Origin of the sequence: Gulosibacter sp., from assembly GCF_052090685.1 — a bacterium.
Lineage (GTDB): Bacteria > Actinomycetota > Actinomycetes > Actinomycetales > Microbacteriaceae > Gulosibacter.
On the sequence record NZ_JBQDBE010000006.1, the window covers coordinates 114,773 to 171,933 of the forward strand.

Consider the following 57,161-nt stretch of genomic DNA (forward strand, 5'->3'; position numbering starts at 1 on the left):
CCGAATCGGTCGGGAGCGTGTCCGCTCGGGATGATGCCCGCACTCTCGGGGCCGATGTAGATCTCGAAGAGGAAATTCTCGGGCCCCACGAACGCGAAGCCGTCGGCGACCCCCGGGTGTAGCGCAGTCTCGCTGATGATCGGGAAACCGGCGTCGCGAATGCGGCGGCGAGCCGTGTCCAACCCCGGTTTCCCGTTCGCGATGAGACCGATCTGCCCGACTCCGTGAGCGGGTGCATCGATATAGACCATTTCATGGTGACGCTTTGCTGCGGACGAGAGAAAGACCGCGTTGCCGCTTCGCGCGGTCTCCTTGAGGCCGAGAATGTCTTGCGCGTGGGCGACTGATTGTTCTATGTCGCTCGTGTGCAGCGCGACGTAACCGATCTCGCTGATGACTCCGAATGCCATGGGTGCTCCTGTCGACGTTGACTGGTGGGTCTAAAAACCCGCTAATAGTGCAAACTACAGCAATTATGCACTATTTTCCCATGCTGCGGCTAGACACGAAGCTTCTTGAGCGACTCCTTGACCTACCGTTCGTGCGGTTCAGGACTGCTTGGAATTGTTCAGGCCACTCACGCTGAGGCCGACTTCAAGGATCAACTCCATCGAAGCGGTGTAGTGCTGTCGGAGGAGCTCACCGGCTCGTGCCGAGTCCCGGTCGAGTACGGCTTGAAGGATCTCTTTGTGCTCGTCGTCGATTCTACGGGCGGCGATGGCTGGAGCCTGGTTGACCCAGCGACGGTACATCGTCGTGGAGTCAAACAGTATTGCCGAAAGGTCGATCAGTACCGGAAGGTTGCAGGCCGAGATTAGCTGGACGTGAAACTCGCGATGCGCAGTGATCCATTCGGGTGCCAGTGTGCCGGGCTCGTCGTCGATGAGTCGCGGGGTGCGCTCGAGTTTGTGATGAGCGGCGAACACTTCTGACTCCCACTGCAGGTCACCACGTTCGATGGCCAGTTTGATGCCGAACTCCTCCGAAAGGCAGCGAAGTTCGTTGAAGTCTCTCAGTTCATTGAGCGACAGCGTCGGGATAAAGAAGCCGCGATTGGGTTTCAGTTCGATGAGGCGAGCGCCGGTGAGCTGCGTCAGAGCCTCGCGGATGACCGTACTACTCGTCTCATAGCGCTCAGAGAGTGAAGCGAGTTGTAATTTCTCGCCGGGTGCCCATTCGCCCCCAAGGATGTCTTCACGAAGCTGTTCACGGACCGCTTTACTGAGCGTCTCCGACTTCCCTTGCTTTGCCATGTGAATAATGTATTCCAATTTGGCTCGAGAAATAATGCATTACTGTCGTGTAATGCACAATCCTCGGGTAGAGTGCTCACTAGCGGTTCCAAAGTAGGGACCAGGCTCACCCGATTCGGCAGTGTCAGAGAGGACAGCATGCGCTACGCCAGCTACAAGAATCAGTCGGCAACCGACACCTGGGGAGTGGAAGACGGAGGAGTGCTCTATGACTTGGGGTCGTCCGGACTCAATGTCGCCCCGTCCCTCCACGAAGCGATCGTTGCGGGAAGACTCGACATCGCTCCGGAGTACCACGAGGCGCCGAAGCAGCCTGTGGAGGATACCGAATTCCTCCCGGTTGTGGGCGGTTCGCCCAAGGTGATCTGCATCGGTGTCAACTACATGACGCACAAGGATGAGACCGGTCGCCCGGACGTCGAGTTCCCGACGGTGTTTAGCCGCTTCGCCGATACACTCTGGCCGCACGGCAAGGACGCCACGATTCCGGCCGAGAGTGTGAAGTACGACTACGAGGGAGAGGTCGCGCTCGTCATCAGCAAGACTGCATGGAAGGTCTCCCGCGAGGAGGCTTTCGACCACGTAGCCGGTTACTCGGTGTTTAACGACTTCTCGGCTCGTGATTGGCAGCGCCACACCGGCCAGTGGATCCCCGGCAAGAACTTCCCGGAATCGGGTACTTTCGGCCCGTACTACGTGCCCGCTGAGGACATCGAGGATATCGAACAGCTTGCGATTCAGACCCGTGTCAACGGTGAGATTCGTCAGGACGCGAAGCTCTCGGACCTCATTTTCGATATTCCGGCACAGATCGAATACGTGACGAAGTTCACAAAGCTCAACCCGGGCGACATCATCGTTACCGGTACGCCCGGAGGCGTCGGTCTGTTCATGGATCCTCCCACTTTCCTCAAGGATGGTGACGTTGTCGAAGTTGAGGTCACGGGCCTCGGGACCCTCACCAACACCATGGTTCAAGGCTAGCGAGTATGGCGATGCGTGAACGACGATTCCGAGACACAGAAGTTGTTGTGATCGGTGCGGGGCCGGTGGGCCTCACTGCTGCGCTCCTGCTGGCGGATGCGGGAGTGCGCACGACCGTGCTCGAGCGAGCGACCGAGCCAGGCGACTTGCCCCGTGCGATCAGTTTGCAAGACGAATCGCTGCGCACGTTCGCCCAGCTCGGCATTGCGGATGCGCTGAAGGCCGAGTCGTTGCTCGACACGGGTAGCCGCTATATCGGTCTCAACGACACGCTCCTCGCCGAGGCGAAACCGGTTCCCTCCCGTATCGGGCAGCCGGCCAAGAGCCAATTCGATCAACCGATCCTCGAGCAGCTGCTGTTCGAGCGCGCACTTGATCACCCGAACCTCGATTTCCATCTCGGTGCCGAAGCGACGCAGATCGCTCACGACACGGATGGCGTCGAGGTGACCTATTCGCAGTCGACGGCGGGCCCGAACGGAACCGTCACGGAGAGCCTGCGACTCGGCGCGCAGTGGCTGATCGGCGCCGACGGCGGCAAGAGTTTCACGCGTTCGGCGCTGGGCATCTCGCTCGTCGGTACGACGCAACCGCAGCGCTGGCTCGTCATCGACCTCCTGAACGAAACCAGAGCACTCGATCCCTACGCCGAGTTCCACTGCGATGGCAAGCGCCCGTATGTGCTAGTTCCGGGCGTTGACGGCCGGCTGCGCATCGAGTTCATGCTGTTCGATGGCGAAGACGCCGAGGCCATGACGCGCCCCGAGCGCATCCGGGAACTCGTCGTACCCAAGTTCCGCGCGTCCCTCGACGAAACTGACGTGAGACGGGCAGCTGTCTACGTCGCGCATCAGCGAGTGGCGAGCACATACCGCCAGGGCCGAGCTTTCCTCGTGGGGGATGCCGCGCACCTTATGCCGCCGTTCGCGGGGCAGGGGCTCAATGCCGGTATTCGCGACGCGCACAACATCGCGTGGAAGCTCATCGAAGCAATCCGAGGCGGTGCAACCGACGCACTCATGGAAACCTACGAAATCGAGCGGCGGACGCACGGCGCGAGCATGGTAAAGATCTCTCACCGCATCGGCGCAGTCGTGATGGCGACGAATCCGGTGCTCACGAGGCTCCGTGACGCTGCGGTGAAGGTCGTCAATCTCGTGCCCTCGGCTCGGTTTTTCCTTGCGAACATGCGTTTCATTACGCCGCCCGACTACGGTGCAGGCGCCGCGGTGGCGCCGAGCGAGGATGCTCCCTCGGCTCCCGAGGTCATGGTTGGCCGAGCGCTCAGCCAACCACTTGTGCGGGATGCGGCCGGGGCGATCAAGGGACTGGACGAGCATCTCGGGCGAGGCTGGGCCGTGATCGGTCTCGGGGCGGACCCGGAGGAGCTCGGTCCGTACTGGCGAGGAATCGGGGCGACGCACATTGCGTTGCGGCGCCCGAGCCAGGGCGAGCCCGAACACCGGAGTGACGGCGTCATCGCCCTCACCGAAGTCGATCGCACTCTCACGCGGGGAATCGGCGGCACCACGACGTTTGTCGTGGTGCGCCCCGATCGGTATGTCGCGGCACTGTTCACGCTTCCCGAAGAAGAGAACGTGATTGCCGAGATGCGCCGCTACGTCGATGACCGCATCCGCGCCGGCAGCACTGACCCGGCGCGAGAGCCGTCTCAATCACACGCACTTTCCTAACCACCAGGAGGACCAGATGAGTGATCAGCTCACTCGAGAAACTTCGACAGCAGCCGTGAATGGTGACCTGTACTGGATCGATGAATATCCCGCGATCGAGGAGACGGATGAGCAGCTGCGCGAGTATATCGCGAAGGCCGAGCTGCCCGTACTGCTCGCCGCACTCGCGGTGACGCTGCGCGACACATCGATTCTCGAAGCCCGCCTCGCTCCGCCGCTTCGCCCGATGGGCCCCTACCTGGAACTTCACGGGGGCATGGATGCGGAGCAGCAGGCTCGTGCGCGTGAGGTTGCGTTCGAGGCGCTGAAGCGCGTGCGGACGGAGAGAGTCCAGCACGTCGACGTGCTGCCGCGGGAAGTTTCCGACGCGGTACTCGAGTGGTTCACCAACGGTCGAAGTCACGACGAGGGATTCGCGGGCCAGCTCAAGCACGAGTTCGACCTGCATCCGGAGAAGAACGGAGCCGCGGACTGGCACTTTGAAGACCTCGCGAAAGATCGTGCGTTCGAGGTACTCGTCGTGGGAGCGGGTATCTCGGGCATCGCCGCAGCATGGCGCCTTCAGGAAACGGGAATCCCCTTCACCTGGATCGAGGGCTCGCACCGCATCGGCGGAACCTGGTGGAAGAACAACTATCCCGGCGTTCGCCTCGATACGCCCACCTACGGCTACAGCTTCTCCTTCGCGCAGAAGACCGATTGGCCTCACCAGTTCGCGACCGGCCCGCAGGTGCTCGACTACCTCGAGGAGGTTTTCCAGAAGGCAGGCTGGAGCAACGATGACGTGGAGTTTGACACTCACCTCGTCGAGGCGGCCTTCGACGAGGAAACCGGCACCTGGGAGGCCACGACTCGGACCAAGAGCGGCGAGGTAAGGAAGCGCCGCTTCAACGCTGTCATGTCCGGTATCGGTCAACTCGACCATCCATTCATCCCGGACTGGCCGGGCCAGGACCGATTCACCGGGGAGTCGATGCACTCGGCTGCGTGGAACCACGATGTCGACCTTCGCGGCAAGCGCGTCGCGGTGATCGGTACCGGTGCGAGCGCCTACCAGATCGTCCCGGCGATCGTCGATGATGTTGAGCAGCTGTACGTATTCCAGCGCAGCGCACCGTGGATGCTTCCGGCGCCGACGTACCACGAGACGATGAGTGAAGCAGCCGAGTGGCTGCACGCCAAAGTTCCGCACTACGGGCATCTTTTCCGCCTTTGGGTCACTGCCGGAGGCATCGATGGTCGTATCCACATCGCCAAGGCAGAGCCGGGCTGGGAGGGCGCTCCGCACAGTGTCTCGGCCGAAAACGAGAAGTTCCGCCAGGCGATTATCGAGCGCTACCGGGAGCAGTACGCAGACCGTCCTGAATTGCTCGATGTCGCGATTCCCCACTATCCGCCGTCGGCCAAGCGAATGCTTCGCGACAACGGGGTATGGGCGGAGGCCATCAAGGCGCCGAAAACCCGAGTCGTGACGAGCGGGCTCGAGAGTTTCGACGAGACGGGGCTCATCACCGGCGATGGCGAGCACCTCGATGTCGATGTCGTGATCTACGCGACCGGTTTCCGGCCTTCCGACTACCTGGACCCGATCAAGATCTACGGTCGCGGTGGCACCGAAATTCATGACTATTGGGGCGGCGATGCCAAGGGCTTCGCGGGCATCACCGTTCCCGGTTTCCCCAATCTCTTCATGCTGCTCGGCCCCAATACGGGTGGTGTGGTCGCCGGCGGCCTGCACTTCATGATCGAACGCGCCGCGGAATACGCCGTGAAGTCGATCAAGGAGATCCTGGTTCACGACGCCAAAGCCCTCGACCTCAAGCAGGAAGCACTCGACCGGCACATTGCGTGGGTCGACAACGAGAATTACCGCATGACGTGGGGCCAGGAGTACGTGAAGACCTGGTACAAGAACAAGTTCAACCGCGTTTCGCAGGTGTGGCCCTTCCGCACGAGCGAGTATTGGAACGTCACCGAGACGGTGAACCTCGACGACTATGAGGTTTTGTGATGCCTGGGACGATCGACGCCGTACTGCAGTACGCGAGCCTCCTCGACGTCTCCGATCCGTATTCGGAACTCACTCCACCACACTCGGAGATTGTCCCCGTGGCCGCTGCGGCTTTCCCGCAGCGGCCCGGTGGCCTTAACGCCATCCTCGGTCATGCGAATGGCGAGCTGCCGCAGCGACTGGATGCGTTCCAGCTTCGCGTTCAGGCACCGGCCGAAGCGCAGAACGCGCCGGTGGTGGTATTCATCCCCGGTGGTGGCTTCATGACCGGCACGGGTCACGCCCGCTGGTTCAACGCCGCCGAGCTGGTGGAACGCGAGCACGTTGTACTTGTGACGATGAACTATCGCATCGGCGCGCTCGGCCATTTCGGTCCCGCGGGCGACGCTGACGAATCGCAACGCGGGCTGCGCGATCTCGTGACCGCGCTCGAGTGGGTGCGTCTGCATATCGCAGCGTTCGGAGGCAACCGCGACGACATCACGCTCGCCGGCGACTCGGCCGGGGCCTGGTACGCCTTCGCGTTGGCGACCCTGGAGCGCACTCGCGGGCTATTCTCGAAGCTTGTGTTGCTTTCGCTGCCCTGGGAACCACCGCTCGACACGACCGCCTATGGGAACCGCCGATCGACGCTGCTGGCTGCCCTCGAGCATCCCCTCGAGGGCTCGCGAACAGACGAGGTCCTGGCGGCCCAGGGGGAGCTCGCGCGCGCATTCGCCGGTAGGGGGATGGTCGCGATGCCCGCGGCCGGAGGCGAGATTCCGGCGAACTTGCACGATTTCGAGACCTCGGTCGATCGGCTGCACGTCGATTCATTCTTGCTGTTGTCGACGACCGAGGAATTCGCCGCGTTCGTTTTCCCCGCCCCCGACGCCGCGTTTACCGATGAGCAGGTCGACGGCCTGATCGCCGCTAAGTTCGAGGATCCTGCCACCGTCGGCGCGTGGACCGCGCGGAAGTGGAGCGCGAACAACGAGGTGGACATCGCTAGCGAGGGCACACTCACGCCCAAGCAACGCATGATCGAAGCGATGACCCTGCACCAGTTCGAACTCGCGCAGCTTCGCCTTGCCGCGGCAGCGGTCGCGCGCGGCATCACGGTCGGTGTGGCGAGTTTTGCGCTGCAGAGCAATCTGCCGGGCGCACACAGCCCGCACTGCTTCCCCTTGCCTTTCCTCTTTAATCGTCAGTGGCAGGTTGAAGACGGTATCGCCATCGATACCGATTGGGCGGATGCGCCGATGCTCCGAGAACTCAATGCCGAGGCAGCCATTCGAGTGACCGAAGATCTTCAGCGCTGGTTCTTCGACTATGCGAAGTCGAGTGTTTCGAATCCGTTCGATCCGAACCACCCGACTCGCACGGTGTTCTCCGCCGCGGGGGCCGCTCTCAAACCGCCTCTGGAACGAGCGCTTCTGCCTCGCTACTAGCGAGACTCACTGGGCCGGCGGCGGCCCCGCCGATGATGAGTTCGGCCGCGCGCTCTGCCACTGCGATCACGGCAAGGTTGAGGTTGGCGCTCACGACATCGGGGAAGACTGACGCGTCGACGACACGTAAGCCCTGGAGTCCCTTGACTCGGCCGAGTGGGTCGACGACTGTCGCCGGGTCCGACTCCGCACCCATTCGCGCGGTCGAGCACAGGTGCATGACGTCCTTCACCTGGCCAAGAAGTTCGTTGCGCGAGCGAGGAACCAAGCGCTCGCCATCACTAATGGCATCGAAGGCGGGATGCGCGAGAAGGTCTTCGGCGCGCGCGAGCCCGTCGAGCATCCGGGCGTAGTCGATGGGATCAGACAGGAGCCGATGCTCGATCATCGGTGCGGTGTGGGGATTGGCATCCGGTAACCACAGCGAACCCCGCGAGAACGATTGGTTGAGCTGCACCGCAAGGCCGCAACGGTCGTTGCCGAACCAGTAGTTGTGATTCGTGGCAAGAATGACCATGTCATTCGGGCCGGTGCCGGGCATGCCGCTTGAGTAGCGGATCGCAACGTGAGTCGGGCGCATTCCTTCGGGGAGAACTCGGTCTGCTCGTGGCTGGATTTCTGCGAACACGATCGCGTGATCCTGCGCGCCCTCGCCGACGGGGAGGTCTGCGCGCACATCGACGCCGAGGCGGGCCAACTCGGCAGCAGGCCCGATGCCGCTGCGGAGCAGGATCCCCGGGGAGTGAACCGCCCCCGCGGAGAGGATGACCTCGCCCCCCGATGCGACGCGAATCTCGGTACCGTCGGTCAATTGCACACCGACCGCCGTGGAGTGCGTGAAGAGCACCTGAGCCACCTGAGCGCCACCGCGGATCGTGAGGTTCTGGCGGCTACGCGCGGCGTCGAGATAGCCGTGGTTCGTTGAGACGCGGCGGAAATCGCGAGTGTGATTGGCAGGGTAGCGGCTTCGCCCGGTGGTGTTGGGCGCGTTGTAGTCGTCGTTCCAGACGTAGCCGAGGTCTTCGCCGGCGCGGTCGAGCGCGATGTCGACATCGCCCCAATCCTCGCGCGGTTCGCGGTGAATAGGAATCGGGCCGCTGCCGCCGTGATAGGCGGCTCCGGGATAGTCGAGATCACTTTCGAGGCGGTTCAGGCAACGCTCCATGTCAGATGCTCCCCAGCCAACGGCACCGTTCTGCTCCCATCGCTGCCAGTCTGAGCGCTCGGGGCGGGCTGCGATGAGGCCGTTCACGCTCGAACTGCCGCCCATGCCTTTACCGCGGGGGTAGAGCATTGGCTCTCGCTCGGGGCGGCGTCGCGCGAGGATATCGGTCCAGTAGTAATTGGGCTCCATCTCGTGCGACGGCGCCATCGTCAGTCCGGTGCGGAGGGTTCGGTTTCGCAGGAACTCCGGGATCTCGTGTCCGAGGTAGTCGGGTCCGGCTTCGAGAAGGAGCACCTGCCGCGAGCTCTCGGCACTGAGTCGGTTTGCGAGTACGGCGCCAGCGCTCCCGCCGCCGACAATGATGACGTCCCATTCAGTATCCATGTGTCCCCCTTGACCAGGCATTTCTCGATTCGTGGGCGCGTTGCCCTCACGAGGCAAAGCACTATTTATAAATAATGCATTGTTTACAGGTGTTAGTTAGTGTAGCTTACACATGTCAGGGAGGTGGCGCGGATGGATCCGAGAATTGTGCGAACGAGGACGGCGATACTTGACGCGTCGATCGAGCTGCTGAAGACCACGCGCGTCGCAGATGTCACTGTGGCGTCGATCTGCGCCGAGGCGGGCGTTAGTCGTGTGGCCTTCTATGACCGATTTGGCACGCTTGACGCCATGTTCGCGGCGCTTATGGAGCAGGAACTCCATCGAGTTCGTGAACTCGCGGCCTCAATGGAACCAATGACAGGTCATAGCAATGCCGAACCACCCGAAGACCTTGTTGAACTCATCCGCATCATCGAAGAAAACGGTGAACTCTACCGGGCAATGCTCGGCGAGAGTGGCAACCTCGCATTCGCACACCACATGCGCGACGCGGTGCGCGTCGCAGTCAGCGCCTCGTTGCACCGACTCCCGGATGTTTCGACCTGGAGCGTCGATGTCGATCTCTATCTCGATTACGTGGCAGGTGCGGTCCTCTCAGTCATCCTGGGTTGGCTCGATCGAGCACCGCAACTGACAAGCGCTGAAATTACTCGCCAAGTGTGGCAGCTCATCCCAAAACACTTCTGAACGTCACAAAGCCAGCGAGATCACCGCTCGCACGAATAAAGGAGACAACGATGTCCCAGATCGCCCAATCGATAGACGCAGCTGCCTCGGCCGATTCCAATTTCTCTCTTGGCAGCAGTGAGCCCTTTGCTGTCCCATTACTGATCGACGGAGAGCTGGTCGAAGGCTCGGGCGACCCGATCGAGGTGCATGACCCCTCGACGGGAGAAGCCCTCGGAATGTACCGTGGTGCGTCAGCCGAAGACGTCGACCGCGCAGCGCAGGCGGCTGGCCGCGCACTGCGAGGACCGTGGGCGAAGCTGAGCCCAGCGAAGCGCGCGAAGCTTATCTGGGACCTCGCGGATGCACTTGAGCGGAACGCAGAGGAGTTCGCGGCCCTCGAAAGTGAGAACACCGGGAAGCCGATCGAGCTCATGCGTCGGTTCGAGTTGCCGCAAGCCGTTGAGATCCTGCGTTATAACGCGGGCTGGGCCACCAAGCTGAATGGCGAGACACGTGAGGTATCGCTTCCGGGTGAATGGCATACGTATACCGAGCGACGCCCAATCGGGGTTGCGGGGCTCATCGTGCCGTGGAACAACCCACTTGTGATGGCAGCGGCCAAGCTCGGCCCAGCACTTGCGGCTGGCTGCACGGTGGTGCTCAAACCAGCGGAGATCACCCCAATCACCGCGGTCAAACTGGGCAAGCTCGCAACGAAGATCGGGTTCCCGGAGGGCGTGATCAATATCGTGCCCGGGCTTGGTTCGGTTGCCGGTGAGGCTCTGGCCACGCATCCTCTCGTTCCGAAAATCTCGTTCACCGGATCCACGAAGGTCGGCAAACATCTGCAGCGTACAACTGCCGATTCGCTCAAGCGGCTCTCGCTCGAGCTCGGGGGCAAGTCGCCCGTCGTTATCTTCGCGGATGCGGATCTCGAAAAAGCCATCGAGGCTGCAGCTCGAAGCATCTTCAACAACTCCGGACAGGTGTGTGCGGCGGGCTCCCGGCTCTATGTTGAAGCGAGCGTCGCGGAGCGCGTGATTGCGGGTATCGCCGAACGTGCGAAGCAGCTGCGCGTCGGGGGCGCATTCGAGGAGGGTGTCATGATGGGCCCGCTGGTCTCCGCGGTGCAGCGCGATCGCGTGCTCGGATACATCGAAGCCGGCATCGCCGCGGGCGCGAACGTCGTCGCTGGCGGTGGCGCGCTCGAGCGTCCGGGCTACTTCGTGGCGCCGACGGTGCTCACGGACACGACGCCGGAGATGTCGGTTGTGGCTGAGGAGATTTTTGGCCCCGTGCTCGTAACTCAGATCTTCGATGACTCGGAGGATCTCGACGACATCGCTACGCGCGCAAATGATTCCGAATACGGGCTTTCCGGGTACATCTGGACGCGAGATATCAGGAAGGCGCATGGCCTCGCCAGGCGGTTGCGGACCGGAAACATCAGGGTCAATACGGTGTCCGGTATGGACGTCAACATGCCGTTTGGGGGTATCGGGGCATCCGGCTATGGCAAGGAGAACGGCCGGGAGGGCGTTGAGGCGTACACGGAACTCACGTCGGTCGCAGTGAATTTGGATTCTTGACGATACTCACTGTCGCCAACGGTGGCGGCGGTTGCATCTCAATCAACTAGAAGGGACACATTCAATGAATAATCGAGGACGCATGGCCGCCGGCGCCGTGCTTGCGGTAGCGGCAATGGTGGCGCTCACCGGTTGCCAGAGTGGCTCGAGCGACGCGGCCGAAGGCGGGACCGACAGCATCACCATCATTCACGCTCCCGTGAACTACGAGGTCGCCTATATCGCGCAGCAGGAAGGGTTCTTCGACGAGGTCGGGCTTGACGTCACCATCAACCCAGGCGGTACTCCTCAGGACAACCTCGCACAAGCGATGGGCGGATCCGCGGATCTCACTATCGTGGCTTGGGACACGCTCGTCACGGCTTCGGCCGAGAGCATTCCGGCACTTGCCGTGGCAAGTGCCGGGGTGGTCGCGGAGGACTATGACACGAGCGGTATCATCGTCCGTGCGGACAGCGACATCGAATCTGTCGCGGATCTCGTCGACAAGCAGATTGCGTTCAGTGACCTCGGTGGTGGACCACACATCGTGGCCCAGCAGGCGTTTATCGAGGCAGGACTCGATGCCTCGCAGCTCAACGCCGTGAAGATTCCGTTCGCGAGCATGCAGGCATCGCTCGAGAACGGGCAGGTCGACGCGGTGTTCCCGTCGGACAGCTTCTATTCCCAGATGGCTAGCAACCCGGACTTCGAGGTAATCGCAAACCCCACCCGCGAGTTCCGTTCGGGCCTGCCCATCACACTGTGGGCTGCAACCGAGCAGTGGCTGCTGGAGAACCCAGAGACGGCGGAAAAATTTGTCCGGGCCATGGAACTCGCCACCGAATTCTACAACGACCCGGCGAACCACGACGCGATCATCGACATTCGGATGGAAGTCAGTGAGATTTCCGTTGAGCAGGCCGAAGCCATGCAGACCGAGTTCAGCGTGCCGATCCCGCTTGGTGTCACGCAGTCGGTTTCTGATGCGCTCATTGAGCTCGGCGCCGTCGAGAACGCCGATTCGGTGCCTGCTTCCGAAGATCTCATTTGGGATCAGGCAATCACCACCGAATAGCAACAAATGGCTGTGGCCCCGAGGAGATTCCTCGGGGCCACAGCCATTTAAGTGTCAGTTGGTGGATGCGCTGGGCCACCTGAACTCAGACGCGCGGTGTTTTCTCCCATACGATCTCGGCGACACTGAGTGGGTCGGTGACCTTGTCCGCATCCACGAGTTGCTGTATTGCGGCGGTCGTAGCGTCTTCGTCAATCGCCGATCGCATGTCGGTGAGGCTCGTCGAGACTTCGTCCACGGACTGCTGGCTGATCTCGGCGCGGACTTCCAAGACCGCGTCGAGGTTCGCCGGATCCTGATAGAACTCGATGCCCCTGTCGAGCGCCTCGATAAACGCGGCCGCAGTGTCGGGGTACTCCTGCAGCCACTGGTCGGTCGCAGCCCACAACGTGATGGGGACGCCGCTTCGCGTTTCGCGCACGGGATTGGCGATGACCGAGTTCTCCTCTGCCGTTGCAATCTGCTGGTAGAAGGGATCGGAGGGGAACACGGCGTCGACCTGCCCATTCTCGAGCGATGCCTGCATGCTCGCATACGGGATGGCCACGATCTCGACCGTGGTCGGGTCAACGCCAGCAGCAATCAGCGCCGCGTTGAACTCTGACGTACCGCCGGCGCCGATCGAGTCAAATGCCACCGTCTTACCAGCGAGATTCTCGAGTGACGCAATCCCGCTGTCAGCGCGAACGACTACGCCAGACGTGTCGACCGTATCGCTGACGACGCTGTTGCCGGAAATTACCTTCACGGGCATGCCTTCTGCGGTCGAGATGACCATGGTGTCCCAGGCCGCCGCGATGATGTCCGCGGAGCCGCCGACTGCTTGGGCTAGGTTGTCCTGCGGCGGCCCGCCGCCCTTGATATCGACGTCGAGTCCGGCCTCGTCGAAGTAACCCTCCTGCTCGGCAATGAGGAGGGGCTCATAGGCGATTCCGGCGTACAGAATCGTGATGGTGTCGGTGGATGCTGCGGATGTTTCGGTCGCCGGTAAGTCGCCAGACTGACAGGCCGCGACGCTGAGCATCGTCAGCGCCGCGGCACCCGCACCAGCAATCCGCACCCAGTGGGAGCGTTTCATGGTGTTATTTCCTTACGGATTGTTGGTCGTGTTTTCGGTGGTGGGTGGATGCGCAGCGATTAACTGCGCAGACGCTCGGGCCACACCCCCTGCTTGCCTGGCGCGATGACGCCGTTCGGGTCGAGCGCATCCTTGAGGCGCTCCTGGAATCGGAGCGATGCGTGATTGTTGAACAAGAACTCACTCGCGATATCGTCCATGTTGTCGATGTGACCGCGGTAGGGGGTGTAGCCGCGTCGAACGGCGGCCTTGCGCACCTCCTCATAGAGCGCTCGGGCGCGAGCGAGCTGCTCCTCATTACCGTTCTCGAAGAAGATCATGGTGACGTGCACGAGGTGGCGGGCGTACACGTGGTAGCCGATATAGAGGTCGAAGCCGTACTCGGTGTAGAGAGCCTTGACCTCTTGGTAAAAGTCCAGCACTTCGGCGCCGCGCGCCGGTACGAGAGGAGCGATGTCAATGTGCCCGCCGTCCTCGGCATACCAGCCGATCGTGCTGAGCGGCTTGAGCGTAGGAACGCCCGCCATCGTGGTCTGGTCGCGTTCATCGATCTCTGCGTAGGAGACGGGCGCGCCGTCCTTCCCTTCGTATACCCGCACGTCGATCTCGAAGCCCGGCAGATCGAATTCCTCCGTGATGATGCGGATTCGCTCGCGAATCATCCCCGGCTCCCCGTAGAGCGCGAAGCGCGCGTTCCAGTGGCCGATGCCCATCTTCGCCTTCATTTCCTCGACCACATCATCCGGAATCGAGCCTTCGCCCTCGTACCAGCGCGAGCGAGGGCCGTTCATCGTGCCGGCGCGTACGACATTCCCGACGAGGCAGTTGTTCTGGAAGATTTCACGGCGTCGAAGTTCGGCAATCTTGTCGAGCAGGATGGGGAGGTCTTCGATTCGGTCGACTTTGATATCGCCTGATGCAAATACCTCGGGGAACGGCATGAGCCAGATGCCGGCGCGCACCACGATGCCGAGGTTTGACTGTGTGAACAACTGGTCGATGTTGGGACCGAAGCCGCCCTTGAAGATATTCGCGAGGGGGCTGTCTTCGAGGGCCCACATGCCGGTGCGCATAAGCGAACCGTCGGGCAATACGACCTCGAGTCCGCACAGCTGCTGCACGTGGTCACCGTATGGCGACATGCCGTAGCCGCGGTCGAGTGCGTTGCCGAGCACCGAACCCCAGCCGAGTGCGGGCACCGAGACGAATAGCCCCAGGTCGTTTTCCTGGATATGGTCGAACAGGTCGAAGAACGTCACGCCAGGCTGGATGACTGCGTACGCGAGCTCCGAGTCGACGTGCTCGATCGCATCCATGCGGCTGAGATCGAGGACAACCTGATCCTGGGTGCGGGGAGCGGAACCGCCGTACCCCAAGTTCTTGCCTCGCGACACCGTCCAGAGGGATGTTCCGGTTTCGTTGGCCAGACGAACGAGGGCCTGCACGTGCTCGGTGTTCGCGGGTCGGACACCCGCGACGTGGTCGCGACCCGTATTGAGGGGATACGGGTCAAAGTATGACGTGTCGGTGTTTGGGGAGACGACGTTTTCGGCCCCGATAATCTCCGCTGCTTTCTGCAGAAACTCCTCGTTATTCGACATCTGTGCTTGTCCTTGAAAGTCGTGGGCGTAACGGGGTTCGGCAGTGAGCCCCGACAGTGTCCATCGTCACCGTTCCCACTAGTCAAGTAAATCGTCGAAAACAGGCTAGATCTATCAATTGTTTTGAATTATGATTTCGCAAGAGGCAGATCGACTGAGTCGTTGAACGGTCTGCTTGGGGATCGAGGAGTGGGATGAATCTGCGTGGCAATCCGAGCATCACCCTGCGGCAGCTGTGGCATTTTGTCACGGCCGCCGAAGCGGGAACGATTAGCGAGGCCGCCCGACTGCTGCACATGGCACCCTCGGCCATCTCGATGTCGCTGTCCGAACTTGATCGGCTCACCGGCGCGCAGCTGTGTGTTAAGCGGAAGGCGCATGGCCTCACGTTGACCTCGGCCGGTCGCGTTGCCTATGCCCAGGCGAAACAGATGCTTGACCTCGCCGACGAAATCGTAAACCTCGCCGACGATGATCTGACGAAAGTCCGAGGTCCGCTCACCGTCGGTTCGTATATGCCACTTGCCCCAGCCGTAATTCCGCACATGCTGCGCCGCTTTGCCGAAGTGTGCCCCGCGGTCGACGTCAATTTCGTCGAGGGATACCACGATGACTTACAGGACAAACTGCTCTCTGGCGAGATCGACGTCGCGTTCATGTACGACTCGGGGCTTGGCCCGGACATACGCACTCTACCGCTGCTGTCGGTCATGCCGTATCTATTGCTTTCGGAAGATCATGAACTCGCAGATGAAGAGGACGTCCGGATCGAAGATGTTGCGGAAGAGCCGTTCATCCTATTCAACGCGGCACCGATTTCTACACATGTGATCGAACTCATTCGCGCTGCTGACGCCGAACCACAGATCCGCCACCTTTCGCGAAGTTACGCAACGGTCCGTTCACTCGTTGGAGCAGAGATGGGGGTCTCGGTCCTTTTCCAACGACCCAAGCTCGATTTGTCCTACGCGGGACTTCGGGTGGTCTCTAAACCGCTAACTCTTGTCGATCCCGTTCAGCCGCCGTATGTAGCACTCGCGTGGTCACGAGATTTGCGCCCAAACGCCCGAGTCAGTGCCTGGCTCGATGTTGCGGCAGAGTCATTCCGGGAAGAGGGAGATTTTTCGTAGTTCGCGTTCGAAACTTGCGCTTCTCAATTATGTATTGGTAAGTGCTGAGGTGTTAACGAGTCTATCTGCTGTTGTAGAGGGGTTCGTTTTCAAGAAGTCGATACAACAGTTTCACGAGCGTGATGCGTTCTTCATCGCTGAACCCAGTGAACAGCATTTTCTGCCTTTCAAATGCGAACGGCGTCAATTTTTCGTAGGTACGTGCGACCTTGAGTGCTGCAATTGCACGGGGTCTTGATAACGGTTATCGTTAGTCTCTGGCGATGTCCGTGACCGAGAGAGGGCGTCGCCGTCCGCAGTTCTCTTGGTTGGATTGGACTTCCGTGCGTAAGGTAACTCGCTCGCTCCTTGGCGGCGCAGCTGTATTCGGAATTGCTACCGCGCTGGTTGGTTGCAGCAGCGCAGAAGCGGGCCCCGACGTCTCCGATGGGCTGCAGATCGTCACCACCACGACGCAGCTCAGCGACTTCACGCAAAACGTGACCGAGGGCACCGGTGCTGAGATCACCGGACTGCTCCAGCCCAACGCATCCGCCCACAGCTTCGAAGCGAATGCCGCCGATCTCGAGATCATTCGCACCGCGGATGTGGTGATCATGAACGGTGTTGGCCTCGAGCCATGGCTCGAAGACACGCTTACTTCCGCGGGCTTCGAAGGCCTCACGATTGATGCCTCGACCGGCATCAGTGAAAGCGACCTCCTCGCGAACGAAGAGGATGCGCACGACCACGCTGGCGAGGACGAGCACGACCACGCTGAAGAATCTGAAGCGGACGAGCACTCCCACGAGGAGGAGGCGGACGCCCACGAGCACGCTGACGAGGCTGATGCCCACGAGCACGAGCACGAGCACGCCGAAGAAACTCAATCCGAGGACACCGCAGAGACTCCCGCGGCGCAGACCGAAGCGGCGCCAGCCGAAGACACCACCGAAGAAACCGACGCCCACGAAGGGCACGATCACGGCGAACTCAACCCGCATGTCTGGACCTCGCCATCCATGGCCGCAGACATGACCACGCACATTACCGAAGAACTCGCAGCGCTCGATGAAGCCCAGGCGGACACCTATCTCGCAAACGGTGCGGCCTACACCGAGCAGCTCACCGCACTCGACACGTGGGTGCAAGAAAACATTGACACCGTGCCCGAGGCAGACCGGCTACTTGTCACCAATCACGACGCGCTCACCTACTTCAATCGCGACTACGGGATCACCTTCATCGGCTCGGTCATGCCCAGCTGGGACGACAACGCCGAACCCTCGGCGGCAGAAATCGATGCGCTCGTCGCGGCAATTGAAGAAAGCGGTGTTTCCGCAGTCTTCACCGAGACGCAGTTGAGCCCCGGAACCGCTGAGGCCATCGCGCAAGAGGCAGGCGTTGAGGTCTACTCAGGCGACGAGGCGCTTTACACGGATGCGCTCGGTGAGGAAGGGTCGGCCGGTGCCACCTATATCTCGTCGACCATCCACAACACCACGCAGCTCCTCGACTCATGGGGCGGCGCCGTAACCGAACCACCCGCCGAACTCCAGGAATCCTGACCCTCTTGACCGACGCATCCACGACCACCCTCGCGCACTATCGCGACGTCACCCTGAGCTATGACGGGCACACGCCCGCCGCGACCGACCTCACCCTCGACCTCCACGAGGGTGAGGCGCTCGCGCTTGTCGGGCCCAACGCATCCGGGAAATCGACGCTGCTCAAGAGCATGGTTGGGCTCGTCAACCCGATTCGCGGTGATCTACACGTACTTTCCGGTTCCCCGCGCCGAGCTGCGCGTGAGATTGGCTATATGCCGCAGACCGATGAAATCGATCCGGAGTTTCCGGTATCGCTGCGGCAGGTCGTCATGATGGGCCGGTTTCGGCGGCTTGGACCGCTGCGGTGGCCCGGTCGCGCCGACCGCGAGGCGGTGGATGCGGCGATCGCCCGCGTCAATCTCACGAAGCACGCGGGGACTCGATTTGGGGATCGTTCGGGCGGACAGCAGCAACGAGGCCTGCTCGCGCGGGCGCTCGTGACTGCGCCGCGACTACTACTGCTCGACGAACCCTTCAACGGGCTCGACACCACGAGCCGACAAATGCTCATGCAGACACTGCGCGAATTACGTGCCGAGGGTGTCGGGATTGCCGTGTCCACACACGACCTCGAATTGGCGCACCAAGTGTGCTCGCACGTGCTGCTCATTAATCGCCGCCAAATAGCGTGCGGTCCGATCCACGAAACGCTCACTCCAGAACACGTCACTGAGACCTTCGGAGAATCTGCCGAGCACTTCGACACGCACAGCGACCTCGTTGCCCACCCGCATCCTGTCGCTGAGCCGGAGCGGTCGGGCCTGTGACCGATATCGCCGTCATGTTCGGCGCGCCGTTCATGCAGAACGCGGCACTCGCCCTGGGGCTGCTCGCGGTCATTGCCGCAGTGGTCGGAGTGGCGCTGAACCTTCGCGACCTCGAATTCGTAAGCGATGGACTCGTGCACGCGGTGTTCCCCGGTGTGGTCATCGGGCTTGCCGTCGGTGGTAACGACGGCATCTATATTGGCGCGATCATCGCCGCGCTGATCGGCACCGTACTGCTCACGATCGCCACGAACCGTGGCGTCGGAACGGATGCGAGCACCGCAGTCCTGCTTGCCGGCGCGTTCGCGCTCGGCATCGTGATTGTGTCGCGAACGACCACCTTCGCATCCGGAGTGGAAGAACTGCTGTTCGGCCAGCTGCTGACCATCGGCACGAGTGACCTCATCATTATCGCGGTGCTCGGCGGCCTTGCCCTGCTGCTGGCGACGGTGACTTGGAAGGAACAGGTCTTCATCTCCTTCGACCGTCGCGGCGCCGAAGCAACCGGAATGCGCGTCTTCGCGTATGAACTCGCGCTCAACCTGGCCATCGCACTGGTTGTCGTGGCCGCATCCCGCGCGGTCGGCAATCTGCTTGTGCTGGCACTGCTGATCGTGCCCGCAGCGGTCGGTCGACTCCTTGCGCGCCGGCTCGCGAGCATCCTCGTCATCGGAATCGTCGTCGCACTTGTGGGTAGTTTCGCCGGTCTTGTTGGCGGGTATTGGCTCGCGGTGGATGCGCGGCTGCCGGTTTCGCCTTCCGGTGTGCTGGTGCTGAGTTTGGTCGCGATCTATCTGGTTGTTGCCGCTGTGACCGCACTTGTCGGTCGCATCCGTGTAAGTCGACGTCCGAGGATCTCATCGCCGCTCATGACGCGGTCGAGCGGCGGCATCGGCACTGACGCCGCTATTGGCACCACCGCAGTTAATCGTGCTGACGAGGTGCGCGCATGACCGTATTCAGTACCGCGCTGATCGCGGGCATCCTCGTTGGCGCGCTCGCGGGTCTCGTCGGTTCAATTGTCGTCTTGCGCCAGCGCGCGTTCTTTACCGTGGCACTTACTCACGCCACATTCCCCGGTGGGGTAGCCGCCGCGCTGCTCGGGATCAATATCGTGTTCGGGGCGGCGGTGATGGGGCTCCTGCTCGTGTCGCTCATGCTCGCGCTTGGTCGCATTCGTCGACAGGGGCGGCAAGTGGCTGCGGGCATCGTGCTGTCCTTCGGCTACGCACTCGGGACTTTTCTGCACTCGCTCAATCCGCAACTGCAAACCCGCGTCGACTCCTTCCTGACCGGGCAGATTCTCGGGATCTCGTCGACGAATTCCTGGATCATCGCCGGGATGCTCGTGCTCGCGATTGTGGTCATCGGACTGTTTTGGAAAGAGATCCTCTTCTCGACTTTCGATCGCTCCGGATTCGAAGCGGCGGGCTATCGCGAGTGGCGGATGGAAGTGCTCACGCTGTTGCTCATTACCGGCACAGTCGTCGCCACGATGCCCGCGATCGGCTCGATTCTTGCCATAGCGATGATCGCGGCACCCGCGGCGGGCGCACGACTGGTGACCCAGCGCATCCAATTGCTGGTACCGCTCGCAATGGTCTTCGGCGTCGCGGCCGCGGTGCTCGGCCTATACGCATCCCGATGGTTCAATATCGCGGCGGGCGGGTCGATGGCGCTCGCGGCCACGCTCGTGTTCGTTCTCGCTATGGCTTGGGGGTGGATGCGCCGGGCAATATCCGGGGGAGCGTCGGTGACGCTATCCCGATCCGAACCTGTCCCCGATAGGGTGTCTTCATGACTGAGAGCCGGGACACTTCACCGCAGCGTCGTCACACGTGGCAGCGCGAAGCGGTGCGTGAATCGCTGCGTCAGCGCGAAGGTTTTGTGACAGCCCAGGAGCTGCACCGAGAGATTGAAGACTCCGGCCAGCGGATCGGGCTCGCCACGGTGTATCGGGCACTCGCTTCACTCGCCGAAGACGGCGACGCCGACACGATGCTCAACCCGGATGGCGAACATTACCGATTCTGCGAGACTGAAGACCATCACCACCACCTCGTGTGCCGCAATTGCGGTGCGACCGAGGAAATCACCGACCCCGCCGTCGAGCGCTGGACCGCGCGAGTCGCCGCGGAACACGGGTACACCGAGATCAGCCACACGCTCGATATTTTCGGGTTGTGTGCGGGGTGTACTGCGGCGAAGCGGGAGTCTTCCGCGTAGAAGCTGCTCACCGACGCTGAGTTTCAAACAGTTTCGTAGCGGTCAACGTGCTCAGCCGAGACAACTATGGCTCTACGACGACTCGAACGGGAGAATCGGCACGATTGTTGAATGCGGCAACACCTTCATTCACCTCACGTAGCGAAATTGTCCTGCTGACAGACGGAGCGAGTCGAAACGATCCGTCGCTGAGAAGGTTGACGATTCGCTCGATATCGCGACGTGCGCTTCCGTAGATTCCATACACTCGCAACGAACGACGGACGAAGTGCGCCGGTGGGGTGAGCTCCAGAGTTCCGGTTCCAATGCCGACGATTGCGAGTTGCCCGTGAAGATCGAGCAGTTCAAGCGCATCCTTTGTAGTGGTTGATGATCCCACGCAGTCGATGACGTGATCGACCCCGTTTGGGTTGCCGCACTTTTCGAGGATGAGGTCTCGACTAGTGTCGTCGCGGGGATCGACCGCCAGCACCGCACCTGCTGCGAGGCATCGGTCCCGCGCGACTGGGTCTGTATCGATGACAATCACCCGCGCAGCTCGAAGTACTGCGAGCCTCACCGCTTGCATCCCAAGACCACCAGCACCAATGACGACCACCGAGTCATCGGCCATGACCTCGAGAAGCCTCAACGCGTGCTCGACCACCGAGGCACTATCAATTATCGCGGACTCCGCAAACGAAATCCCCTCGGGTATTGGCACCAAATTGGCAATGGGAACGGTGATGAATTCAGCCAGGCCCCCATCGACATGGATGCCAATGGTGCGGCGTTGCGCGCAATAGTTTGCTTCGTCTCGCGCACAGTGTCGACATTTGCCACACCCGATCGTGGGGTCGATGTAGACATGTTGGCCAAGCATGGTGCTCTCGGTATCGTCATGAACAGTCTCGACCGTGCCTGAGACCTCGTGTCCCAAGGTAAGGGGTGGCGGTGCCGTAGGAGTATGCCCTTCGATGATGTGCAAATCGGAACGACAGATTCCCACGGCGCGTACTCGGACGAGTGCTTCCCCTGGCCCCGGCTCGCGCCTCGGGATTTCGACTAGCTCAAGTGGTTCACCAGGACCGGTGAATCGAGTCGCAAGCATGGTGCTGTTTTCTGCTGACATTAGAGATTCCCCGTTGCTTTGCCTATGCCCAAGTACAGTCCGCCGCCACTAAATCCACCATCAACGGGAAGGTCTGCTCCGGTGATGAATGAGGATTCCGGACCGAGCAAGAATGACACCGTTCGCGCCACTTCACCCGGATCGGCACCTCGCTGGAGCGGTGTTGCTGCCTGGTTTGCGTCGTGGAAGGTCATTTTATCTACCCCGTGGACGTAAGGATCTGGGGAGTTCACCATCTCCGTTTCAATCAACCCTGGGCACACACAGTTCACCCGGATGTCTCTGGATGCGAACTCGATCGCTGCTGATCGAGTCAAGCCACGCAACGCCCACTTTGAAGCCGAATATGCGGCTCCGAAGTACCCGCTCAGTCCTGCGGTGGACGAGATATTGACGATCGACGCACCAGTGGAAAACAACGGACTCAAGGTGTGGATGCCGAGGAACGCCCCGCTGAGGTTGACGGCCAGCACGCGCTCCCATTCTTCAGGTGTTGTGGCACTGACCGTCTTGCGCAGCGTTATGCCAGCATTGTTGACGAGTCCAAACAGTGGCACGCCCGTCGATGTGACGGTAGCAGCCACCTGGTCCCACCCTTCGGTGGTTGCGATATCGGCAACCACCGAAGTGAGTCGTTCACTATTCGTCCCCGAAGATTCGTGGAGCTGCTGCCAGTAGGGTGACGTCGCCGGATGGATATCTACGGCGACAACGTGCGCACCTAGGTTGAGCATATGCAGTACTTCCGCTGCGCCTTGGCCGCGAACGGCACCTGTAACGACGACAGCTTTACCAATCCAGTACGTCATTCTACTGAAGTGGGGACGTTGGCAGGCTTTGTTCCTCCGCCAGAAAGCGGTTCACTGCTCTCACCGATTTCGGAAAGCGGCTTCCCTGCGGTCTCTTTGATCACAATGGCACCGACCACCGCGAGCGCGCCAAGCACCACGATCCAGAGCGAGAAGACCCAAGACAGACCGATCGAGGTGAGCCACGTATTGGCGTACGGCGCCATTCCACCAAAGATCGCCACGGATACGGAAGACATCAGGCCAACACCGCGAGCGCGTGCCGAAGTCGGAATCTGCTCCGCAAGCAGCGCGGGGAACATCGAGGCGAGGATGGCCCAGACGAGCAGTCCGAGAAGCTGGGCAGCGAAAAGGGTCCACGGCTGGTCAGTGACCATCCAGCTGATCGGGAATACCGCAAGCATGACCCCAATACCAAAGGCTGCGAGTGTTCGTTTTCGACCCCAGCGGTCAGCAAGAATCCCGAAGAACGGCAGGGTCAAGATGCACAGGAACTGAGCGATCAAGCTCGCGATGTAGGCACCGTTAGGGTCCATTCCCTTTTCCGCGATCGCATTGGTCGGGGCAAAGGTAACCCAGACGTAGTAGATGGTGTTGGTTGCAGCGCAAATCATGAGGATGCGAACACCGAATGCCAACAGTTGGCGGCCCGTCAATTTCGTGGGGGCCTGAGTGTCCTGCTTCTCCGCTTCAAACACATCCGATTCCTCTGCCGAACGACGCAAGAAGAGCGCATAAACTCCCAACAGTGCACCAACACCGAAGCCAATTCGCCATCCCCACTCGCTCATTGCCTCAGCGCCCAGAATGCCGGTCAGAATCGCAGCCATCGCGGTTGCAGCCATCACGCCGATCATCACACTAATGAAGACTGAGCTCGTCCAGAGCGCGCGATTCTTATCGGGAGCGATCTCCGCGATGTAGGTGTACGCCACACCCGATTCACCGCCGTGTGCGAGGCCCTGTGTCAGCCTGAGAATAACGAGCAGCACAGAGGCAAGCACCCCGACCTGATCGTAAGTTGGCACGAGAGCGAGTCCTAGACTCGTCAACGCGAGCAACATCATCGTGACAATAAGGGTGAATTTGCGTCCGCGACGATCACCCAGGATACCGAAAAGCCAGCCGCCCAATGGACGAGCGATGAATCCGGCTGCGAATACCGCGAGTACCGCGAGGAGTGCGGAGGTCGGGTCATTGTCATCGAAAAGATTGGCGGCAAGGTATACGGAGAAAGTCGCATAGAGCGTCCAGTCGAACCATTCGAGCGCATTGCCGACCGCCGCTGCGCGGATGGACCTTAGCCGTTCGCTTTTCGTGAGACTAATCTGCGCCGTTGCTGATTTCGTCATTTGATTACCTTTCATAAACACCACACAGGTGTTTGCTTTCAGTTTGCGGTTCCTCGATGCGAGGACCAACAGATAGAGGGGTGAGAACTGAACTCACCGGGATGCCAAGAGTTAGTCGTGGTTACTAGCTATGAGGTCGCGACAAGCGCCGCCTGACCGTGCTGCGCGTAGACGGCCGGGTCGAAATCGGCACACTGGTCCCGGTAGCTGTGGGCGAAGTTTGGCCATGTCAGAGTGAGTCGCCCGTTTCGGGGGTCAATGTACCAACTGCTGCATCCGCCAGCGAGCCAGGCCGTCGACTGCGCCTGCTCGTGGAGGCGGTCGGCGTATTCCTGTTCAGCTTCTTCGGTGACTTCGATAACGGGTACGTCGTTATTCCGCATCCAGTTGAGCGCATCGATGACGTAGTCGATCTGTACCTCAATCATGTACACGATGGAGTTATGGCCGAGGCTCGAAGCGGGGCCGTTGAGCATGAACATATTAGGAAAATTGTGCACGGTGACCGAGTTATAGGCCTGCATACCGGTGGACCATTGTTCGCCAAGGCATACACCGCCTTCACCGAATACCCGATGAGATGAGGGCAGGTCCCACGTGTCGAATCCGGTGGCAAACACCAACACATCGAGTTCGAACTCGTTCCCTGCGGCGCTGCGGGCGATTGAGCCTTCAACGTTATCGAGCGCGGCGGTTTCCAATGTCACGTTCGGCTGCTGTAGGGCCGGGTAGTAATTGTCGCTCAGAAGGATGCGCTTGCAGCCAATCTCGTAGTCAGGAGTGAGCTTGGCGCGAAGCTCTTGGTCTGCAACTTGATTCGAGAGGTGAGTCAGGGCATTTGTGCGAGCTGTCTCAACGTATTTAGGGACCAGGCTGCGGGCTGCAAACTCGTGGTCACTGTCCCAGAAGATCTGGTCGCGAAGTGCGTCGATGCTTTCCTGGCTGCGGCGAAATTGTCGCTTTTCAGCCTCGGAGAAGGAGCGATCGTTGCGGGGAACAATGTACGGAGCGCTGCGCTGGAAAACCACAAGCTCTGCTGCATCCTTGGCAATTTGTGGGATGACCTGAATTGCCGAAGCACCTGTTCCGACGACCCCGACCCGCTTGCCCTTGATCTCGGCTGTTGCATCCCATCGCGCCGAATGAAGCATCTCACCAGAGAAGCTTTCGAGGCCGGGCACATTGGGAAGCTTCGGGTCAGTGAGGTGGCCAGTAGCTGCGACAAAATATCGTCCGGTGAATTTACCGTGCGGAGTGGTTACTTCCCACAGGCTGAGGTCGCTATTCCAACGCGCGTCGAGCATTTCATGGTCGAATCGTAGGTGACGCTCGAGCCCGGCTTCCGTTGCAGTTTCTCGAATGTAATCCCAAATTTCGCCTCCCGGCGAGTACATTCGCGACCAGTCCGGGTTCGACGCAAACGAATAGGAGTACAGCGGTGAGGGTACATCGCAAGCCACTCCGGGGTACACGTTGTCGCGCCACGATCCCCCGACATCGCCTGCGCGTTCAAGAATTACGAAGGAGTCCTGTCCGTTTCGCTTGAGTTGGACGCCAAGTCCAACGCCGGCAAATCCTGCACCGACGATGATGACTTCTACGTGTTGGAGTGGTTCAGTGGTGATGGATTCCTGTCCGGAATCCGCTAGGTGGTGGGTCATGGTCTTTTCGTACTTTCTAATAGGTATGGATGTAGACAAGTCGTGTCCTAGGGCCTCGGGCCTAAGGCCTGGGGCTTGGAACCTTGGACCCGGTTGGCCATCGATATGGATCTGTGCTGAACGTGTCGATGAGGTGGACGAGTTCAGCTGGCCGCTCGAGCGTGACTGCGTGACCGGCTCGAACTTCGGCGAGGCGTGCGTTCTCGATTGCGCCGAATAATTGATCGGCGTGATGCCGAGGCACCATTTGGTCGTCGGTGCAAGTGATGATGAGCGTCTGCGCCGTAATCGAGGCAACCTGATCGCTGATGTCAATGCGCCTGTTGAGATCCATCTGCATAGCAAATGCGCGCTCAGCAGTAAGGCTCGAAACGATTTTGGCTAGCTCGTCGTCCGACTGCCGATTAACAAATGCGGGGCTGAGAGCGGTGAAGGCGGTAAATGCGCCCGCGGCTGCGGTGTCTTGTTCCCACATCGCTCGCCAAAGGTCGTTACGCAATCGTTGATGTGCGTCGGACTTCATCCATCCGGACGCAAGTACCAGTTGCGAAATGAGGCTTGGAGTAGTGCCTGCCACCGCAGCGGCTACCACCGCACCGAGGGAGTAACCAACGAGTGTGACTGCCTGGTTTGAAGCCTCGTGGATTACTGCCGTGACTTGATCGACGAGGTCTTGCAGTTCGAGTTGGTCCTTGTCTTCTGGAACCGTGAGGTCTACGGACACCACCTGCCGTGCACGGGCAAGCATCGGGAAGACAAAGGGGAAATGCTGTTCTGTATTTCCGCCCGTCCCGTGCACGAGTACCGCTGTTGGCTGCCCGGCCCGTGGTTTCCCCGCTACGTGGTAAGTCACCTGTTTGCCGCCAACATTGATTGTTCTCGTGGCTGGACTCGTGTGCAGTGGCGTTGAGTCCGCCACCTCTGTCGTCAATGTCTCTGTAATCAATGGTCGCCCCTCTTGTATTTGGAAGTTCATTCACTGGACTTTTAGTGTGCCTAGAACTGAGGTCAAGATGACTTCGTTGTCGTCGGCGATTCCAAGGAGTGAAGCACAGTGCGGAACTATGCGTCAACCCCCTTCGATTTGCACGTGAAAAAACGTTCACTAGAAGTCCATACAATGGACTGTATGTCCTGAATGACGCATGCTTTGATCTGAAGAAAGATGAAATGTAGCTGCGCGGCTAGGGTTGCTTGCGCAAGGAAGGAGGCCTCGCATGAACGAGAGCAGTGCGAGCCTGGTAGTCAAGATTGCCGCGATACTGCGTACCGTTGCGGACTATGGCCAGAATGGCGCGCGGCTGGTGGACATTGCCAGCGAAAGTGGTGTCGTGCGGCCAACGGCACATCGAATCCTCGGTAACCTCGCTCGAGAAGAGCTAATTACGCAGCGTCCTGACCGAAAGTATGCTTTGGGGCCGCTCGCCTTCAGGCTTGGGCTTAGCGCGCCCTTCCCGCTCGGTGATATTGACGCGATACAGGCGATTGTGCAGGATCTCGCGGACTATACGACCGTCACGTGTTACGTGGGCATCCTTATGCGTCGACGAGTTCTGTATGTCGCTCGAGCGCAGGGCTCGTCACCTGTGCATGTGTATTCGGTCGAAGTTGGCGAAACTAGGCCACTCACAACTACTCACGCAGGAATCGCATTGCTATCGGGTATTCCCGCTGAAGACCAGGACCTGATACTTGCACCCGATGCTCTTGAACGAACCCGAAAGCAGCTTGATGTCCCGCTCGTATTGGATGCCTCGACCATTCGCGAAAAAATGCACCAGGTCGAGATGAACGGCTACTTCTACGGTCACGATCTGACCTCTCCAGGTATCGCAGGCATGGCAGCGCCTGTTCCAGTGAGCTCCGGGCCGCCATTCATTGCCGTCACGATTTCATCGATCAATGCACACCTCCCCAGTGAAACGGCAGATCGTTTAGCACCGCGGCTATTGCAGGCAGCTGCGGAAATCTCACGTTCTGTCGCAAACTCTGGCGGTTCCTTCGCTAGTTCAACAGCAGCCTTGCCGACTCAGAGTCGATAACAAGGTCGGTGATAAGTCCTGCCGCCAGGGCTCCGCGCAGACTCGCAGATTTTGCCCCTCCCGACACGACACAGCACCGCCTAGCGACAGATCGAAGTTGCGCAAGTGACGGGCCTGTCGCTCGCTCATTCAACGGAATTCCGTCGCTGGATCCGTCTTGTCGATAGAACACTGTAGCCACATCGCCTACAACGCCAACGTCACGGAGCGACTTCAGATCATTCCGGTCTAAGTACCCGCCCGCGTAGACATGGCTGGGTACGCCGGCATCGGCGGCACCGACGCTAAAGATGACCAAGCTCATCCGGTGTTGGATGCGAAGAATACGTTGTGTGCTTCGCTCACGCCACATCGCCTTCTTCGTATCGGCATCATCGAAAAAAGCGGGCACTGGGAACTGCTGTGCGCGAGCATCGTACGCGTGGGCAAACCGACTCAACAGCTCGCTGGCGTAAAGCACTCCAGTGCTGTGGGTATTGCCCGAACCGTTGATCTGTACAAATGTTGACCCCGTATCCCGTTTGGGGATTAGGTGGCGGCTGACCGCCGAAATCGTTGAACCCCAAGCGAGCCCAATAACCGCACTTGGCAGAATTAGGTCCGCAAGTACGTGTGCCGCTGCCGTCGCGACCCGATCAAGCCGTTCCACCTCGCTAATCTTGTTCGGCACTGGCACAACATTTGCCCGAATGCCGAATCGATGTCCGAGCTGCGTTTCCAGAGATTCTGGGGCATCGAATGGCGATTGCACGCGGATTTCAACAATGCCCGTCTCCCGTGCGTAGGTCAGCAATCGCGACACCGTCGACCGCGACACCGAAAGCTCCCGCGCAATAGCATCCGTGGTTCGGTCCTGGACGTAGTAGAGGTGGGCCGCCGTGGCAGCACGACGAATTCGCTCGAGGTCTTGATCTTGCGAATCCATAAGACAAGTGTGCACGTTTGTGCAATGCGGCGTCAATATCGTGCAGGCCTGGCACTGTATGTCTCAGGAGGAACACATGAACAACACGAACGCTCCGCGCGATCGCGCAACTTGGACCGCACTGACCGAACGTCCCAATGCTGACGTCCTAATCATCGGCGGCGGGATCAATGGTCTGGCCACATTCCGAGATCTAGCCATGCAAGGTATCGACGTCGCGCTCATCGAACGCCACGACTACGCCAGTGGGGCCTCGGCTGCCTCGTCGCACATGATTCACGGCGGTGTGCGCTATCTCGAAAATGGCGAATTTCGTCTCGTTCGCGAAGCTGTGATTGAACGAAATGATCTGCTTCGCACCGCACCGCACTATGTTCGACCCTTGCAAACCACTATTCCCATCACGAAGACGTTTTCGGGACTTTTCACTGCGCCCCTGCGGTTTTTCCGGCACGGTGCAGGTCCTCGACGTGAACGCGGGGCTCTGCTCATCAAGGTCGGACTCATTCTCTATGACTCATTTTCCCGCGACGGCGGGACCGTGCCTCGCCACACTTTCCGAGGGCGGCGTCGTTCCATGGAGGAGCTGCCACAGCTACACCAATCGACGAAATACACTGCGACCTATTGGGATGCTTCGGTGCACGACCCCGAACGGCTGGCGTTAGATGTACTCCGTGACGGCAAGGGTGCTGGCCACGATCAGGCTCGTGCGTCGAACTATGTGGCGGCAGTCGGAATCGACGGCGAGGGCCGCACTATCATTCGTGACGAGGTGACCGGTGCTGAACTGTCCTTCAATGCGAAGGTAATCATCAACGTCACTGGTCCGTGGACAGACCTGACCAACACCGCACTTGGTCGCCCATCGAAGTATATGGGCGGCACCAAGGGCTCGCACATCGTCATTGACAATGCGGAATTGCTCGAAGCAACTAACGGTCGGGAACTTTTCTTCGAAAACAGCGACGGTCGCATCGTCCTCATCCACCCCATGAAGGGCCGAGTCCTGGTAGGAACGAGCGACTTGGAGCACGACATGGCAGACCCAGTCCAGTGCACCGAGGAAGAGGTCGACTACTTCATAGACCTCATCGGCCAAGTATTGCCAGACATTCAAGTGGATCGATCGCAAATCGTGTATCGGTTTAGCGGTGTACGACCGCTGCCTGGCCACGATGATCTGGCTCCGGGCTTTGTGTCGCGCGATTACAGGATCGAAGAAGAGACGATTCATGGCGCGAGTGAATCGACGCTACTTAGCCTCGTGGGCGGGAAATTGACAACCTTCCGCGCTTCGGCGGAGAGCCTCGCGGATGCGGCTCTTCGAACTCTCGGCCGAGACCGGAAGCGGCATACACGCGGCGTCGCGATCGGAGGTGGTCGTGGCTTTCCCACCTCAGTTATGGATCGAGAAGCATGGGTCGCCAAGTATGCCAACAGCGTTGGTGCCGATCGAGCCAACCGCCTCCTGGAGCGCTATGGAACTGTCGCAAGCGAAGTCATTAGCGAACTCAGCAAGGATCCGTCGGATGCTCCGTTGACTCACGCACCCGAATACAGCACGGCAGAGTTCCGTTACCTTGCAAAGTTCGAGTCGGTCGTTCACCTCGACGATATTCTGCAGCGACGTACCAGCATTGCGTTCGTTGGAGGCGCGAGTCAGGAAGCAGCACATGAAATCGCGGACGCCATCGCTCCAATATTGAATTGGGATGAGTCGGAGATCTCCGCCGAAGTTCAACGCGCGCTCACACGTGTGAATGCGGCTCACCCGAATTGGCCCGAGGAACAGGTGTCCACCATTGTCTAAATACGTGCTCGCCCTCGACAACGGCACTACGTCGACGCGCGCAATCGTGTTTGACGAAACCGGCTCGCCCATTGCGACCTCACAGCGAGAACACCGACAGATATTCCCTAGACAAGGATGGGTCGAGCACGACCCCGTCGAGATCTGGACGAATGCGGAGTGGGCGATCGCATCCGTCATTGCGAAAGCCGGATTGATGCCCCAGGACATTTCGGCAATAGGACTGACGAATCAGCGCGAAACCGTATTCGTGTGGGACCGTCACTCGGGGCGTCCTGTCTACAACGCGATTGTGTGGCAAGACACCCGCACGCTGCCTCAGCTAAACGAGATCTCTCCTGAACAAGCCGAAACCATTTCTGCGCTGACTGGTTTGCCGGTCGCGACCTATTTCTCGGCGTCAAAAATTGCCTGGATTCTTGATCAGGTTCCCGGCGCTCGAACTGCAGCAGCGCGAGGAGACCTCCTTTTCGGGACAGCGGATTCCTGGTTGGTATGGAATCTGACCGGTGGATCCCGCGGTGGCATACACATAACCGATGTAACGAACGCTAGCCGTACGCTCTTGCTCGACATCGAAACGCTGGAGTGGTCGAGCGATCTTTTGGATATCTGGGATATTCCACGCGTAATGCTGCCCGAAGTACGTTCCTCTTCGGAGATTTTTGGTTCAGCCCATTTGCGGAGTATTGAAGGAGTTCCCATTGCAGGAATTCTCGGAGATCAACAAGCAGCCGCATTCGGGCAGGCCGCATTCGAGTCGGGTGAATCAAAGAATACTTACGGGACTGGCAATTTCTTGCTCGTTAATACAGGTACGGAGCTCGTACGCAGCACCCATGGCCTGATAAGTACCGTGGCATACCGATGTGGCGACGAGCCAGCTCGATACGCTCTCGAGGGTTCTATTGCTGTAACTGGTTCCCTCGTCCAGTGGCTCCGCGACAATCTCGGTCTTATCGAGCGTTCCGAAGAGATCGAAGAGCTTGCGCTTTCGGTTGCCGACAACGGCGGCACATACCTCGTGCCAGCATTTTCTGGGTTATACGCACCGTATTGGCGACCAGACGCACGGGGAGCGCTCGTCGGACTCACTAGTTTCGTCAATCGTGGCCACATCGCTCGTGCTGCGTTAGAGTCCACAGCGTTTCAGACACGCGACGTCATGTCAGCGATGACTGCAGACACGGCACTGGCGCCGACCCTGCTCCGCGTGGACGGGGGAATGACACGCAATAACTTACTCATGCAATTTCAGGCAGACATCCTCGGCGTATCAGTCGTTAGGCCAAGAGTGATTGAGACGACTGCTCTCGGTGCTGCATATGCGGCAGGCCTTGCAACCGATGTATGGCGTGATCGGGAAGAACTCCGTACCCACGCACGTATTGATCGCAAATTTGAGCCATCGATGACCCGCGACGAACGCGATGCCAGGTTGGCGCGCTGGGCACGGGCCGTCGAGAAGTCCTTGGATTGGTCTGACTGACTGTGGTTGTTCGCCCACGAGTCAGATCATGATGGTGGGGTTTTTCGGACTCCGTTGCTGGCGCAGAGTACGTTGAGTTGTGGGAGTCTCCGGAGTGAGCGCGCACCGTGAATTCGTGCTCGATTATTTCGAGAAACTATTGTGCAAAGCGCAATCTGTCGCGTAAAGTTGCTAGCTGGTGCGTTTGGGGTCACTCCTCCGACGACACCGCGAAGGGGTTGCAATCCCGCAATCTCAGACGCAGACAAGAGATCTTGGGCAATGCCTTCATGGGCATTGCGGTATTGAAGGAGACACCATGGCAGCAGTATGCCAGGTGACCGGTACTACTCCGCAGTTCGGTCACAATGTTTCGCACTCAAACCGACGGACCAAGCGTCGTTTTGACCCGAACATCCAGAAAAAGAAGTTCTACGTTCCCTCGCTCAAGCGCACGGTGACACTTACCGTATCCGCAAAGGGCATCAAGGTAATCGACGCCCGCGGCATTGACGCGGTCATCGCTGACCTCCAGAAGAAGGGTGTGAAGCTCTAATGGCTAAGAAGAGCACCGACGTCCGCCCGATCATCAAGCTCCGCTCGACCGCGGGCACGGGCTTCACCTACGTCACGAAGAAGAACCGACGCAACACGCCTGACCGCCTCGTGCTGAAGAAGTACGACCCGGTTATCCGTAAGCACGTCGAATTCCGCGAGGAGCGATAAGACATGGCTAAGAAGAGCAAGATTGCAAAGAACGAGCAGCGCAAGGAAATCGTTGCCCGCTACGCCGAGCGTCGCGCGCAGCTGAAGAAGCAGCTCGTTGACCCCAACGGTACCGACGAGTCGCGTGACGAGGCTCGCCTTGGACTGCAGAAGCTTCCACGCAACGCCTCGCCAGTGCGCGTTCGCGGTCGCGACAGCATCGACGGCCGCCCCCGCGGTTTCCTGAGCAAGTACGGGGTTTCCCGTGTTCGCTTCCGTGAGATGGCACACAAGGGCGAGCTCCCCGGCATCACCAAGTCCAGCTGGTAACAGCTGGACCATAGGCACCGTGAGCTGGTAACAGCTGGACCATAGGCACCGTGAGCTGGTAACAGCTGGAGCGGTAGCGCCGTGGGCCGGTAACAGCCAGCTCCACTCAGCATGAGGGCGGGCATCCAATTTTGGATGCCCGCCCTCATGCTTTCCGACTCATAGGCCAAAAAGAGTGGATGGCTGCGGATGTGTCATTCCGAATACCACCGAAACACGGTTTACTACTTTCTGGAGAGCGGTAAACCTCATTCCGGGTGGTATTCCGTGGTGGTGATGGACCACCACCCGTCATTAGGTGCGGATCACAATGTTGAGTGGTTCCCTGCCGGCGAGCATTCGCTCGATCTGGCGCCGGAGGAGTCGTACGACTCGGGGCCGCATCGCGTCGGTTGCTGCGGCCGCGTGCGGGCTGATGAGCACGCCCTCGGCATCCCAGAGCGGATGCTCGCTCGGTAGTGGTTCCGGGGCGGTAACGTCCAGTGCGAACCGCAGTCGACCTGCATGCTTGCGAATTGCATTGGTATCGGCCACGAGTCCTCGCGCAATATTGACCACGAGACTTCCCTCGGGCATCAGCGCAAAGAAGGCATCGTCAGCAAGGTGCCGGGTGCTGTCGGTCAGGGGTACCGCGAGAATCACGATGTCCGCGTGAGGCAAGAGCTCCGGCAACTCTTCCATTCCGTGCACACTCGTGCCATTCTCGGCCGTGCGTGCGCGAGTTGCCACGACGGTGAGGTCGATCTCGAACGGTTCAAGGCGCGCCGCGATTGCCTGCCCGACGCCACCGTAACCAATCATGAGTACGTGCTTGTCAGCGAGGCCAGGAACGAACTTATTGGGCGCCCAGGAATGCTGCGACTGGTCGGCAAAGAACCGTGGCAGCTCGCGCTGGGCTGCGAGGATGAGCGCCATCGCAGGCAACGACGTTGCGAGTGATCGTAACTGGCGCAGATCGCTGTTCGTCCGTGAAACAGAGGTGATTTCAGACCGAAGGTGGACTTTTGGCGGATTCGCAGGACTTTTTTCGCCCAAAACCCGCGTATTTGCAAGGATCGCAGGTCGGTGGTGCTAGTTTGGCGACGTTGCCGACCGCTATAGATGGCGAAACGTGGCGACCCAAACCGTAAATCTGCGCTTATGAGAGTGAGTGCAGCGTCCTGAGGAGGGCACGAATGGCAGACAAGACCACCGTGAACAAGACCGAACTCGTTGCCGCTATCGCAGCAGAAACTGGCCAGAGCCAGGCAACCGTCAACGGCGTTCTGGATGCACTGTTCCAGCAGCTCGCGACCAACGCCGCCAAGGGCAACAAGGTCACCATCCCGGGCTGGTTCTCGGTTGAGCAGACCGAGCGCGCAGCTCGCGTTGGCCGTAACCCCCGCACCGGCGACGAGATCCAGATTCCCGCTTCCAAGGGCGTCAAGATCTCGGCTGGTTCGAAGCTCAAGAACGCTGTCAAGTAGTTTCAGGCAGTAACCACGCAGGCCGTCCCGGTTTCGGGGCGGCCTGCAGCTTTCTGACGAGGCTCCTACTGCGGGGTACCCTGGGACAACCATGAAATTGTCCGAGCCGGGCTCCGCAACCCCCACCAATCGCCCCGCCAGCAGCGCCGGTCGCCGACGCAAAACTGGGCTGAGCGACGCCGAACTCGACCGTATCGGCGAAAGCGGCTGGAGCCGAAAAGCTCGACTCATTGTGGCATGGGGCCCAGCAGGGCTCCTCGCTACAGCGGTAGTACTGATGCTCCTGGCACTCGCATACGGCGGCGGCGCAGCCCCGCTCGGCGTCGGGGACCCCGGGCCGATTGTGCGCTGGGGCGCCCCCGCATCTCGGCTCGCATACAACCTCACGGCCGCCCTCACCATCGGCGCGCTCGTGATCGCAATTTGGGCCTGCAGTCGCAAGGAACCCGAGTTTGAGCGAGCCATGAGTCTCGCGCAGGGCGGCGCCGCGGCGTGGACCGTCTCCACGATCGCCGCCGCACTATTCGCGTACCTCGATATTTCCGCGGTGCCGTTTTCTTTCGACGCGAGCTTCGGACAGGGACTGTGGTTCTACCTCACCACGCTCGAGGTCGGCCAACTGTGGCTCATGGCCATCGTGATGTCCGCGGCGCTGAGCACATTCGTATTTGCCGCACGCTCCCGCTGGGGCACCTTCCTCACGACCGCCCTGGCATTCCTCACGCTGTGGCCGATCGCCTCGCTCGGCCACGCTGCCGGTGCTGAGTTCCACAACACCGCGGTCGGCGGCATTACCCTGCACTACACGGGCGCGGCCGTGTGGCTCGGCGGTCTCGTCGTGGTCGCGATCCTCGCGCTCGGCGCCCCCGCTCGGCGCCGACTCCCGCTGATCGAGCGCTACTCGCAGCTCGCACTCGTGGCCTTCATCGTCACCGGAACGAGCGGGCTCGTGGCCTCCTGGGTGAATATCGGCGACTGGGATCTCGTGTTCAGCAGCGAATACGGCCACATCACGCTCCTCAAAGCGGCCCTCTTGGTGGTCCTCGGTGTATTCGGCGTCTTCCAGCGGCGATATTTCATCGATCGGATGCAAGCAAACGTCGAGGCGCGTAAGTCCATCACGCATCCGCTCACCTGGCTCCTCGGGGTTGAACTGTTCATCATGGGCGCGGTCTCCGGTGCGGCAGCCGCCCTAGGCCGCACGCCGAGCCCGCAGCCACAAGTGACCGCGGAGGAACTCGCCGAACCAACCCCGGCACAGCTACTCTCCGGAGAACAGCTCCCGCCACCCTTTGAGTTCTCCCGACTGTTCACCGAGTGGCGACTCGACCCCATTTGGACGCTCCTGGCCGTCATGGGCCTCGTCTTTTACTACCTCGGGGTCGCGCGCCTGCGGAGACGCGGCGACAAGTGGCCGTGGTGGCGCGTAGCAGCCATCACCATCGGCATCCTGGTCCTGCTGTACAACGTCAATGGTGCGCTGCTTGTCTACGGCCGTTTCCAGTTCAGCTTCCACATGACCGAGCACATGATCCTCTCGATGATCATCCCGATCTTCATCGTGCTCGGCGCGCCGATGACCCTGCTCTTGCGCACCGTAAAGCCGCGCCACGACGGCTCAATGGGCATGCGAGAGTGGGTGCTGCACCTCGTGCACTCGAAGTGGGCGCTGTTCTTCTCACACCCGATCGTGGCCGGCATCAACTTTGCGCTGGCGCTGCTCACCTTCTATTTCACGCCGCTGTTCCGCTGGGCCACCTACGATCACGTCGGCCACATGTGGATGATCGCTCACTTCCTCATCGTCGGTTACCTCTTCGTCGAGTCGCTGATCGGCGACGACCCCTCACGCACCCGCGCGCCGTATCCCGCCCGACTGATCTCACTCATCCTGGTCATGACCTTCCACGCCTTCTTCGGACTCGCGGTGATGACCGGCACGGGGTTGCTGGTCGCGGAGTGGTACGGTGCCACAGGCCGCACCTGGGGTCCCGAATCGGCGCTGCTCGACCAGCAACAGGGCGGGGCCATCGCCTGGGGGCTTGGCGAGTTCCCGACGGTGATCCTCGCGGTCATAGTGGGACTGCAGTGGGCCCGAAGTGATGAGAAACTCGCTAAACGCGAGGACCGCCGCGCACAGAAAAACGAGGACGCCGAACTGCGCGCCTATAACGAACGACTCAAGAGCTTGGCAGAGAGGGATGCGAACCAATGACGCTGCACCTCACCCCGGAACAGCAGGCGGTCTTCGATGCCATCGAAGACACCCGCGAACACCTCTTCGTGACCGGACGCGCCGGTACCGGAAAATCCACCCTCCTCAACCATCTGTCCTGGCACACCGACAAGCAGCTCGTGATCTGTGCCCCGACCGGAGTCGCCTCGCTTAACGTGGGTGGGCAGACCATCCACTCGCTCTTCAAACTGCCAATTGGCATTATCGGCAACCAGCCGATTGAGCAGAATCGCGAGGTGAAGAAGCTCCTCAACACGATTGACACGCTCGTGATTGACGAGATTTCGATGGTCTCGGCCGATTTGCTGGATGCGATGGATCGTTCGCTGCGACAGGCCCGACAGCGCAAGGCGGAAGCGTTCGGTGGCGTGCAGGTCGTGATGTTCGGCGACCCGTTCCAGCTCGCGCCGGTGCCGCCGAGCGATCCGGATGAGCGGGCCTGGATACGCGACAACTACAAGTCGATGTGGTTCTTTGACGCGCACGTGTGGCGCGATGCCGAGCTGCACATCCACACCCTGCGAGAAATTCACCGGCAGCACGACGACGAGTTTCGGAACCTGCTCACCGCCGTGCGTTACGGCAATGTCACCGAGGCGATGGCCAATCGGCTCAACGAGGTTGGTTCGCGGCCCGCCCCAAACGACGGGATCATTACCCTCGCGTCGAAGAACGCGACGGTCTCCCGCATCAACGCGCGCGAACTCGAGCGTCTGCCCGGACAAACCATGGCAGCTGCAGCCGAGATCAACGGCGACTTCGGCAATGCCAAGACCTACCCCGCCGAACTTGAGCTCGAACTGAAGATCGGCGCGCAAGTGATGTTCTTGCGCAATGACCCCGACGGGCGCTGGGTGAACGGTTCGGTCGGGGTCGTGACCCGCATCAATAAAACCGTGCACGTCGAAATCGACGACGAAGAGCACGAAGTGGAACCCATTGTGTGGGAGAAACTCAAGTACTCCTACGACGCCGAGTCCAAAGATCTTTCGCGCGAGGTCGTGGGGGAGTTCCAGCAGTTCCCACTGCGGCTTGCGTGGGCGGTCACAATCCACAAATCGCAGGGCAAGACCTACGACCGTGCCGTTGTGGACCTCGGTGCCCGTGCCTTTTCGCCGGGCCAGACCTATGTGGCGCTGTCACGCATCCGCTCGCTTGAGGGGCTTTATCTCTCGCGGCCGCTGCAGCCGCGAGACATTTTTGTGGATGCGGATGTGATGCGGTTCATGAACGAGGTCGCGGAGGCGAATCGGGTGGCGAAGCTCAACGCCGCGCCGGCCGGGCAGGACGCCACGGCAGTCGTATCGGCAAACGCCACCGAGTAGTGGGGCGTCGAGGCCACCGGAACGCTGCGGTATTGGCACGCTGCGGTGCGGGGATGCTGCAGGGTCGGGACGCTGAGGTGTGTCGGACGCTGCATCGTTGCGGTACTGCGCACTAATGCGGGCGAATATGCGGCCGGATCGCCTCAATGAGGGTGTCGGTATCCGCCTCGATGCCGAGCACCGCGGCCCACGCCACCACGTACTCCTCGTAGTAGCGGTGCGCGTGCCCGCCCTTGGTGGCGATTGACATCGGCATGTCGGCAGCGATCTGCCAGAAGGACACCCAGGGCCACCAGGACATGTGCTCGGTGACATCGTGCCCGCGCGGCTCGGTCATCCACTCGGGTTCTTTCCAGATGAGCGGCACATTCCACCACACCACCGGATCACTTGGGTGTTGCATGAGGATGAATCGGTGATCGCCCCACGGCGCATAGGGTGTGCCGGCATTTGAGGCTTCGAGGTCGCCGAGACGATTAGAGAATCGGATCATGGAGCCATCGTCGATGCGCGGTCGAATCACGCTCGAGCCGGGAACGCGGTGCTCGGTGAGTTCCTGCCAAATCGGGCTGAACTGTGGCGTACCTGCGAACACCGCACCGTCGAGGCGACGGGTGAGATCCTCGGTGTTCTGAAACTCGGAAAGCCCACCGAAAGCGCCAAGGGATTCTCCCGACATGTAGAGCTTCGGCCGTTTCGCCGCCGGCATCCGCGCCAGTTCCGAACTCACCACGGCATACAGTGCCTGCGCGGTTTGCTGCGGCGAATGCCGGTCGAAGATCGCCGCAAAGGCGCTCGGGAGCACCGTGTATTGCAGTGACACCATGGCGCAGTCCCCGCGGGTGAGGAACTCCATTGCCGCCATTGACCAGTCGCTGAGCCAGCCCGTCCCGGTGCCGACATAAATACACAGGTATTTCCGCTCGAGGCCGCCCGCGCGCTTGAGCTCTCGCAGTGCCCGCCTGGCTGCCTCCTCGATCGTCACGGTCGGTCGCAAGCCGACGTACGCGCGTACCGGTTCCTTGGCGGGCGCATCCCAATAGCGTTCGATGTGGCGGGCGCGAGGACCGTCGGCGACGATCGCCTTGCCGTGTCGGCCGAGGGTGCCGAAGGGTTCGAATGATTCGGGCGAGCCGGATCGTTCGAGTTGACGCGGTGGTTTTCGACCGGGGAGTGGCTTGAGATTGTTCTTGACCGCGGCGTCTTGGATGCGCTGCATGATGCGGCCCCAGATGAAGGACCGGTTGAGGAAGTACAGCAGTCCGAAACTCAGCAGGGTGCCCGAGAACGGGATCGCGAATGCCGGGAGATAGCGCAGCAGGAGTTGACGGGTGCCCCAGGACTGCAGGCGAAAGAGCCGAACAGCAAGGAGCACGCCCATGGCGCCCGCGGTACCGGCGGCCATGCCGAGGAGTTGGATGCGTGGGGTTGGGGGTTCTTCATCGACGAGGGTCGCGATCTCCCGTTGACGATTCATCGAACTCACGAGCGCGGCCGTGGTGCCGAGCACGAGCCCACTCAGCAGGAGGATCTGCCACACGCTCGTGAGTTTCGCGAGTTGGTGTCCAGCTTGTAGGAGCGGGTTACTCGGGGCGAGTCGGCGACGGATGAAGGAGGTCGCGGCATTGCGCGCGGCCCGAGCTCCAACGCCCACCGCATAACCGTAGAGCTGCGAGAGACCGACGCTGGCTGCGGTCATCCACCAGGTTCGGGGTAGGAAGCTCGGTCCGAGCGCAATCCATGAGGTCAGCTGACCGCTGACGATGCCCCACCAGTTTGGGACGAGCGGGCTCGGGCTCGCATCGATGCCGCGAGGTGGGTCTCCAGCAGGATGTTCATTGACGTTCAGCTGCTTCGTCCTGGGCTTGGCCTTGGTGCGAGGTTTGGATTTCGCGCGGGGAAACAGGATGCCGAGGAAGAGTTGTTGTCGTCGACGTCTTGCGTGCACTTTGCGTTTACGTCGACCAAACATGCAAGCCATTATCCAGGGTTGAGGTTTCACTGTGTAAACAGTCGCTGGGCGTATTTCGAGGTTGAAACTCCACGGGTCATGACTGCTTGGGGCTGTTCAGGTGTTATTCAACGCCTACGACTTTGATCAGAAGGGTTGCGTTTCGCATCCGAACAGAATAAGTTGTACCTACAACCAATTTTTGAAGGAGTATTCATGACTGCAATCGAAGGCCTCAAGGCAGGCACCTGGAACATCGACCCCACCCACACCGAGGTCGGCTTCGTCGTTCGCCACATGGCAATCTCGAAGGTCCGCGGCAAGTTCGAGCAGTTCGAAGGCTCGATCGTGGTTGGCGAGAATGTTGAAGACACCACCGTGAAGGCATCGATCGAGGTTGCTTCGGTGAACACGAACCAGGAGCAGCGCGACGGGCACCTTCGCACCTCGGACTTCTTCCTCGCAGAAGAGCACCCGCAGATCACCTTCGTTTCGAAGTCGGTTCGCGTTGACGGCGACGACATCATCGTCACCGGCGACTTCACCATGCGCGGTGTGACCAAGGATGTTGACCTCAAGGTCGAGTTCGGTGGCGTGACCATCGACGGCTACGGCAACACCAAGGCTGGCTTCGAGGCAACCACGAAGATCAACCGCAAGGACTTCGGCGTGAACTGGAACGCACCGACCGAGGCCGGCGGCCTCACCCTCGGTGACGACGTCAACATCGTGATCGACGGCCAGGCAGCGCTCTCGGCGTAGTCTGCTAACGATTCATCACCCCTCGCGGAGAGAGTCCGCGAGGGGTGATTTTTATTTCCGCCTAAGCTAAGGAGGTTCGCTCGAGTCAGGCTCGGAGCGGAGGATGGAGTCGTGGTGGCAGACATGAGCAGGACACAGCGCGGTTGGTCGATGACCCTGCGCTACCTGACTTTCCTCCTCGGATTGTTCGTAATGTCAATTGGTATTGCGCTGTCCGTGTATGCCCTGATCGGCACGACGCCCATCAGCGCGATCCCGCTCGTGCTTAGCTATGCCACACCCTGGTCGCTCGGTGCCTACACCGTGGGTATCAACGTGGTGCTGTTGATTGCGCAGATTCTGCTCCTGCGACGGCGATTCGAGCTCATTCAACTCCTCCAGGTTCCGGCGGCCTTCGTGTTCGGGGCGGCGTGTGACTTTTCGGTGTGGCTCTTGCGCGGCCTTGACGGGGTTGCGGAAGGCAACTACGCCATCCAAATGGGCCTTTCTCTCGCGGGATCGGTCGTGCTCGGGATCGGCGTGTGGCTGCAGGTCACACCGCGAGTGCTGACGCTGGCCGGCGACGGGATCAGTGTGGCGCTGGCGACCGTGACGAAACGACCTTTCAGCACAGTGAAGATCATGGTCGATTCGACCCTCGTGGCAATCGCGGTCATTTTGTCGCTCGTGCTCTTGAGTGGACTCAACGGAGTGCGTGAAGGCACCGTGATTGCCGCTGTTTTGGTCGGTTATGTCGTGCGGTTATTGCAGCGGCACGTCCCCTGGCCAGCGGTTCTCTCGCCGTCGCCGCCTGCCGCTTCAGAAGCGAAGAAATCTTCGCCTGAGCAGTAGGCGGCTTCGCAAACATCACCCGTCGGCGCAGCGAGCTTGCTCGCCGATGTGCCACGCTGATGCTGTGCGGAAAAGGAATGCGGGAGGCCCAGGCGGATCAGGCGCTCAAAACGCCGCGGTCATCGGATCGGGGCCAAACGGACTCGCCGCGGCGGTGACTCTCGCGCGGGCCGGAGTGCCGGTGACTGTGTTCGAAGCCGCCGACACGATTGGCGGTGGCACGCGCACTGGCGAGGTCGTGATGCCTGGCGTGCGACACGATATCTGCTCGGCCATCCACCCGATGGCCTTTGCCTCCGAGTTCTTTCAACAGTTCGAGCTCGATCGGCGCGTGGAGTTTGCGGTGCCGGATGCGTCCTATGCGCATCCACTCGAGGGCGCTCCTGCGGGAATTGCCTACCGTGACCTTGATCGCACTGCCGAAGAACTCGGTCGCGACGGCTCCGCGTATCGGCGGCTCTTTCGACCGCTGCTGGATCGGCTCGACGGGGTGCTCGATTTCGGACTCGGCGGCAGCATGCTCCGCTGGCCACGTTCGCTTCCCGCCGCTGTAGTAATGGGCCTGCGCACGCTCGAGCAGGGGTCGCCGCTTTGGAATGTGCGATTCGCCGAAGACACCGCGCCCGCCATGCTCTCGGGCGTGGCCGCCCACAGCATCGGCACCATGCCGGCACTGTCGACCGCCGCGGTGGGCATGGTGCTGTCAGTGACCGGCCACGCGGCAGGATGGCCAGTGCCCATTGGTGGTTCGGAAGTAATCGCGCGGGCGCTCGCGGATGATTTGCTCGCGCACGGCGGTCGCATCGAGACCGGGGTTCGGGTCAGGGATGTGCGGGAGCTTTCGCACTTCGACGTGAAGATATTCGATACCTCTGCCCGGGACCTCGCGCGAATTGCCGCCGCTGAGCTGCCCGCACGCTATGTCCGACAGCTGCGACGGTTTCGACCCGGCAACGCCGCGGCCAAAGTGGATCTCGTGCTCGATGGCCCGATTCCGTGGGCGGATGCGCGGGTCAGCCAGTCGCCCACCGTGCACCTGGGCGGTACCCGGCGCGAGATTGCATTCGCAGAGGCGGAAGTCGCGCGCGGGCGGCATCCGGATCGGCCGTATGTGCTGCTCGCGCAGCCCACGGAGTTTGATCCGGGACGAAATCCGGCGGGAGTCAACGCGGTCTGGAGCTATACGCACGTCCCGAATGGGTCGACGCTCGATGTGACCGAACGAGTCATCGCGCAAATCGAACGATTCGCGCCGCGCGTGCGGGAACGCATCCTCGATCACAACGTAACCACCGCTGCCGAACTGGGGGAGTACAACGCGAACTACCTTGGTGGCGACATCAGTGCGGGCGCCGTCGACCTCAAACAGCTCATTGCGCGACCGACTCTTACACCATCTCCGTGGGACACGCCCGGCCACAGAATCTACCTCGCCTCTTCTTCGACTCCTCCGGGGCCGGGAGTGCACGGACTCGCAGGATGGCAGGCCGCAGGCGTGGTCTTGGCGAAAGAGTTTGACAAATTGTTACCTAATCTCAGTTTGTCCAAAATGTGAGCAAACCAACCCTTTGTGGTGGAAATGTTGTGAGAAAGTGACCGAGTTGTCTCACTGCGAAAACATTTCAAACCTTATGCGCTGAGAGTAAAGAGCACTCGGTTTCAAATTCAGCCGTGTTCTTTTTGCACCCGGTAGCTAAAAGTGAAATCTTCGTAAAGACTTTGCTTCGAACGCGCCTCGTTTCAAAGCTTCGTTCCTTGCTAGCTTGCGGGTGCCAGCGATGTTTCGGGGCTCAACTGGATTTTCCAGTTCAGTTGCGGGCGCGTTCGGAGGATGCGAGGGCGCTCCAGCTGAAGTTCCCTCGCGAGTCACAACGGTGTTCGAACACAACGGTTTAGGCCAAAACCAAGGGGGAATAAATGGATGTCCCGGTGAAGAACCGGAGACAATTCGGAAAGTGGAGGCTGCCAGCAATTGCTGGCGTCGCTACTGCTGCACTTGTCGCCGTACCATTTGCAGGCGCGTTCGCCGCCGCAGATGACAATTCAGAAGCGCAGGCACAGATTCTGCGCAGCTCGCTGTTCTCCGCACTTGATCTCGCGGAACTCGGATTCACGAATCAGGGTTTCCCGAGTGATAGCGGAGCCGGTCCCGAGCGCGGTCAGCTCGATCTCGAGGCGCTCGAAATCGTTGACCTCAATCTTGGGGATGTGGACCTGCCGCTGATTGGTACAGAATCCGAAGGTGGACTGCTGTACCTCGGTGGGCTCGGTGCCCTGGAAAGCTCCAGCTCCGCTCCCGACAGCGTTACCTCGCACGCGGCGACCGGCGTGCTGACCGATGATGGTGCGCTGAACCTCTCGCCCGGTTGGGACGAGGGAATTGAACCGGCCACTGTCGATCTCACGCTTCTTACCGAGCAACTCGGAATCGACGACCTCACTGACACGCTCATCGACGAGACAAGCATTCAGATTGGTGCGTTGGGTGCCGAGGCAACCAAGGCACAGGGCGCCGAGGTTGATTCGCAATACGGCATTGCCGGGCTCGACCTTCACCTGCACAGCCCCGCCATCGAAGGACTCTCCACGGCGGTAACACCGGTAGTCACCGAAGTGACTGACCAACTCGATAGCCTGTCCGGTACCAATGGCGCCATCAACCAGGACATCCTCAGCGCCCTCTTCGATCTGGACATTGACCTTGGCCTCCTTGAGCTTGCAACCAGCGGCGGCACGATTGCAATCAACGGACTTGACCAGGTCGGCACCAGCGTCACCGAGCGTTTGCTGGAGACCGAGGTCACTGACGGAAACGGTTCTGTTTCCATCAACCTCGGTACCGGAGACATCTCAGTTGACCTCGCGCAGATTATCGCGACGGCAAACGATGTCGAAGACCTCAACAGCTTCGGACCCAACACCAGCGTGCTCTCGGAACTCGTCATCGACGCGATCATTGACGGCATCACCGAAGCGCTTGGCGGCGTTACGACGGCGGTCAACGATGTCATTTGGGATGTGGTGAACAGCCTCGGAGTTGAGATCGATCTTGGGCTGGGCCTCCGCGTGCTGCTCGTAACGGCAAACGCCAGCGCTGACGTGGACACCACTGTGGGCGGGCTTCTCGGAGCGGAAGGCGCGGCGGCGCCGACGGTCGAGATTGACGTCAATGTTGCACTCGTGAGCGCAATTCTTGCCATCCTCGGGATTGACCTGAACACCCTCACCACTGGGCTGACCGGCAGCGTCGTAGATGCTCTCGGCGATATCGCCGGTCCGATCACCAACCTTGTGAACACCGGACTCGGTGACTTGAGCGGTACCGTTTCAGCGATCACCGGTCCAATCGTGAGTGTCATTGACCCTCTAGTTACGGAATTGCTCGATGAGGTCGTGACGATCAGCGTTAATGACCAGCCCACGCTTCGCGGCGAGGCCGCTCACATCCCGGGGCCTGATGCCTTCACGGTGAGCGCACTTCGCGTCAGCGTGCTGCCCGTTCTCGGCGACGTCATCGACCTCGAACTTGCCAGTGCAAGCGTGCGCGCTCTCGAGGAACAGCCCGCGGAGGTTGAGATTGTCTCGCCAGAGGCTGACGCTGAACTCGACGCGGGCACGGTCCCCGTGACGGGTACCGCCGAGCCAGGAGCCGAAGTCGACGTGACGCTGACTGATGGCGTAGTCGAGACCACCACCGCCGACGAAAACGGTGACTGGTCCGTCGAGTTCAACGATGTCGTACCGGGTGAATACACGGCTACTGCGACCGATGGCGTGACCGAAGACACGGTTACGTTCACGGTTGTTGCCGTCGCCGCGCCGGTAGAGATCGTCTCGCCAGAAGACGGTGCGACCCTCGATGAGGGAACTGTCCCGGTAACCGGTACTTCTGAGCCGAACGCTGACATTACGGTGACGCTGGCTGAAGGCGTTGTTGCGTCAACGACCGCGGATGAGACCGGCGCTTGGTCGGTTGAGTTCACGGGTGTTGAGGCTGGCGAATACACCGCCACGGCAACCGATGGTGTGACCGACGATTTGGTGACGTTCACCGTCACGGCTGATGAAGATGCTGCTGCTGACCCCGACACAGCAGCTGATCCCGACTCGAACGCAACTGCTGATGCGGATTCGAATGTGAACGCTTCGGCATCCGCCTCGGCATCAGCCACTGCGGATGACAACAGCAATGCTTCGGCGCAGGCCGCTGCGCAGGCTGCCGCGAACGCAGACGCAACGGATGACACGACGGCTGCTGCTGACGCTTCCGCGACTGCTGCTGCTGAGTCGGCTGCGAATGACGATGCGTCGACCACGGCGTCTTCGGATGCGACGACCGATGTGACTGCTTCGGCTCAGGCTTCGGCAACTGCTGCCTCGAACGCGGATAACACTGCGGACACGGCTGCGGACAGCACCTCGGCTGCGAACGCCGATGCGTCTGCGGCGGCGGATGCGGCTGCGGTTGCTGACGCATCGACGACTGCTTCGGCTGAGGCTGCCGCAGATGCTGACGCGACCGTTGACGCCGACGCGACCGCAAACCAGGAAGTCGACGCTGATGCAACGGCTTCGCAGGATGCTGACGCTGACTCGAATGTGAACGCTTCGGCCTCTGCGTCGGCATCGGCCACTGCAGATGACAACAGCAATGCTTCGGCGCAGGCCGCTGCGCAGGCTGCCGCGAACGCAGACGCAACGGATGACACGACGGCTGCTGCTGACGCTTCCGCGACTGCTGCTGCTGAGTCGGCTGCGAATGACGATGCGTCGACCACGGCGTCTTCGGATGCGACGACCGATGTGACTGCTTCGGCTCAGGCTTCGGCAACTGCTGCCTCGAACGCGGATAACACTGCGGACACGGCTGCGGACAGCACCTCGGCTGCGAACGCCGATGCGTCTGCGGCGGCGGATGCCGCTGCGGTTGCTGACGCATCGACGACTGCTTCGGCTGAGGCTGCTGCTGACGCCGATGCGACTGCTGACGCTGATGCGACTGCAAACCAGGACGTGGACGCCGATGCCACGGCTTCGCAGGACGCGGATGCAACGGCTTCGCAGGATGCTGATGCCAATGTGAATGCTTCGGCATCCGCCTCGGCTTCGGCGAACGCCGATGACGACAGCAATGCCGCTGCAGAAGCTGCAGCGGTTGCTGCGGCTGACGCCGACGCGAACACGACCGCCTCGGCTGCCGCGGATGCTGATGCGACTGCGGCTGCGGATTCGGCGGCGAACGAGGACGCATCCACGACTGCTTCGGCCGATGTTGATGTCGAGGCGAACGCTTCGGCAACGGCTGCTGCGACTTCTGCTGCGAACTCGGACTCCGAGTCGGACTCGGAAGCGGATGCAACGGCTTCGGCTAACGCTGACGCTTCCACGGCGGCTTCGGTCGCTGCGAACGCTGACTCGTCGAACGATGCTTCGGTAGAAGCTGCAGCAAACGCTGACGCAAGCACCGATCCTGACGCCGCTGCGGACCCGGATGCTGCTGCTGATCCAGATGCCAGTGCGACCGCTGATGCTGACTCGAACGTGAACGCCTCAGCGTCTGCTTCGGCTTCGGCCAACGCGGATAATGACAGCAACGCTTCGGCAGAAGCGGCCGCGCAGGCTGCCGCGAACGCAGATGCGACGGATGACACGTCGGCCGCGGCTGACGTTGACGCGACTGCTGCTGCGGAGTCGGCGGCGAACGAGGATGCTTCAACGACGGCTACGGCCGACGTTGAAGCGGACGCGAATGCGTCGGCTACCGCTGCCGCAACATCCGCTGCAAACTCGGAAGCTGATTCGGACGCAGCGGCGGACGACACCGCTGCTGCCGATGCGAATGCTGCCGCCGCTGCAGAAGCCGCCGCGAACGAGGATGCTTCGACCACCGCATCCGCGACCGCCGCTGCGGACTCAACGGCAACCGCTGACGCTGACGCGACGGACGACACGGATGCGACCGCTACGGCTGACGCTGACGCGACGGACGACTCCGAAGCAACTGGCACCGAGCAGGCTGAGGCTGACTCAGACGCTGCTGCATCGGCCACCGGTACCGACGACTCGGAGGCATCGGCTAGCACCGACGCGGCCGGATCGGACGACCAGGCCGCCGCATCCAGCTCCAGCTCCAGCTCGGCCAGCGCATCCGCTGCCTCGTCGAACGAAGCGAGCGCTAGCGCGAACCAAAACGGTTCGGCAAGCGCTGCCGGTTCGGACGACGACCTGGCGCAGACCGGTGCTGATGTGCCGATCATCGTCATGGTGATCGCCGGGATGCTCATGCTGACCGGTGCCGCCGTGGCATTCACTGCGAAACGAGGCGGAGCGATGCGCCGTAATGGCTAATCGAATCTGCTAAACATGGGCGGGCAGCACACTCGAGTGTGCTGCCCGCCTAATGTTGCGTCACCATCCATTCCCCTCGGCCTCGGTCGGGAACCCGAAAGCGTCTCAAATGGACAAAGAGAAAAAGAAGCGCTCGCCGCTTGTGCGAGGTGTGCTGGTCGCCCTCAGCCTCGTGACCGCGTGGCACATTTTTGCATCCTTCCTCTGGATCGCGCCGCACTCGCCGATGCGCGAGATTCCCACGCAGCGGGCACTTTCGGCCTACATGATTCCGTTCTTCGGCCAATCTTGGAGCGTGTTCGCCCCGGAGCCGATTAACGGCAGCTATACCTTCCAGGTGCGCGCAGTCGTGGATGAGGGCGAAGCAGGGCTGGTAGAAACCGAATGGGTGGATGCGACCGCCGTCGAGCTCTCCATGATCCAGTACAACCTCTTCCCTCCGCGCGGAGGACTGCAGGCATCCCAAGTTGCGAGTGAACACAAGCGTGAACACGACGCGCTCACCGATGACCACCAGGTCATCGCCGAACTGAACTACTTCGAGGGGGACTGGGAAGCGCGCCTCAGCGAAAAAATGGCGAGCTACGGCGAGGAAGATCTCGTCGACGACTACATGGTCAAAGAGCACCAGGCCACCGCATACGCGACGCAGGTCGCACTCGCCGTGTGGGGCGACAACGTTGTTCGCGTGCAATATCAGGTAAGTCGACAGAACGTGATCCCGTTCGAACAGCGCCACGACCCAGACGCCGAACAGCCCGCACCGCAGATCGTGAGCACCGGTTGGCGCGGACTCGCTGAGAACCCCGGCCAGTCCAATGAAGCGTTCCGAGAGACCTTCCTTCGCGTCTACGAGGGGATGAACTAGTGGGTACGCAGATTCGACGATTCTTTACGACGCTTGGAATATTTTTCGGCGGCGGCATCACTTCGCTTCTGAAGGGTGCCGGGAGACTGTTCAGCACCGGCTACGCCATCGTTGAGAACTGGCTGATCGACTCAAAGAAGGCGACCTACGGACTGGCCGTGACACGCATCCTGCTTGGACTGTCGGCCGTGGGGCTGCTCATTTCAAACTGGCGCACCCGGCTGTACTCCTTCGGTAGCGGCTCCCTCTGGAACGGCGAGGGAATTGAACCGAAGAGCGACTTCCCGAGCATCTGGCTGTTCAGCGCTTTCCACCACGCGATGCCGAACGACCTCCTCTATTCGCTGCTCTACTTGCTGCTGCTCGCACTCGCGATCGCGTTCATGCTCGGCTGGCGTACCCGCATCGTGCACCCGATTTTCCTGGTTTTGTGGGTCAGTTTCATCGAGGCGAACGACATGCTCGGCGATCAGGGCGACAATATGTATCGCATCGCGCTGTTCTTCATGCTGTTCGCGAACTCGAGCATGCGCTGGTCCCTCGATGCGCGTCGTCGCGAAAAGAAGCGCGGCCCAGACGAGAACAACCCGCCGACCACCGAGTGGGGTCAAGTCACGAACATCGCACACAACCTCGTGCTCGTGATTCTCACCGCGCAAGTGACCTTCGTCTACGTCTCAGGCGCGCTCTACAAGGCTGGCGGGGATCCCTGGGCGGGCGGTTATGCGGTTTACAACCCGCTCATGACCGATCAGTTCGGCACCTGGCCGTGGCTGAGTGAGCTTGCCACCGCGTGGGGGCCGATGGTCACGGTCGCAACCTGGGGTTCGATCATCATGCAGCTCGCCTTCCCGTTCATGCTGCTCACCCGACCGACTCGAATCATCGGGCTCGCGTCGATCCTGACGTTCCACATTGCGATTGCAGTACTCATGGGGCTGCCCTGGTTCTCACTCGCGATGATCGCGATTGACTCAATCTTCGTCAGGGACCGGACCTGGAAGGCCATGGCGACGGGCACTCGGGCGCGATTCCGAGCATCCCAATTACGAGCAAAAGAGAAGGTGCCCGCCTAACGGATGCTCTGGTGGGCTCCAGGGCGAGCTCGCCAAGGGATGGTTTTGGCCGGGGTGCGGTGACCTGGAGCGCGATGCCGCGGCGCCGGACGTTCGCTTTGGGCCGAATCACTTGTGAATGGGGCGCAGCCTCAATAGATACAGTTAATCTAAATGAAAACTCAACCTCCCCAACCTACTCCCGGGCTTAACGCGAATTCGCGGTCGACCGTCGGCAACTCGACGACGCGTCATTCGAATGTTGCGCTCCTGGGGATCGCGGAAGCGATTGCACCGGTCGAAGTAAGCTCGGCCTCGTTTGACGAGCGATTGAGCGACACGCTCAAGAAGCTCGGTCTGCCCCGAAAATTGCTGCAGCGCGTCGCGGGTGTGCTCACGCGCCGCAACTGGAACAACCCCACCGACTACATTGACGGCGCGGTGGATGCCGGTCGCCAAGCCCTCGACGAAGCGGGTATTGACGGCGAGCAAATCGGGTTGATGATTAATGCCTCGGTATCGCGCGAGGGCCTCGAACCCTCGGTGGCATCCGCCGTGCACGATCGCCTCGGGCTGAGCACCCGAGCAATGAATTTCGACATCACCAACGCCTGTCTCGGATTCGTGAACGGCATGACCGTCGCTGCGAGCATGATTGATGCAGGCCAGATTGACTACGCGCTCATCGTTGCGGGCGAGGACATGTCGCGCGTGCAGGAATCCACGGTGATGCGCCTGCAGCGCGAGGGCATTACGCGGGATGAGTATCTCAATGAATTCGCGACCCTCACCCTGGGCTCCGGCGCTGCTGCCGCGGTGATCGGACGTGCCGATCTGCATCCGGAAGGGCACCGGATTCACGGTGGCATCACCCGGGCTGCGACTTGGAATAATGCCCTGTGCGTGGGCGACTACGACGGGATGTTCATCGACACCAACGGGCTGTTGGAAAACGGGATGGAACTCATCACCGCGGCGTGGCATGAGGCGCACGCGTGTGGGTGGGACTGGGCGGATATGGACCACTACATCCCCCACCAGGTGTCGAAGACGCACGTCAAGGCGATGACGGATGCGACGGGTATCGACCCCGATCGTGTCGCGCGGACCTATCCCGACTTGGGCAATGTGGGTCCGGCATCCTTGCCGATTTCGCTGGCGCGCACATCCACGTCAATGAAAGCCGGTGACCGCATTCTTTGTATGGGTGTTGGTTCGGGGCTCAATACCGCGATGCTTGAGATCACCTGGTGAAGTTTCACGCGCACCCGGCATCGACCCCTGGCGAGCTTCCCGAGTGGGACCCGCAGTGGTCTCGCCTCGTGACGACTGCCACGAGCGACGGCGACCGTACCTTCCACGTGCTTGACACGCTGCCCGCGCTTCGGGCACAGGGCCGCGAGCCGACCGGCACGATCGTGGCGCTGCACGGCAACCCGACGTGGTCGTATTTGTGGCGGAAGGTTGCTGCAGCGACGCTCGCCGACACTGGCGGACGCACCTGGCGCTTGATCGCGCCCGATCAACTCGAAATGGGGTATTCGGAGCGGCTCGCGCACGATGCGCTACCCACTACGCACGGCCCGGGCTATCGACGCATTGCGGAGCGCGTGAGCGATTTCGACGCGGTGATCCGTGCGCTGCACGCTGAAACCGCCGCAGCTAACGGAACGCGCGAGGAGCATCCGCTCGTGACGCTTGGGCACGACTGGGGCGGCATTATTTCGCTCACGTGGGCGGCGCGTCACCGTGACGAGGTGGATGCGGTGATCAGCCTGAATACCGGCGTCCACCAGCCTGAGGGCAAGGCGCTACCCGCACCGCTTCGTGCGGCGCTGAGCGGTCCGATGCTCCCGACGACCACGGTGCTGACCGACTGGTTTTTGCGCACCACGCTGTCGCTCGGTCAGGGACCAATTAGCCCGGAGATTCGAGAGGCCTTTAGAAGTCCTTATCGAACTGCGGATGCGCGGCGCGGCATTGGCGCGTTTGTCGCGGATATCCCGGCACGGCCAGATCATCCCTCGTATCGCGAGCTGCAGCAGCTTGCCGAAGACATCGCCGGAATCGACGTGCCCGCACTCTTGGTGTGGGGTCCGAAGGATCCGGTATTCGTCGAATACTTTTTGCGGGATCTGCGGCAGCGCTTGCCGCAAGCGGATCTGCACCGGTTTGAAAAGACCTCGCACCTTGTGAGTGAGGATGCGGATGTCGCGGGGCTCGTGTTGCGCTGGCTGGGGGAGCGGTTCCCTGCGGATGCGCACGAAACTGGGCCCGCCGCATCCGGAACCGTGACCGACACCGACGCAACCCCCGACGCGAACGACGGCACCGTGCCGATGCTCTTCGACGCACTCGACGGCCGGCGAAACGACCGGTCGATTGCGAGCGTCGATATGACGCACAATCCTCCGCAAGCGGTGACGTGGCGGCAACTGTCGCACGTGATCGACGGCATTGCGCGTGGACTGCAGGAGCTTGGCTTGCAGAAAGGCGACCGCGTGTCGCTGCTCGTGACTCCGGGCAATAACCTCACCGCAGTGCTTTACGGCGTGCTCAAAGCCGGTGGCGTCGCGGTGGTCGCCGACTCGGGACTCGGCGCTGCCGGAATGTCGCGGGCAATCAAATCGGCCGACCCCAAATGGATCATTGGTCTCAAACCGGGGCTCACCCTGGCGCGCGCCGCACGGTGGCCGGGGCGACGCATTTCGGTCAGCAAAATGGATGCGCTCGAGCGCGCCGCATTCGGCGTGGAGACGAGCCTGACCGAGCTTTCCCGGACGCTTTCGACAGAGCCGATTCGCACTCCCGGCCCGGAGGACGACGCGGTGATTCTGTTCACCTCGGGGTCGACCGGTCCGGCGAAGGGCGTACGGTATTCGCATGCCCGAATCGGCGCGCTCGCGCAGTCCTTGCGCGTGCAGTTCAACGTGCATGAGGACACTGGCTGGGCTGCCGGGTTCGCGCCCTTCGCGCTGCTCGGCCCCGGGCTCGGGATCAGTAGCGTGACACCGGATATGTCGGTCACCAAACCGAAAACACTGACCGCAACTGCGCTCGCCGACGCAGTCGTTGCGGGCAAGAGCACGATGGTGTTCGCATCCCCGGCGGCGTACCGCAACGTCATCGCAACCGCGCATGAACTCACCACCGAGCAGCGCGAAGCCCTTGCACGGTTGGAGCTCGTGCTCTCCGCCGGTGCTCCGGTGGCGCTGCAGCTCATGGATGCCCTGACGGAGCTCTTCCCGAACGCCGCAATCCGCGCGCCCTACGGCATGACCGAAGGGCTCATGCTCACCAACATTGACCGCGAAGGCGTTGCGGCAGCGGAAGCGCAGTCACGCGACCACGGTGTGTGTGTCGGGACTCCGATTCCGACCGTCCGGTTCGCCGTCGCGCCGCTGCTCGACAATGGCGACCCCGCGAATGAACTGTTGACCGGCTCAGCGGCGACTGATGTGTTGGGCGAGTTCGTGGTCTCCGCGCCGCACATCAAGTCGGGATACGACAACCTGTGGGGCACCGATTCGGCCTCGAAGCGCGATGACCTCGACGGACTGCAGTGGCATCGCACCGGCGACATCGGGCACCTCGACCCCGAGGGCCGAATTTGGCTCGAAGGCCGCGTACAACATGTGCTCACGACACCGTCGGGGCCACTCGGGCCCGGTGGGTTGGAAGCGGTCGTGGACAAGGTCCCCGAGGTGTACCGCTCGGCGGTCGTGGGAGTTGGGCCGAGGGGCACGCAAGCTGTCGTCGTCGTGATCGAGCCCGAGGCGGATGCATCGCTCACGCCCGGACTCGCGCCAATGGAAGTTACGGATGCGATCCGCACCGCGGTCGCCGAGCACTTCCCACACGATATCGCCGCGGTGCTCGTCGCCCCGACATTCCCGACCGATATCCGCCACAACTCAAAAATCGACCGGACCCGGCTCGCGAACTGGGCCGACGGCGTGCTGCGCGGCGAACGCATCCGAACGCCCTAACCGGCGACGCGACCCCAGCATCCACCCTGCTACCAGCAAGGAGATCTCGTGAACGTACTCGTGACCGGAGCCTCGGGACTCCTTGGCGCATCCGTGGCCCGTGCCCTTGTCGACGTGGGGCACAAAGTGACCACGTTGCAGCGACGGGCCTCCGGAGTTGATGGCGCTCGCGACGTACGCGGGAGCGTGACCGACGCAGCTAAGGTTGCGGAGGCCATGGCCGGCAATACCGCGGTGATCCACCTCGCCGCGCAGGTCTCAATGGCAGGAGACGCGAGCGGGTTTGAGCGGGTCAATATTGAAGGCACGCGCATCGTGCTCGCCGCGGCGCAGGACGCCGGCGTATCGCGATTCGTGCACATTTCATCGCCCTCGGTCGCGAACGCCGGGGCCTCACTCGTCGGCGTCCCGGCCGGTCCCGCCGACCCGGGCGCAGCTCGTGGTGAATACGCGCGCACCAAGGGTGAGGGCGAATTACTTGCCCTCGCCGCCGATTCGGATGCGTTCCCGGTCTTGGTCTTGCGCCCGCATCTCATGTGGGGCCCGGGGGATACGCAGCTCACCGAGCGGATCGTGGAGCGCTCGCGGCAGGGGCGGATGCCCATCCTTGGTTCCGGCGCGGCGCTGGTCGACACGCTCTACATCACCAATGCGGTGGATGCGATCGTAGCCGCGCTGGATGCAGTCACGCGGGTACACGGCGAAGCGCTCGTGGTGACCAATGGCCAGCCGCGGACAATCGGCGAGTTTATCGAGCGACTCGCCCACGCTGGTGGCGCTGGCAAGCCGAAGCTCCGCATCCCGGCTGCCCCTGCGGTTGCTGCCGGGACAGCCGTGGACGCAATTTGGAACCTCCGCGAGCACGACGACGAACCGCCGTTGACGCGATTCCTCGCCGAGCAAATGACGACCGCGCACTGGTTCGACCAGCGCCGGACGCGCGAAGTCTTGCAGTGGCAGCCTCGAGTCAGCTTCGAAGAGGGAATGGGCGCGCTCGCGGAGCACTACGCGAGGGTGCGCGGATAGCGGTGCCGTTCGCTGCGCGTGCCTGTTTCGTAAGCTGACGCAGCGAGCCGCGGGCGTAGCCGCAGACGAGGATTAGGCGCTTTCGAACTCCCCGGAAACCGTGGCACTCACGGTGATCTCCGGGACCGTAACCTCGGCGAGTTCGGTCTGGCCGCCTCCCGCTACAGCCATGGCGCGTGCGGGTGGGCCGCCGAACGCGGTCTGTCGGGTATCCGAGATTGTCACGACCCGCGTCACCCGTTCCCCGAGGGCATTTGCGTAATCTTCAGCGATCTCCTGAGCCTCTCCGACTGCGGCCTTCCGTGCCGACTGCTCGTAGGCACGACGGGAATCTTCCGTGAGCGCCCACTCCACAGAGGCGTGCAAACCCGCCTCGGAAAACTCGGTCACGAGTTCGCTCACGAGCTCGAGATTGGAGAGTTTCACGCGCACTTGGCTCGACGTGATGTGCTCGACGATGACCTTCGACTTTGACCCCTGAGCGTAGCTCTTCCGCGTCCACGTGCTGATCGGGTTCGCAGCGTGCCAGGTGGCGTCGCCACTTTCGCGCAGCTGCTGGGCGCGGGAGCTGGCCCAGTTATGCAACTGCGTGGCGATGCGAATGCTCTCCGAACGGTCCGTAGAGGTGATCGAGATCTGCGCGAGAATAGTCGCGCGTTCGGCACGATAGTGCGCTTCGCTCGTTCCTGTGGCATGAATTCTTGTCATACCGATAGCTAACACCGCGCATCCCGAACTCCGGCTGTGCCAGGGCGGTCTCCGCATCCAACGGAATAGATGACAATGCATCGAGGTTACCCTTGCCATGGCAACTAAAATTGGCTTTCTCTCGTTCGGTCACTGGATGGATGCGCCCGGTTCTCGCGTGGTGACCGGGCAGGATGCGCTGCTCCAGGCGATCGACCTCGCGGTCGCTGCTGAAGAGGTCGGCCTCGACGGTGCGTACTTCCGTGTGCACCACTTCGCGCAGCAGCACTCGGCCCCGTTCCCCTTGCTTGCCGCGATCGGTGCGCGTACTTCGAGCATTGAAATCGGTACCGGCGTGATTGACATGCGCTAGCGCATGCCTGGGTTGTAGCACTTGTTGTCAGCGTCGGCGCGCTCTACAGCACAACGTTGACGGCAATCCTGGCTGGTTTTCGATGAAGGCGGCTCTTCCTGCGCTGAGCGTCGGTGCGATGATCGCGCAACCCGGCGGTGCTCCACCCTCATAGAGGCGCATCAAGTACTTCGCGCAGCTGATCGACGGTGGGCGAACCAGCCAGCCCGGCAGGAGCGCGGAACACTGGACAGGCGAGCCCTACCGGCGTGTGCTCGTCGGCGAAGAGGTCGGAGCCGTCAATGAGGACGGTCGGGGGCCCGTGGAACCCGAGGTGGGCGGCGTCTTCGGCAGTCTCGACTCGCTGATGCACGACGCGGACGTCCGATCGGCCGTCGAGGGCCTCGGTGAGCCGCCGGTCGAGCACCTCCCAGTTCGGGCACCCGTCGAAGTACTGCAACGTGATCTCCATGATCCACTCCTCTCAGGCTCTGTCCGCGCGGACCGCGGCCGGTGACGCCGTCTCAGGCGACGCGGCCGCCGCTTAGCTCTTGCGGGCACGCGCGGTGCGCAGCCCGTTGGCGATGACGACGACCTCGGCGACCTCGTGGACGAGCACGACTGCGGCCAGGCCGAGCACGCCGGTGATGGCCAGCGGCAGCAGCACGGTGATGATCGCCAGGGACAGCACGATGTTCTGGTTCATGATCGCCCGGCCTCGGCGGGCGTGCCGCAGAGCCTGCGGGATCAGGCCGAGGTCGTGACCGGTGAAGGCGACGTCGGCGGACTCGATCGCGGCGTCGGATCCGGTCGCGCCCATCGCGATGCCCACGGTCGCACCGGCCAGGGCGGGGGCGTCGTTGATGCCGTCGCCGATCATCGCCGTCGGCGAGGCCTTAGAGAGCTGGGCGACGATGCGGGCCTTGTCCTCGGGCCGCAGCTCGGCGTGCACGTCGCCGATCCCAGCGAGCTGCGCGAGCGCGTGCGCGGTGCGGGCGTTGTCGCCGGTGAGCATGCTCACCTCGACGCCCTGGGCCCGCAGCGTGCGCACGACCTCGGGGACCTCGGGGCGCAGCTCGTCGCGGACGCCGATCGCCCCGGCCAGTTCGCCGTCGACGGCCACGAGCACGCAAGTCTGGCCCTCGGCCTCCAGGTCCTCGACCCGGGCCTTGAGCGGCCCCGCGTCGATCCAGCGGGGGCTGCCCACCGTCACCCGGCGGCCGTCCACCATGCCGCCAATGCCGTGCCCGGCCTCCTCCGTCACGTCCTGCGCGGCGGGCGCTCCTTGGCCCGCGGCGGCGATGGCGGCGGCGAGCGGGTGCGTCGAGTGCTGCTCCACGGCCGCTGCCCAGGCGAGCACCTGGGCGTCGTCGAACCCGTCGGCGGCGACGACGGCGGTGACCTCGGGCCGGTTGCGGG

At 61.4% G+C, this 57,161-nt stretch carries 47 protein-coding genes and 1 pseudogene (1 of these 48 cut by a window edge); 32 read left to right on the forward strand and 16 right to left on the reverse strand.

Features of this window, described 5'->3' with window-relative positions; genetic code table 11:
- Together ACTHXA_RS05565 and ACTHXA_RS05570 are read right to left on the reverse strand one after the other, a co-directional pair.
- Positions 1-410, reverse strand: the start of a protein-coding gene (locus ACTHXA_RS05565; protein WP_441670200.1) for a VOC family protein. 481 nt of this gene lie to the left of the window's left edge; only the first 410 of its 891 coding nucleotides appear in the window; the start codon lies at positions 408-410; its stop codon lies off the left edge, out of view.
- Between the two features lie 138 nt (positions 411-548).
- A complete protein-coding gene (locus tag ACTHXA_RS05570) occupies positions 549-1,253 on the reverse strand; it encodes a GntR family transcriptional regulator (protein ID WP_441670202.1) in 705 nt (234 codons plus the stop codon).
- 138 nt (positions 1,254-1,391) lie between these two features.
- Here ACTHXA_RS05570 and ACTHXA_RS05575 point away from each other — a divergent pair, with 138 nt between their 5' ends.
- The 4 genes from ACTHXA_RS05575 to ACTHXA_RS05590 are packed head-to-tail and all read left to right on the forward strand — an operon-like array spanning position 1,392 to position 7,372.
- Positions 1,392-2,237, forward strand: a complete 846-nt coding sequence (locus tag ACTHXA_RS05575) for a fumarylacetoacetate hydrolase family protein (RefSeq protein WP_441670204.1) — start codon at positions 1,392-1,394, stop codon at positions 2,235-2,237.
- Between the two features lie 5 nt (positions 2,238-2,242).
- On the forward strand, positions 2,243-3,931 hold the full coding sequence (locus ACTHXA_RS05580) for an FAD-dependent monooxygenase (RefSeq protein ID WP_441670206.1): 1,689 nt from the start codon (positions 2,243-2,245) through the stop codon (positions 3,929-3,931).
- A 16-nt stretch (positions 3,932-3,947) separates the two neighbouring features.
- A complete protein-coding gene (locus ACTHXA_RS05585) occupies positions 3,948-5,942 on the forward strand; it encodes a flavin-containing monooxygenase (protein ID WP_441670208.1) in 1,995 nt (664 codons plus the stop codon).
- Complete coding sequence (locus ACTHXA_RS05590; protein WP_441670210.1) at positions 5,942-7,372, forward strand: carboxylesterase family protein; 1,431 nt, start codon at positions 5,942-5,944, stop codon at positions 7,370-7,372. The genes ACTHXA_RS05585 and ACTHXA_RS05590 overlap by 1 nt, the downstream gene beginning before the upstream one ends.
- On the opposite strand, the gene ACTHXA_RS05595 is transcribed toward ACTHXA_RS05590, so the two are convergent.
- Positions 7,332-8,921 carry a GMC family oxidoreductase gene (locus tag ACTHXA_RS05595; protein WP_441670212.1) on the reverse strand — a complete coding sequence of 530 codons (1,590 nt, stop codon included), beginning with the start codon at positions 8,919-8,921 and terminating at the stop codon, positions 7,332-7,334. The two genes, ACTHXA_RS05590 and ACTHXA_RS05595, sit on opposite strands and share 41 nt — an antisense overlap.
- A gap of 132 nt (positions 8,922-9,053) precedes the next feature.
- On the opposite strand from ACTHXA_RS05595, the gene ACTHXA_RS05600 reads away from it, so the two are divergent.
- The 3 genes from ACTHXA_RS05600 (at position 9,054) to ACTHXA_RS05610 (ending at position 12,239) form a co-directional block, all read left to right on the forward strand.
- Positions 9,054-9,611 (forward strand): TetR/AcrR family transcriptional regulator, encoded by a 558-nt coding sequence (locus ACTHXA_RS05600; protein WP_441670214.1) that lies wholly within the window; start codon positions 9,054-9,056, stop codon positions 9,609-9,611.
- Between the two features lie 50 nt (positions 9,612-9,661).
- The gene (locus ACTHXA_RS05605; RefSeq protein WP_441670216.1) at positions 9,662-11,182 is read left to right on the forward strand and encodes an aldehyde dehydrogenase family protein; all 1,521 of its coding nucleotides are present in this window, start codon (positions 9,662-9,664) and stop codon (positions 11,180-11,182) included.
- Between the two features lie 64 nt (positions 11,183-11,246).
- Complete coding sequence (locus tag ACTHXA_RS05610) at positions 11,247-12,239, forward strand: ABC transporter substrate-binding protein (protein ID WP_441670218.1); 993 nt, start codon at positions 11,247-11,249, stop codon at positions 12,237-12,239.
- 85 nt (positions 12,240-12,324) lie between these two features.
- On the opposite strand, the gene ACTHXA_RS05615 is transcribed toward ACTHXA_RS05610, so the two are convergent.
- On the reverse strand, positions 12,325-13,317 hold the full coding sequence (locus ACTHXA_RS05615) for an ABC transporter substrate-binding protein (RefSeq protein ID WP_441670220.1): 993 nt from the start codon (positions 13,315-13,317) through the stop codon (positions 12,325-12,327).
- Positions 13,318-13,376: 59 nt separating this feature from the next.
- A complete protein-coding gene (locus ACTHXA_RS05620) occupies positions 13,377-14,918 on the reverse strand; it encodes an FAD-binding oxidoreductase (protein WP_441670222.1) in 1,542 nt (513 codons plus the stop codon).
- Positions 14,919-15,112: 194 nt separating this feature from the next.
- Between ACTHXA_RS05620 and ACTHXA_RS05625 the strand changes: the two genes are divergently transcribed.
- The 6 genes from ACTHXA_RS05625 (at position 15,113) to ACTHXA_RS05650 (ending at position 20,630) form a co-directional block, all read left to right on the forward strand.
- The gene (locus tag ACTHXA_RS05625; protein WP_441670224.1) at positions 15,113-16,048 is read left to right on the forward strand and encodes a LysR family transcriptional regulator; all 936 of its coding nucleotides are present in this window, start codon (positions 15,113-15,115) and stop codon (positions 16,046-16,048) included.
- Positions 16,049-16,371: 323 nt separating this feature from the next.
- On the forward strand, positions 16,372-17,595 hold the full coding sequence (locus ACTHXA_RS05630) for a metal ABC transporter substrate-binding protein (protein ID WP_441670226.1): 1,224 nt from the start codon (positions 16,372-16,374) through the stop codon (positions 17,593-17,595).
- A gap of 5 nt (positions 17,596-17,600) precedes the next feature.
- A complete protein-coding gene (locus ACTHXA_RS05635) occupies positions 17,601-18,404 on the forward strand; it encodes a metal ABC transporter ATP-binding protein (RefSeq protein ID WP_441670228.1) in 804 nt (267 codons plus the stop codon).
- Positions 18,401-19,357: a metal ABC transporter permease gene (locus tag ACTHXA_RS05640; RefSeq protein WP_441670230.1), complete on the forward strand. Its 957-nt coding sequence runs from the start codon at positions 18,401-18,403 to the stop codon at positions 19,355-19,357. Before ACTHXA_RS05635 ends, ACTHXA_RS05640 begins: the two co-directional genes overlap by 4 nt.
- On the forward strand, positions 19,354-20,205 hold the full coding sequence (locus ACTHXA_RS05645) for a metal ABC transporter permease (RefSeq protein WP_441670232.1): 852 nt from the start codon (positions 19,354-19,356) through the stop codon (positions 20,203-20,205). The genes ACTHXA_RS05640 and ACTHXA_RS05645 overlap by 4 nt, the downstream gene beginning before the upstream one ends.
- The gene (locus ACTHXA_RS05650; RefSeq protein WP_441670234.1) at positions 20,202-20,630 is read left to right on the forward strand and encodes a Fur family transcriptional regulator; all 429 of its coding nucleotides are present in this window, start codon (positions 20,202-20,204) and stop codon (positions 20,628-20,630) included. Before ACTHXA_RS05645 ends, ACTHXA_RS05650 begins: the two co-directional genes overlap by 4 nt.
- Positions 20,631-20,694: 64 nt before the next feature.
- Here ACTHXA_RS05650 and ACTHXA_RS05655 read toward each other — a convergent pair whose 3' ends face one another.
- The 5 genes from ACTHXA_RS05655 to ACTHXA_RS05675 all read right to left on the reverse strand — a co-directional run bounded on the left by ACTHXA_RS05655 (position 20,695) and on the right by ACTHXA_RS05675 (position 26,509).
- Complete coding sequence (locus ACTHXA_RS05655; RefSeq protein ID WP_441670236.1) at positions 20,695-21,741, reverse strand: zinc-dependent alcohol dehydrogenase; 1,047 nt, start codon at positions 21,739-21,741, stop codon at positions 20,695-20,697.
- Complete coding sequence (locus tag ACTHXA_RS05660) at positions 21,741-22,550, reverse strand: SDR family NAD(P)-dependent oxidoreductase (RefSeq protein ID WP_441670238.1); 810 nt, start codon at positions 22,548-22,550, stop codon at positions 21,741-21,743. Before ACTHXA_RS05660 ends, ACTHXA_RS05655 begins: the two co-directional genes overlap by 1 nt.
- Positions 22,547-23,902, reverse strand: a complete 1,356-nt coding sequence (locus tag ACTHXA_RS05665) for an MFS transporter (RefSeq protein WP_441670240.1) — start codon at positions 23,900-23,902, stop codon at positions 22,547-22,549. The genes ACTHXA_RS05660 and ACTHXA_RS05665 overlap by 4 nt, the downstream gene beginning before the upstream one ends.
- Before the next feature lie 128 nt (positions 23,903-24,030).
- On the reverse strand, positions 24,031-25,563 hold the full coding sequence (locus ACTHXA_RS05670) for a flavin-containing monooxygenase (protein WP_441670242.1): 1,533 nt from the start codon (positions 25,561-25,563) through the stop codon (positions 24,031-24,033).
- 61 nt (positions 25,564-25,624) lie between these two features.
- Positions 25,625-26,509 (reverse strand): alpha/beta fold hydrolase, encoded by an 885-nt coding sequence (locus ACTHXA_RS05675; RefSeq protein WP_441670244.1) that lies wholly within the window; start codon positions 26,507-26,509, stop codon positions 25,625-25,627.
- Between the two features lie 271 nt (positions 26,510-26,780).
- Here ACTHXA_RS05675 and ACTHXA_RS05680 point away from each other — a divergent pair, with 271 nt between their 5' ends.
- Positions 26,781-27,605 (forward strand): IclR family transcriptional regulator, encoded by an 825-nt coding sequence (locus ACTHXA_RS05680; RefSeq protein ID WP_441670246.1) that lies wholly within the window; start codon positions 26,781-26,783, stop codon positions 27,603-27,605.
- On the opposite strand, the gene ACTHXA_RS05685 is transcribed toward ACTHXA_RS05680, so the two are convergent.
- Positions 27,568-28,530 carry a sugar-binding transcriptional regulator gene (locus ACTHXA_RS05685; RefSeq protein ID WP_441670248.1) on the reverse strand — a complete coding sequence of 321 codons (963 nt, stop codon included), beginning with the start codon at positions 28,528-28,530 and terminating at the stop codon, positions 27,568-27,570. The genes ACTHXA_RS05680 and ACTHXA_RS05685 overlap by 38 nt on opposite strands.
- A 76-nt stretch (positions 28,531-28,606) precedes the next feature.
- Here ACTHXA_RS05685 and ACTHXA_RS05690 point away from each other — a divergent pair, with 76 nt between their 5' ends.
- The 5 genes from ACTHXA_RS05690 (at position 28,607) to rpsN (ending at position 32,846) form a co-directional block, all read left to right on the forward strand.
- Positions 28,607-30,343 (forward strand): FAD-dependent oxidoreductase, encoded by a 1,737-nt coding sequence (locus ACTHXA_RS05690; protein ID WP_441670250.1) that lies wholly within the window; start codon positions 28,607-28,609, stop codon positions 30,341-30,343.
- A complete protein-coding gene (glpK, locus tag ACTHXA_RS05695) occupies positions 30,336-31,832 on the forward strand; it encodes a glycerol kinase GlpK (protein WP_441670252.1) in 1,497 nt (498 codons plus the stop codon). Before ACTHXA_RS05690 ends, glpK begins: the two co-directional genes overlap by 8 nt.
- Before the next feature lie 298 nt (positions 31,833-32,130).
- Positions 32,131-32,367, forward strand: coding sequence for a 50S ribosomal protein L28 (rpmB, locus tag ACTHXA_RS05700; protein ID WP_441670254.1), 237 nt, complete (start codon positions 32,131-32,133; stop codon positions 32,365-32,367).
- Positions 32,367-32,537 (forward strand): 50S ribosomal protein L33, encoded by a 171-nt coding sequence (rpmG, locus tag ACTHXA_RS05705; RefSeq protein WP_441670256.1) that lies wholly within the window; start codon positions 32,367-32,369, stop codon positions 32,535-32,537. Before rpmB ends, rpmG begins: the two co-directional genes overlap by 1 nt.
- Positions 32,538-32,540: 3 nt before the next feature.
- Entirely contained in the window at positions 32,541-32,846 is a 306-nt protein-coding gene (gene rpsN, locus ACTHXA_RS05710; RefSeq protein ID WP_441670258.1) for a 30S ribosomal protein S14, read from the forward strand.
- Positions 32,847-33,140: 294 nt separating this feature from the next.
- Here the strand turns inward: rpsN and ACTHXA_RS05715 are convergent, their stop codons facing one another.
- Complete coding sequence (locus ACTHXA_RS05715; RefSeq protein ID WP_441670260.1) at positions 33,141-33,761, reverse strand: NAD(P)-dependent oxidoreductase; 621 nt, start codon at positions 33,759-33,761, stop codon at positions 33,141-33,143.
- A gap of 260 nt (positions 33,762-34,021) precedes the next feature.
- Between ACTHXA_RS05715 and ACTHXA_RS05720 the strand changes: the two genes are divergently transcribed.
- The 3 genes from ACTHXA_RS05720 to ACTHXA_RS05730 all read left to right on the forward strand — a co-directional run bounded on the left by ACTHXA_RS05720 (position 34,022) and on the right by ACTHXA_RS05730 (position 37,873).
- On the forward strand, positions 34,022-34,312 hold the full coding sequence (locus ACTHXA_RS05720; RefSeq protein WP_441670262.1) for an HU family DNA-binding protein: 291 nt from the start codon (positions 34,022-34,024) through the stop codon (positions 34,310-34,312).
- Between the two features lie 91 nt (positions 34,313-34,403).
- The gene (locus ACTHXA_RS05725) at positions 34,404-36,527 is read left to right on the forward strand and encodes a cytochrome c oxidase assembly protein (RefSeq protein ID WP_441670264.1); all 2,124 of its coding nucleotides are present in this window, start codon (positions 34,404-34,406) and stop codon (positions 36,525-36,527) included.
- On the forward strand, positions 36,524-37,873 hold the full coding sequence (locus ACTHXA_RS05730; protein WP_441670266.1) for an ATP-dependent DNA helicase: 1,350 nt from the start codon (positions 36,524-36,526) through the stop codon (positions 37,871-37,873). The genes ACTHXA_RS05725 and ACTHXA_RS05730 overlap by 4 nt, the downstream gene beginning before the upstream one ends.
- 112 nt (positions 37,874-37,985) lie before the next feature.
- Here the strand turns inward: ACTHXA_RS05730 and ACTHXA_RS05735 are convergent, their stop codons facing one another.
- On the reverse strand, positions 37,986-39,845 hold the full coding sequence (locus tag ACTHXA_RS05735) for an alpha/beta-hydrolase family protein (protein ID WP_441670268.1): 1,860 nt from the start codon (positions 39,843-39,845) through the stop codon (positions 37,986-37,988).
- Positions 39,846-40,040: 195 nt separating this feature from the next.
- Between ACTHXA_RS05735 and ACTHXA_RS05740 the strand changes: the two genes are divergently transcribed.
- The 9 genes from ACTHXA_RS05740 to ACTHXA_RS05780 all read left to right on the forward strand — a co-directional run bounded on the left by ACTHXA_RS05740 (position 40,041) and on the right by ACTHXA_RS05780 (position 54,703).
- Complete coding sequence (locus tag ACTHXA_RS05740; RefSeq protein ID WP_441670270.1) at positions 40,041-40,586, forward strand: YceI family protein; 546 nt, start codon at positions 40,041-40,043, stop codon at positions 40,584-40,586.
- Positions 40,587-40,709: 123 nt separating this feature from the next.
- Positions 40,710-41,417 carry a YczE/YyaS/YitT family protein gene (locus tag ACTHXA_RS05745; protein ID WP_441670272.1) on the forward strand — a complete coding sequence of 236 codons (708 nt, stop codon included), beginning with the start codon at positions 40,710-40,712 and terminating at the stop codon, positions 41,415-41,417.
- A gap of 64 nt (positions 41,418-41,481) precedes the next feature.
- Positions 41,482-42,972 carry a phytoene desaturase family protein gene (locus ACTHXA_RS05750; protein ID WP_441670274.1) on the forward strand — a complete coding sequence of 497 codons (1,491 nt, stop codon included), beginning with the start codon at positions 41,482-41,484 and terminating at the stop codon, positions 42,970-42,972.
- Positions 42,973-43,334: 362 nt separating this feature from the next.
- Positions 43,335-47,765, forward strand: a complete 4,431-nt coding sequence (locus ACTHXA_RS05755; protein ID WP_441670276.1) for a choice-of-anchor G family protein — start codon at positions 43,335-43,337, stop codon at positions 47,763-47,765.
- 109 nt (positions 47,766-47,874) lie between these two features.
- Positions 47,875-48,633: a DUF5819 family protein gene (locus ACTHXA_RS05760; RefSeq protein ID WP_441670278.1), complete on the forward strand. Its 759-nt coding sequence runs from the start codon at positions 47,875-47,877 to the stop codon at positions 48,631-48,633.
- A complete protein-coding gene (locus ACTHXA_RS05765) occupies positions 48,633-49,709 on the forward strand; it encodes an HTTM domain-containing protein (protein WP_441670280.1) in 1,077 nt (358 codons plus the stop codon). The genes ACTHXA_RS05760 and ACTHXA_RS05765 overlap by 1 nt, the downstream gene beginning before the upstream one ends.
- Positions 49,710-49,862: 153 nt before the next feature.
- Entirely contained in the window at positions 49,863-50,942 is a 1,080-nt protein-coding gene (locus tag ACTHXA_RS05770; protein WP_441670282.1) for a 3-oxoacyl-ACP synthase III, read from the forward strand.
- Positions 50,939-53,677 (forward strand): alpha/beta fold hydrolase, encoded by a 2,739-nt coding sequence (locus tag ACTHXA_RS05775; protein WP_441670284.1) that lies wholly within the window; start codon positions 50,939-50,941, stop codon positions 53,675-53,677. Before ACTHXA_RS05770 ends, ACTHXA_RS05775 begins: the two co-directional genes overlap by 4 nt.
- Positions 53,678-53,725: 48 nt before the next feature.
- Complete coding sequence (locus tag ACTHXA_RS05780; protein ID WP_441670286.1) at positions 53,726-54,703, forward strand: NAD-dependent epimerase/dehydratase family protein; 978 nt, start codon at positions 53,726-53,728, stop codon at positions 54,701-54,703.
- Between the two features lie 72 nt (positions 54,704-54,775).
- Here ACTHXA_RS05780 and ACTHXA_RS05785 read toward each other — a convergent pair whose 3' ends face one another.
- Complete coding sequence (locus ACTHXA_RS05785; RefSeq protein WP_441670288.1) at positions 54,776-55,411, reverse strand: SIMPL domain-containing protein; 636 nt, start codon at positions 55,409-55,411, stop codon at positions 54,776-54,778.
- 97 nt (positions 55,412-55,508) lie between these two features.
- Between ACTHXA_RS05785 and ACTHXA_RS05790 the strand changes: the two are divergent.
- Positions 55,509-55,760 (forward strand): annotated as a pseudogene (locus tag ACTHXA_RS05790) (LLM class flavin-dependent oxidoreductase); the annotation flags it as partial.
- Positions 55,761-55,911: 151 nt separating this feature from the next.
- Here the strand turns inward: ACTHXA_RS05790 and ACTHXA_RS05795 are convergent.
- Both ACTHXA_RS05795 and ACTHXA_RS05800 read right to left on the reverse strand, forming a co-directional pair.
- On the reverse strand, positions 55,912-56,214 hold the full coding sequence (locus tag ACTHXA_RS05795; RefSeq protein ID WP_441670290.1) for a thioredoxin family protein: 303 nt from the start codon (positions 56,212-56,214) through the stop codon (positions 55,912-55,914).
- Between the two features lie 72 nt (positions 56,215-56,286).
- On the reverse strand, positions 56,287-57,161 hold an 875-nt coding region (locus ACTHXA_RS05800), incomplete at its 5' end, for a heavy metal translocating P-type ATPase (protein ID WP_441670292.1).

Bases quoted from the DNA above. Each gene is read 5' to 3' on its own strand.
- ACTHXA_RS05570 (WP_441670202.1), bottom strand. From the start codon at position 1,253: ATGGCAAAGCAAGGGAAGTCGGAGACGCTCAGTAAAGCGGTCCGTGAA.
- ACTHXA_RS05575 (WP_441670204.1), top strand. From the start codon at position 1,392: ATGCGCTACGCCAGCTACAAGAATCAGTCGGCAACCGACACCTGGGGA.
- ACTHXA_RS05580 (WP_441670206.1), top strand. From the start codon at position 2,243: ATGGCGATGCGTGAACGACGATTCCGAGACACAGAAGTTGTTGTGATC.
- ACTHXA_RS05585 (WP_441670208.1), top strand. From the start codon at position 3,948: ATGAGTGATCAGCTCACTCGAGAAACTTCGACAGCAGCCGTGAATGGT.
- ACTHXA_RS05590 (WP_441670210.1), top strand. From the start codon at position 5,942: ATGCCTGGGACGATCGACGCCGTACTGCAGTACGCGAGCCTCCTCGAC.
- ACTHXA_RS05595 (WP_441670212.1), bottom strand. From the start codon at position 8,921: ATGGATACTGAATGGGACGTCATCATTGTCGGCGGCGGGAGCGCTGGC.
- ACTHXA_RS05600 (WP_441670214.1), top strand. From the start codon at position 9,054: ATGGATCCGAGAATTGTGCGAACGAGGACGGCGATACTTGACGCGTCG.
- ACTHXA_RS05605 (WP_441670216.1), top strand. From the start codon at position 9,662: ATGTCCCAGATCGCCCAATCGATAGACGCAGCTGCCTCGGCCGATTCC.
- ACTHXA_RS05610 (WP_441670218.1), top strand. From the start codon at position 11,247: ATGAATAATCGAGGACGCATGGCCGCCGGCGCCGTGCTTGCGGTAGCG.
- ACTHXA_RS05615 (WP_441670220.1), bottom strand. From the start codon at position 13,317: ATGAAACGCTCCCACTGGGTGCGGATTGCTGGTGCGGGTGCCGCGGCG.
- ACTHXA_RS05620 (WP_441670222.1), bottom strand. From the start codon at position 14,918: ATGTCGAATAACGAGGAGTTTCTGCAGAAAGCAGCGGAGATTATCGGG.
- ACTHXA_RS05625 (WP_441670224.1), top strand. From the start codon at position 15,113: ATGAATCTGCGTGGCAATCCGAGCATCACCCTGCGGCAGCTGTGGCAT.
- ACTHXA_RS05645 (WP_441670232.1), top strand. From the start codon at position 19,354: ATGACCGTATTCAGTACCGCGCTGATCGCGGGCATCCTCGTTGGCGCG.
- ACTHXA_RS05650 (WP_441670234.1), top strand. From the start codon at position 20,202: ATGACTGAGAGCCGGGACACTTCACCGCAGCGTCGTCACACGTGGCAG.
- ACTHXA_RS05655 (WP_441670236.1), bottom strand. From the start codon at position 21,741: ATGTCAGCAGAAAACAGCACCATGCTTGCGACTCGATTCACCGGTCCT.
- ACTHXA_RS05660 (WP_441670238.1), bottom strand. From the start codon at position 22,550: ATGACGTACTGGATTGGTAAAGCTGTCGTCGTTACAGGTGCCGTTCGC.
- ACTHXA_RS05665 (WP_441670240.1), bottom strand. From the start codon at position 23,902: ATGACGAAATCAGCAACGGCGCAGATTAGTCTCACGAAAAGCGAACGG.
- ACTHXA_RS05670 (WP_441670242.1), bottom strand. From the start codon at position 25,563: ATGACCCACCACCTAGCGGATTCCGGACAGGAATCCATCACCACTGAA.
- ACTHXA_RS05680 (WP_441670246.1), top strand. From the start codon at position 26,781: ATGAACGAGAGCAGTGCGAGCCTGGTAGTCAAGATTGCCGCGATACTG.
- ACTHXA_RS05685 (WP_441670248.1), bottom strand. From the start codon at position 28,530: ATGGATTCGCAAGATCAAGACCTCGAGCGAATTCGTCGTGCTGCCACG.
- ACTHXA_RS05690 (WP_441670250.1), top strand. From the start codon at position 28,607: ATGAACAACACGAACGCTCCGCGCGATCGCGCAACTTGGACCGCACTG.
- rpmB (WP_441670254.1), top strand. From the start codon at position 32,131: ATGGCAGCAGTATGCCAGGTGACCGGTACTACTCCGCAGTTCGGTCAC.
- rpmG (WP_441670256.1), top strand. From the start codon at position 32,367: ATGGCTAAGAAGAGCACCGACGTCCGCCCGATCATCAAGCTCCGCTCG.
- rpsN (WP_441670258.1), top strand. From the start codon at position 32,541: ATGGCTAAGAAGAGCAAGATTGCAAAGAACGAGCAGCGCAAGGAAATC.
- ACTHXA_RS05715 (WP_441670260.1), bottom strand. From the start codon at position 33,761: ATGGCGCTCATCCTCGCAGCCCAGCGCGAGCTGCCACGGTTCTTTGCC.
- ACTHXA_RS05720 (WP_441670262.1), top strand. From the start codon at position 34,022: ATGGCAGACAAGACCACCGTGAACAAGACCGAACTCGTTGCCGCTATC.
- ACTHXA_RS05725 (WP_441670264.1), top strand. From the start codon at position 34,404: ATGAAATTGTCCGAGCCGGGCTCCGCAACCCCCACCAATCGCCCCGCC.
- ACTHXA_RS05730 (WP_441670266.1), top strand. From the start codon at position 36,524: ATGACGCTGCACCTCACCCCGGAACAGCAGGCGGTCTTCGATGCCATC.
- ACTHXA_RS05735 (WP_441670268.1), bottom strand. From the start codon at position 39,845: ATGTTTGGTCGACGTAAACGCAAAGTGCACGCAAGACGTCGACGACAA.
- ACTHXA_RS05740 (WP_441670270.1), top strand. From the start codon at position 40,041: ATGACTGCAATCGAAGGCCTCAAGGCAGGCACCTGGAACATCGACCCC.
- ACTHXA_RS05745 (WP_441670272.1), top strand. From the start codon at position 40,710: ATGAGCAGGACACAGCGCGGTTGGTCGATGACCCTGCGCTACCTGACT.
- ACTHXA_RS05755 (WP_441670276.1), top strand. From the start codon at position 43,335: ATGGATGTCCCGGTGAAGAACCGGAGACAATTCGGAAAGTGGAGGCTG.
- ACTHXA_RS05760 (WP_441670278.1), top strand. From the start codon at position 47,875: ATGGACAAAGAGAAAAAGAAGCGCTCGCCGCTTGTGCGAGGTGTGCTG.
- ACTHXA_RS05770 (WP_441670282.1), top strand. From the start codon at position 49,863: ATGAAAACTCAACCTCCCCAACCTACTCCCGGGCTTAACGCGAATTCG.
- ACTHXA_RS05785 (WP_441670288.1), bottom strand. From the start codon at position 55,411: ATGACAAGAATTCATGCCACAGGAACGAGCGAAGCGCACTATCGTGCC.
- ACTHXA_RS05795 (WP_441670290.1), bottom strand. From the start codon at position 56,214: ATGGAGATCACGTTGCAGTACTTCGACGGGTGCCCGAACTGGGAGGTG.